Source organism: Amycolatopsis sp. ATCC 39116, from assembly GCF_000231075.2.
Taxonomy (GTDB): domain Bacteria; phylum Actinomycetota; class Actinomycetes; order Mycobacteriales; family Pseudonocardiaceae; genus Amycolatopsis_E; species Amycolatopsis_E tucumanensis.
The window spans coordinates 1-44,725 of record NZ_AFWY03000063.1; the positions used below are offsets into that span (position 1 = coordinate 1).

The 44,725-nt window shown below is 72.4% G+C and carries 46 protein-coding genes; 20 read left to right on the forward strand and 26 right to left on the reverse strand.

Going from position 1 to position 44,725, the window contains the following annotated elements; all coding sequences use genetic code 11:
* Positions 1–132: 132 nt before the first annotated feature.
* Complete coding sequence (locus AMY39116_RS0336815) at positions 133–720, reverse strand: TetR/AcrR family transcriptional regulator (RefSeq protein ID WP_157358815.1); 588 nt, start codon at positions 718–720, stop codon at positions 133–135.
* 438 nt (positions 721–1,158) lie between these two features.
* Here AMY39116_RS0336815 and AMY39116_RS0336820 point away from each other — a divergent pair, with 438 nt between their 5' ends.
* Genes AMY39116_RS0336820 through AMY39116_RS0336835 form a run of 4 tightly spaced genes read left to right on the forward strand, consistent with a single transcriptional unit; the run spans position 1,159 to position 4,884 of the window.
* Entirely contained in the window at positions 1,159–3,492 is a 2,334-nt protein-coding gene (locus AMY39116_RS0336820) for a nitrate- and nitrite sensing domain-containing protein (protein WP_020422598.1), read from the forward strand.
* A 21-nt stretch (positions 3,493–3,513) separates the two neighbouring features.
* Positions 3,514–3,939 carry a roadblock/LC7 domain-containing protein gene (locus tag AMY39116_RS0336825; protein ID WP_017983331.1) on the forward strand — a complete coding sequence of 142 codons (426 nt, stop codon included), beginning with the start codon at positions 3,514–3,516 and terminating at the stop codon, positions 3,937–3,939.
* On the forward strand, positions 3,939–4,304 hold the full coding sequence (locus AMY39116_RS0336830) for a DUF742 domain-containing protein (RefSeq protein ID WP_017983332.1): 366 nt from the start codon (positions 3,939–3,941) through the stop codon (positions 4,302–4,304). Before AMY39116_RS0336825 ends, AMY39116_RS0336830 begins: the two co-directional genes overlap by 1 nt.
* Entirely contained in the window at positions 4,285–4,884 is a 600-nt protein-coding gene (locus AMY39116_RS0336835) for an ATP/GTP-binding protein (RefSeq protein WP_020422599.1), read from the forward strand. Before AMY39116_RS0336830 ends, AMY39116_RS0336835 begins: the two co-directional genes overlap by 20 nt.
* Before the next feature lie 309 nt (positions 4,885–5,193).
* Here AMY39116_RS0336835 and AMY39116_RS0336840 read toward each other — a convergent pair whose 3' ends face one another.
* The 6 genes from AMY39116_RS0336840 to AMY39116_RS0336865 form a co-directional block, all read right to left on the reverse strand.
* Positions 5,194–6,576 (reverse strand): tryptophanase, encoded by a 1,383-nt coding sequence (locus AMY39116_RS0336840; protein ID WP_020422600.1) that lies wholly within the window; start codon positions 6,574–6,576, stop codon positions 5,194–5,196.
* 20 nt (positions 6,577–6,596) lie between these two features.
* On the reverse strand, positions 6,597–7,637 hold the full coding sequence (locus tag AMY39116_RS0336845) for a tryptophan dimethylallyltransferase family protein (RefSeq protein WP_020422601.1): 1,041 nt from the start codon (positions 7,635–7,637) through the stop codon (positions 6,597–6,599).
* A gap of 468 nt (positions 7,638–8,105) precedes the next feature.
* Positions 8,106–9,275, reverse strand: coding sequence for a SpoIIE family protein phosphatase (locus AMY39116_RS0336850; RefSeq protein WP_020422602.1), 1,170 nt, complete (start codon positions 9,273–9,275; stop codon positions 8,106–8,108).
* On the reverse strand, positions 9,272–10,081 hold the full coding sequence (locus tag AMY39116_RS0336855; RefSeq protein ID WP_027936557.1) for an alpha/beta fold hydrolase: 810 nt from the start codon (positions 10,079–10,081) through the stop codon (positions 9,272–9,274). Before AMY39116_RS0336855 ends, AMY39116_RS0336850 begins: the two co-directional genes overlap by 4 nt.
* A gap of 61 nt (positions 10,082–10,142) precedes the next feature.
* Positions 10,143–11,618, reverse strand: coding sequence for a long-chain fatty acid--CoA ligase (locus AMY39116_RS0336860; RefSeq protein ID WP_020422604.1), 1,476 nt, complete (start codon positions 11,616–11,618; stop codon positions 10,143–10,145).
* Positions 11,618–12,481 carry a p-hydroxycinnamoyl CoA hydratase/lyase gene (locus AMY39116_RS0336865; RefSeq protein ID WP_020422605.1) on the reverse strand — a complete coding sequence of 288 codons (864 nt, stop codon included), beginning with the start codon at positions 12,479–12,481 and terminating at the stop codon, positions 11,618–11,620. Before AMY39116_RS0336865 ends, AMY39116_RS0336860 begins: the two co-directional genes overlap by 1 nt.
* A 305-nt stretch (positions 12,482–12,786) precedes the next feature.
* Between AMY39116_RS0336865 and AMY39116_RS0336870 the strand changes: the two genes are divergently transcribed.
* From AMY39116_RS0336870 to AMY39116_RS0336880, 3 genes are read left to right on the forward strand one after another with little or no spacing between them, the layout of a single operon-like run.
* A complete protein-coding gene (locus AMY39116_RS0336870) occupies positions 12,787–13,173 on the forward strand; it encodes a YchJ family protein (protein ID WP_020422606.1) in 387 nt (128 codons plus the stop codon).
* Complete coding sequence (locus AMY39116_RS0336875) at positions 13,170–13,583, forward strand: SRPBCC family protein (RefSeq protein ID WP_020422607.1); 414 nt, start codon at positions 13,170–13,172, stop codon at positions 13,581–13,583. The genes AMY39116_RS0336870 and AMY39116_RS0336875 overlap by 4 nt, the downstream gene beginning before the upstream one ends.
* A gap of 48 nt (positions 13,584–13,631) precedes the next feature.
* Entirely contained in the window at positions 13,632–14,054 is a 423-nt protein-coding gene (locus AMY39116_RS0336880) for a hypothetical protein (protein ID WP_020422608.1), read from the forward strand.
* Between the two features lie 18 nt (positions 14,055–14,072).
* On the opposite strand, the gene AMY39116_RS0336885 is transcribed toward AMY39116_RS0336880, so the two are convergent.
* Complete coding sequence (locus tag AMY39116_RS0336885; protein ID WP_027936558.1) at positions 14,073–14,951, reverse strand: universal stress protein; 879 nt, start codon at positions 14,949–14,951, stop codon at positions 14,073–14,075.
* 95 nt (positions 14,952–15,046) lie between these two features.
* Positions 15,047–15,610: a TetR/AcrR family transcriptional regulator gene (locus AMY39116_RS0336890; RefSeq protein WP_027936559.1), complete on the reverse strand. Its 564-nt coding sequence runs from the start codon at positions 15,608–15,610 to the stop codon at positions 15,047–15,049.
* 113 nt (positions 15,611–15,723) lie between these two features.
* On the opposite strand from AMY39116_RS0336890, the gene AMY39116_RS0336895 reads away from it, so the two are divergent.
* Genes AMY39116_RS0336895 through AMY39116_RS0336905 form a run of 3 tightly spaced genes read left to right on the forward strand, consistent with a single transcriptional unit; the run spans position 15,724 to position 18,138 of the window.
* Positions 15,724–16,932: a thiolase family protein gene (locus AMY39116_RS0336895; RefSeq protein ID WP_020422611.1), complete on the forward strand. Its 1,209-nt coding sequence runs from the start codon at positions 15,724–15,726 to the stop codon at positions 16,930–16,932.
* A gap of 5 nt (positions 16,933–16,937) precedes the next feature.
* Positions 16,938–17,633, forward strand: coding sequence for an SDR family oxidoreductase (locus AMY39116_RS0336900; protein ID WP_020422612.1), 696 nt, complete (start codon positions 16,938–16,940; stop codon positions 17,631–17,633).
* A 10-nt stretch (positions 17,634–17,643) separates the two neighbouring features.
* On the forward strand, positions 17,644–18,138 hold the full coding sequence (locus tag AMY39116_RS0336905; protein ID WP_020422613.1) for a DUF4232 domain-containing protein: 495 nt from the start codon (positions 17,644–17,646) through the stop codon (positions 18,136–18,138).
* Here AMY39116_RS0336905 and AMY39116_RS0336910 read toward each other — a convergent pair.
* The 3 genes from AMY39116_RS0336910 to AMY39116_RS0336920 form a co-directional block, all read right to left on the reverse strand.
* Positions 18,135–19,262, reverse strand: a complete 1,128-nt coding sequence (locus AMY39116_RS0336910; protein ID WP_020422614.1) for a mandelate racemase/muconate lactonizing enzyme family protein — start codon at positions 19,260–19,262, stop codon at positions 18,135–18,137. The genes AMY39116_RS0336905 and AMY39116_RS0336910 overlap by 4 nt on opposite strands.
* Complete coding sequence (locus AMY39116_RS0336915; RefSeq protein WP_020422615.1) at positions 19,259–20,632, reverse strand: MFS transporter; 1,374 nt, start codon at positions 20,630–20,632, stop codon at positions 19,259–19,261. Before AMY39116_RS0336915 ends, AMY39116_RS0336910 begins: the two co-directional genes overlap by 4 nt.
* Positions 20,633–20,730: 98 nt before the next feature.
* Positions 20,731–21,603 carry a LysR family transcriptional regulator gene (locus AMY39116_RS0336920; RefSeq protein ID WP_020422616.1) on the reverse strand — a complete coding sequence of 291 codons (873 nt, stop codon included), beginning with the start codon at positions 21,601–21,603 and terminating at the stop codon, positions 20,731–20,733.
* Positions 21,604–21,706: 103 nt separating this feature from the next.
* Between AMY39116_RS0336920 and AMY39116_RS0336925 the strand changes: the two genes are divergently transcribed.
* Genes AMY39116_RS0336925 through gudD form a run of 4 tightly spaced genes read left to right on the forward strand, consistent with a single transcriptional unit; the run spans position 21,707 to position 26,849 of the window.
* Positions 21,707–23,038, forward strand: coding sequence for an MFS transporter (locus AMY39116_RS0336925; RefSeq protein WP_020422617.1), 1,332 nt, complete (start codon positions 21,707–21,709; stop codon positions 23,036–23,038).
* The gene (kdgD, locus tag AMY39116_RS0336930; protein ID WP_020422618.1) at positions 23,035–23,946 is read left to right on the forward strand and encodes a 5-dehydro-4-deoxyglucarate dehydratase; all 912 of its coding nucleotides are present in this window, start codon (positions 23,035–23,037) and stop codon (positions 23,944–23,946) included. Before AMY39116_RS0336925 ends, kdgD begins: the two co-directional genes overlap by 4 nt.
* Positions 23,946–25,517 carry an aldehyde dehydrogenase (NADP(+)) gene (locus tag AMY39116_RS0336935; RefSeq protein ID WP_020422619.1) on the forward strand — a complete coding sequence of 524 codons (1,572 nt, stop codon included), beginning with the start codon at positions 23,946–23,948 and terminating at the stop codon, positions 25,515–25,517. The genes kdgD and AMY39116_RS0336935 overlap by 1 nt, the downstream gene beginning before the upstream one ends.
* A gap of 12 nt (positions 25,518–25,529) precedes the next feature.
* Entirely contained in the window at positions 25,530–26,849 is a 1,320-nt protein-coding gene (gene gudD, locus AMY39116_RS0336940; protein ID WP_020422620.1) for a glucarate dehydratase, read from the forward strand.
* Positions 26,850–27,245: 396 nt separating this feature from the next.
* Here the strand turns inward: gudD and AMY39116_RS0336945 are convergent, their stop codons facing one another.
* Entirely contained in the window at positions 27,246–28,112 is an 867-nt protein-coding gene (locus tag AMY39116_RS0336945; protein WP_020422621.1) for an SMP-30/gluconolactonase/LRE family protein, read from the reverse strand.
* A gap of 60 nt (positions 28,113–28,172) precedes the next feature.
* Positions 28,173–29,186: a helix-turn-helix transcriptional regulator gene (locus AMY39116_RS0336950; protein WP_027936561.1), complete on the reverse strand. Its 1,014-nt coding sequence runs from the start codon at positions 29,184–29,186 to the stop codon at positions 28,173–28,175.
* An 88-nt stretch (positions 29,187–29,274) separates the two neighbouring features.
* Between AMY39116_RS0336950 and AMY39116_RS0336955 the strand changes: the two genes are divergently transcribed.
* Together AMY39116_RS0336955 and AMY39116_RS0336960 are read left to right on the forward strand one after the other, a co-directional pair.
* The gene (locus AMY39116_RS0336955; RefSeq protein WP_020422623.1) at positions 29,275–29,721 is read left to right on the forward strand and encodes a cupin domain-containing protein; all 447 of its coding nucleotides are present in this window, start codon (positions 29,275–29,277) and stop codon (positions 29,719–29,721) included.
* 715 nt (positions 29,722–30,436) lie between these two features.
* Positions 30,437–30,844: a DUF1304 domain-containing protein gene (locus tag AMY39116_RS0336960; protein WP_020422624.1), complete on the forward strand. Its 408-nt coding sequence runs from the start codon at positions 30,437–30,439 to the stop codon at positions 30,842–30,844.
* A gap of 3 nt (positions 30,845–30,847) precedes the next feature.
* On the opposite strand, the gene AMY39116_RS0336965 is transcribed toward AMY39116_RS0336960, so the two are convergent.
* Complete coding sequence (locus AMY39116_RS0336965; RefSeq protein ID WP_026153251.1) at positions 30,848–31,225, reverse strand: VOC family protein; 378 nt, start codon at positions 31,223–31,225, stop codon at positions 30,848–30,850.
* Positions 31,226–31,338: 113 nt separating this feature from the next.
* Here AMY39116_RS0336965 and AMY39116_RS0336970 point away from each other — a divergent pair, with 113 nt between their 5' ends.
* Both AMY39116_RS0336970 and AMY39116_RS0336975 read left to right on the forward strand, forming a co-directional pair.
* A complete protein-coding gene (locus AMY39116_RS0336970) occupies positions 31,339–32,118 on the forward strand; it encodes an IclR family transcriptional regulator (protein ID WP_235716292.1) in 780 nt (259 codons plus the stop codon).
* A 35-nt stretch (positions 32,119–32,153) separates the two neighbouring features.
* A complete protein-coding gene (locus AMY39116_RS0336975) occupies positions 32,154–32,378 on the forward strand; it encodes a hypothetical protein (RefSeq protein ID WP_020422626.1) in 225 nt (74 codons plus the stop codon).
* A 2-nt stretch (positions 32,379–32,380) separates the two neighbouring features.
* On the opposite strand, the gene AMY39116_RS0336980 is transcribed toward AMY39116_RS0336975, so the two are convergent.
* Genes AMY39116_RS0336980 through AMY39116_RS0337000 form a run of 5 tightly spaced genes read right to left on the reverse strand, consistent with a single transcriptional unit; the run spans position 32,381 to position 36,553 of the window.
* Entirely contained in the window at positions 32,381–33,109 is a 729-nt protein-coding gene (locus tag AMY39116_RS0336980) for a class I SAM-dependent methyltransferase (protein WP_020422627.1), read from the reverse strand.
* A gap of 37 nt (positions 33,110–33,146) precedes the next feature.
* On the reverse strand, positions 33,147–33,947 hold the full coding sequence (locus tag AMY39116_RS0336985) for an alpha/beta fold hydrolase (RefSeq protein WP_027936562.1): 801 nt from the start codon (positions 33,945–33,947) through the stop codon (positions 33,147–33,149).
* Positions 33,948–33,968: 21 nt separating this feature from the next.
* A complete protein-coding gene (locus AMY39116_RS0336990) occupies positions 33,969–34,943 on the reverse strand; it encodes an RNA polymerase subunit sigma-70 (RefSeq protein WP_020422629.1) in 975 nt (324 codons plus the stop codon).
* On the reverse strand, positions 34,936–35,346 hold the full coding sequence (locus AMY39116_RS0336995; RefSeq protein WP_020422630.1) for a PPOX class F420-dependent oxidoreductase: 411 nt from the start codon (positions 35,344–35,346) through the stop codon (positions 34,936–34,938). Before AMY39116_RS0336995 ends, AMY39116_RS0336990 begins: the two co-directional genes overlap by 8 nt.
* A gap of 40 nt (positions 35,347–35,386) precedes the next feature.
* Positions 35,387–36,553: a GAF domain-containing protein gene (locus AMY39116_RS0337000; RefSeq protein ID WP_020422631.1), complete on the reverse strand. Its 1,167-nt coding sequence runs from the start codon at positions 36,551–36,553 to the stop codon at positions 35,387–35,389.
* 148 nt (positions 36,554–36,701) lie between these two features.
* Between AMY39116_RS0337000 and AMY39116_RS0337005 the strand changes: the two genes are divergently transcribed.
* The gene (locus AMY39116_RS0337005) at positions 36,702–38,519 is read left to right on the forward strand and encodes an NAD(P)/FAD-dependent oxidoreductase (RefSeq protein ID WP_020422632.1); all 1,818 of its coding nucleotides are present in this window, start codon (positions 36,702–36,704) and stop codon (positions 38,517–38,519) included.
* Positions 38,520–38,568: 49 nt separating this feature from the next.
* Here AMY39116_RS0337005 and AMY39116_RS0337010 read toward each other — a convergent pair whose 3' ends face one another.
* The gene (locus tag AMY39116_RS0337010) at positions 38,569–39,543 is read right to left on the reverse strand and encodes an SDR family NAD(P)-dependent oxidoreductase (RefSeq protein ID WP_020422633.1); all 975 of its coding nucleotides are present in this window, start codon (positions 39,541–39,543) and stop codon (positions 38,569–38,571) included.
* 132 nt (positions 39,544–39,675) lie between these two features.
* Between AMY39116_RS0337010 and AMY39116_RS0337015 the strand changes: the two genes are divergently transcribed.
* Positions 39,676–39,900, forward strand: coding sequence for a hypothetical protein (locus AMY39116_RS0337015; RefSeq protein WP_020422634.1), 225 nt, complete (start codon positions 39,676–39,678; stop codon positions 39,898–39,900).
* A 96-nt stretch (positions 39,901–39,996) separates the two neighbouring features.
* Here the strand turns inward: AMY39116_RS0337015 and AMY39116_RS0337020 are convergent, their stop codons facing one another.
* The 5 genes from AMY39116_RS0337020 to AMY39116_RS0337040 form a co-directional block, all read right to left on the reverse strand.
* Positions 39,997–41,364, reverse strand: coding sequence for a tripartite tricarboxylate transporter permease (locus AMY39116_RS0337020; RefSeq protein ID WP_020422635.1), 1,368 nt, complete (start codon positions 41,362–41,364; stop codon positions 39,997–39,999).
* The gene (locus AMY39116_RS0337025; RefSeq protein WP_020422636.1) at positions 41,361–41,765 is read right to left on the reverse strand and encodes a hypothetical protein; all 405 of its coding nucleotides are present in this window, start codon (positions 41,763–41,765) and stop codon (positions 41,361–41,363) included. Before AMY39116_RS0337025 ends, AMY39116_RS0337020 begins: the two co-directional genes overlap by 4 nt.
* A 16-nt stretch (positions 41,766–41,781) precedes the next feature.
* On the reverse strand, positions 41,782–42,702 hold the full coding sequence (locus AMY39116_RS0337030; RefSeq protein ID WP_020422637.1) for a hydroxymethylglutaryl-CoA lyase: 921 nt from the start codon (positions 42,700–42,702) through the stop codon (positions 41,782–41,784).
* A complete protein-coding gene (locus AMY39116_RS0337035) occupies positions 42,699–44,096 on the reverse strand; it encodes a hydroxymethylglutaryl-CoA reductase, degradative (protein ID WP_255346920.1) in 1,398 nt (465 codons plus the stop codon). Before AMY39116_RS0337035 ends, AMY39116_RS0337030 begins: the two co-directional genes overlap by 4 nt.
* A partial coding sequence (locus AMY39116_RS0337040) for a CdaR family transcriptional regulator (protein ID WP_020422639.1) occupies positions 44,080–44,725 on the reverse strand: 646 nt, incomplete at its 5' end. The genes AMY39116_RS0337040 and AMY39116_RS0337035, both read right to left, overlap by 17 nt.

Consider the following 44,725-nt stretch of genomic DNA (forward strand, 5'->3'; position numbering starts at 1 on the left):
GGCTGCGCCGCCGGCCGCCCGCGGGCGACACCCGGCCCCGGCTGGCGCCCGCGGGCGACACCCGGCCCGACTGGACGCCCCGCGGCCCACCGCCGGAGGCCGAGCCACCGGCGGTGGGCCGGCAGTGGAGCGTCACTCCCCCGCGTCGCCGAAAAGCGCGGTCAGCCGGGCTTCCAGGAAGGCCAGCAGCTCCCGATGCCCCCGCTCGTAGCCGAGGAGCTGCTCCACGAACAGCCCCTCGACCGCGGTGCCCCACAGGGTCGCCACCGCGCACACCTCGTCCTCGCTCAGCGGCACTCCCCGGCGGGCGGCCTCGCCGCGGACGGCGTCCGCGAAGGTCGACCTCAGCGCGTCCAGCCGGGGCGCCAGCCGCTCCCGCAAGGCGGGCTGGTTCAGCGCCAGCGTGCACAGCTCGAGCCAGATCTTGGGCCACCCCCGCGCCCGCGCGTCCCCGATCAGCAGGTCCCGGTGCCGCCGCCAGCGGGCCACCAGCGGCTCCTCCCCCGCGAACGCGGCCGCGACCCCCGCCGCGTACTGGTCGCCCACCCGGTTCAGCACCGCCACGAGCACGTCGGCCATCGAGCCGAAGTGGTAGTGCACCAGCGCCTGGTTCAGCCCGGCCTCGGCGGCCAGCCGGCGCGTCGTCACCGCCGCCGCCCCTTCGGTGATCAGCAGCCGCTCGGCGGCGTCGACGAGCTGCTTCTTGCGATCAGGACGCACACCCACGCCTTTCTCCGGAACGGGTGAGGATACCGCCGGGCACCTCCCCCGCACGGAGGAAAGCGCTTTCGGGGGCCGGCGCGTCGCCGCAACCGGCCACAACGGTGTTTGCGCACAGTAACCGGGGGGTCGCGGCTCGGGAGTGATCGCCGTACGACATGATTTCACCTCGACCAGAGCATCTATCGAGTGATCGGCGACTGTGACTCAGAGTGAGAAGAACTCCCGAGCCGCCGGGAGGGCACTTGTCGACAACCCCCGCTTGACAGGGATGGTTGCATACGACTCTGTCGTGACGTCGCCGTCTTCGTCCCGGTCCCCAGGATTTCGTGGAGCGTCGTGAAAAACACAGATGACAAGTCAGGCGAAGGCCACCACAAGTCGATCAGAAAGCGCCTGACGGGAACCGTCCTGATCCCGAGTATCGCGCTCCTGGTGATGTGGATCGCGGGTTCCGGGTACTTCCTGGTGGACGCGATCTACGTGCGCACGGTGGCCTCCTCCGTGCAGGACGTGTCGATCCCCGCCGTCACCGCGCTCGGCGCCGTCCAGCAGGAACGCCAGCTGTCGCTGGTCTACCTGGAACGCCCCCAGGTCGGCCTGCGTGACCTGCAGGCGCAGCAGCAGTCCATCGACAGGTCGCTGACCAGCCTCCGGTCCGCCCTCACCGAGGTGAAGAGCCTCGTGCCGGACGAGATCGGGCAGCGGATGAACCAGATGGAGGCGAGCCTCGACCAGCTCCCGGTGATCCGCGCGGAGATCAACCTGCGCACGATCTCCAAGGAGCAGGTCAACGACTTCTACAACCGCCTGCTGGACGTCTCGACCGACCTGTTCGACTCGCAGGCCCGCCTGGTGCCCGACGCCGAGTCGACCCAGGGCGGTATGACCTCGGTGGACATCTTCCGCGCCTCCGACCAGATGTCGCGGGCCGCGTCGCTGGCCTCCAGCGCGTTCGCCTCCGGCCAGTTCGCCCCGGCCGACCACCTGCAGTTCGCCCAGCTCGTCGGCAGCTACCGCAACCAGCTGGCGAAGATCGCGAGCTACATGGCCCCCGAGGCGGGGCAGCGCTACCGCGACCTGACCTCGGGCGAGCAGTGGCAGCGCCTCACCGCCGCGGAGAACTCGATCATCACGCACGGCCCGGGCGTCTTCCGCGAGAACGTCGGCGGGCTGACCGTGCGGGAGAACGACTGGCGCGACCTCACCACCGAGGTGTCGGGCCAGCTGATCGGCCTGACCGTCGAGCAGTCGGAGCTGGCCTCCGGCGCCGCGCTGGACAAGGGCAACGTCAACCTGTGGACCGTGATCATCGGCAGTGTCGTCGCCCTGCTCGCGGCGATCGCGTCGATCTGGGTCGCCGTCCGGGTGTCCCGCACGCTGGTCGACCGGACCCTGATGACGCGCCTGGAGCGCCTGCGCAACGACTCGCTGGAGCTGGCCCGCACCCGCCTGCCGAGCATCGTGAACCGGCTCAAGGAGGGCGAGTCGGTGGACGTCACCGCCGAGCTGCCCCGCCTTGACCACGGCAAGGACGAGATCGGCCAGGTGGCCGAGGCGTTCAACATCGCGCAGCTGACCGCCGTGCAGGCCGCGGCCAGTGAGGCCAAGGCCCGCAGCGGTGTCAACAACGTGTTCCTCGGCATCGCCCACCGCAACCAGGGCCTGGTGCACCGCCAGCTGCAGATCCTGGACCGGATGGAGAGCCGCGAGGAGAACCCGGAGCAGCTCAAGGGCCTGTTCCAGCTCGACCACCTGGCCACCCGCGCCCGCCGCACCACCGAGAACCTGATCATCCTCGGCGGCAAGCAGCCGGGCCGCCGCTGGCGCAAGCCGGTGTGGCTGATGGACGTGCTGCGCGCCGCGGTGTCGGAGACCGAGCACTACTCGCGGGTCGAGGTGGAGAACGTCCCGCAGGTCGCGATCATCGGGTCGGCGGTCGCCGACACCATCCACCTGGTCGCGGAGCTGGTCGACAACGCCACCACCTTCTCCCCGCCCGGGTCGCAGGTCCACATGACCTCCACCCTCGTCGCGCGCGGCGTCGTGGTGGACGTGGCCGACCAGGGTCTCGGCATGAAGGACGACGTCCGGGAATGGGCCAACCGGATGATGTCGGAACCGCCCGAGTTCGACGCGATGGCCCTGAAAGCCGACTCCAGCCTGGGCCTTTTCGTGGTCGCGCGGCTGGCGGCCCGGCTCGGCCTGAAGGTCATGTTCGACTCCTCGCGCTACGGTGGCACCCGCGCCACGATCCTGATCCCGTCGGCACTGCTCGCCAACGGGGACCAGGTCGCCGAGAACGCCGATCCGGAGTTCCCCGGCGCCCCGGCCACCACCGGGACCGACTCGCACGAGCAGGAGGAGACCGGCCGTCCGGCCGGGACGAACGGTATGGGACGACACGAGAACAACGGCGCCGCCGAGCCCGCTCGGCGGGTCCCGGCGGAGCTCCCCTCGGGACGGCACGCGGAACCGGAACCGGAGACGGCGAGCGAGACCAGCGGTGTGCGGACGATCTCGGTGTTCGAGCCGGAGCCCGCGCCGGCGCCGACGCCCTCGCCGCGCCCCAAGCGGCCCCGGGCGCCGCTGCCCCAGCGCGAGCCGCAGCAGAACCTCGTCGCCCAGCTCCGTGACGACCCGGAGTCGGACGCCACCGATTACCACGAGTTCTCCGGTCGGACCCGCAACACGCTCTCGGCGTTCCACAAGGGAACCCGCCGCGGGCGCGACGCAGACGCACCGGAAGACCCCCGGGCCACCATTGACTGAGAGGGAAGTCGAACCTCATCGATGAACGAGAACGAGAACTCCAAGGTCGACCTGAACTGGCTGCTCGACGACATGGTCGACCGCGTCGTCGGGGCGCAGCACGCCGTGGTCCTCTCTGCCGACGGGCTGCTCATGGGCAAGTCCGCGAACCTGTCGAAGGACGACTCCGACCAGCTGTCGGCGATCGCGTCCAGCCTGCAGAGCCTCGCCAAGGGCGCCAGCAAGCACTTCCAGCGCGGGCCGGTGCTGCAGACCCTCATCGAAATGGCCGAGGGCTACCTGTTCGTCTGCGCGGCCGGTCAGGGCGCGTGCCTGGCGATCCTCGCCGAGGAGACGGTCGACGTCGAGATGATCGCCTACGAGATGAGCCGCCTCGTCAAGCGCGTCGGTGACTACATGACGTCGGCTCCCCGGGATGCCGCGAGGTTCGTTCCGGAGCACAACTGATGGCGGACGACCAGTGGTACGACGAAGCGGCCGGGCCGCTGATCCGGCCGTACGCCATCACTCGGGGCAGGATCCCGTCCGTCGACATCAAGCTCGACGTGGCGACGCAGGTGATGGCCATCCGGGGCAACCACGACCCGATCGGGTTGACCCCGGAGCACCTGACGATCCTCGAGTTGTGCCAGCGGCCGCTGTCCGTCGCTGAAATTGCCGTGTACGTCAAGGTCCCCCTCGCCGTGGTCAAGGTGTTGTGCAGCGATCTGATCGAACGGGGCGCCGTGATCGTCCGTTCGCCGTCGCAGCCTGCCAAGGCCCCCGATCGCGAACTACTCCAGGCGGTGCTCGATGGCCTCAACAAGCTCTGAAGAAGGGGGCGTCATCCCGACGCCCGTCAAGATCGTCATCGCGGGCGGCTTCGGCGCCGGCAAGACCACCATGGTCGCGTCGGTGAGCGAGATCGTCCCGCTGTCCACCGAGGAGGTGATGACGGAGGCCAGCACGGGCGTCGACGACCTGACCGGTGTGGAACGCAAGACCACGACCACGGTGGCGCTGGACTTCGGCCGCATCACCATCTCCCCGCAGACGGTGCTGTACCTGTTCGGCACGCCCGGGCAGGACCGGTTCTGGTTCATGTGGGACGAGCTCGCACTGGGCGCCATCGGCACCGTGGTGCTGGTCGACACGCGACGGCTGGACTCCAGCTTCGCGGCGATCGACTTCTTCGAGCGGCGCAAGATCCCGTTCATCGTGGCCGTCAACTGCTTCGAGGACTCGGACGAGTACGAAGAGGACGAGATCCGCAAGGCACTCGCCATCGCGCCCGGAGTGCCGGTGATGTTCTTCGACGCCCGTTCGCGGGAAGCGAGCAAGCTGGCGCTGATCCGGTTGGTGCGCTACGCGATGAGCCGCCTGCCCGCCGAGTCGGAGCTGGCTCGCGCCTGAGGTTCTCCGGCCCGGGACAAGGAAAGGCCACCCCGTTCTTCGGTGACGGGGTGGCCTTTTTTGGGCGCTACGCGGGTATCTACTGCACCGGCTTCGCTTCGCTACGCCCGGATGAAGAGAAGCCCCTCCCGAACCCGATCTCTCAGTGTTCGGTTGCCGAGAAGTCGCGTCAAGGCGGGAAAGAGTACCTTGACCCGACTGCTCGGCAACCGATTTGGCTGGGGATCGGGTTGCGGGAGGGGGGTGGCTGGTGGGGGTGGTTGGCTTCCGTTGCCGGCCTGCGGTCAGGAGGCAGGCCGCGCGTAGCGCCTACGAAACCCGGGGCACCTGCCGCAGCTTCAGGTTGAAGTGCCGCAACAGCTGCGGCGCGTGCGTGACCCGGTACTCCGGCACCGACTCGGGGTTCTTCGCGATCGACGCCAGCACGTCGGCCACGTACTCCAGGTGCGCCAGCGTGTACGTCCGCCGGGGAATGGCCAGTCGCACCAGCTCGAACGGTGCCGGGGTGATCAGGTTGTGCTCGTCGTCGAAGGTGCCCAGGTACAGCGAACCCAGTTCGGCGCACCGGATGCCGCCCGCCAGGTACAGTTCGCACGCCAGCGCGTGCCCGGGGAAGCCGTGCGGCGGAATGTGCTGCAGCAGCCGCCCGGCGTTCAGGTACAGGCCGTGCACCCCCGCCGGCTGGACGATGTCCACACCGGCCTCGTTGATCAGCCGCGCGAAGTGCGCGGTCTCCTCGGCCCGGTTGCGCAGGTAGTCCGGGTCCACGACCTCCTGCAGGCCCTGGGCGACGCGCTCCAGGTCGTGCCCGCCCAGGCCGCCGTACGTGCGGAAACCCTCGGTGGCGATGAGGATCGCCTCGCACTGCTTGGCCAGCTGCTCGTCGCGCACGCCGATCGCAGCGCCCATCGGCGAGATCGCGTCCTTCTTCAGGCTGGCGACGAAACCGTCGGCGAGCGCGAACGTCTCCTGCGCGACCTCCTTCGGCGTCTTGCCCGCGTAACCGTCCTCGCGCTGGGTGATCAGCCACGAGTTCTCCGCGAACCGCGCCGCGTCGAGGAAGAACGGGACCCCGAACCGGTCGCACAACGCGCGCACGGCCTTCAGGTTCGCCATCGACACCGGCTGCCCGCCGCCGCCGTTGTTGGTGATCGTGATCAGCACCTGCCCGACCCGCGAACCGTCCGGACCGGACAGCGTCTCCTCGAGCGCACCGAGGTCGATGTTGCCCTTGAACGGATCCCGGCTGTCCAGGTCGGCCGCTTCCGGGCACGGCAGGTCCCGCGCTTCGGCACCGGCCAGCTCCACGTTCGCCCGCGTGGTGTCGAAGTGCGTGTTGGACAGCGAGATCTGCCCCGGCTTCAACGCGGTGGAGAACAGGATCCGCTCCGCCGCCCGGCCCTGGTGCACCGGGAACAGGTGCGGGAACGACGTCAGGTCCTCCAGCGCCGACTTGAACCGGAACCACGAGTCCGAACCGGCGTAGGAACGGTCGGCCGCCGCGGCGCCGGCCTCCTGCGCGGCGGACACCGCGCCCGTGCCGGAGTCGGTCAGCAGGTCGATCGTCACCATGTTCGCGGGCAGGTCGAACATGTTGTAGCCGGCGCGGGCAAGCGCTTCCTCCCGCTCCTCCCGGGTCGTGATCGGTATCGCCTTGACAACCTGGACCCGGTACGGCGGGAACGACTTCATGCTGGCTTCTTCCTCCCAGATCAGAACGTGGCCGAGGCGCTGACGCGCCCGCGCGGCGCCTGCACGGCGTAGGCCTCGGACGAAAGATATACCGTCGTCCCCGACCCGAACCGGCCGAGACGCAGGGAAACGTGCGCGATGAGGCCCACACCGGCGCCCGCGGGGCGGCTCGTCACCGCGGCGATCGCCCGGTCAAGCTCCGCGGACGGCAACCCGGACCGCGCGAAGTGGGCGAGCACGTGCTCACGCGCCACGGCGTCGTCCGGGACGTAGTCGCGGATCGGCAGGTAGAGGCTGTAGTTGCCGGGACGGCCCGCGCCTGCCTCCACGAAGGAGTAACTGGAGATCAGCGGCCGTCCGGCGTACGGGCCGGGGCCGCCGCCCGCGGTCGCCAGGAAATCGCGCACCGTCAACGGGTCCACGCCCTCCACGGCTCCGGCCGCTCGTTCCACCGTGGCCGAGTCCGCCGAGTCGTGCGAGATGTACAGCTTGACCCGCGACAGCGGCCCGTCGTCGAGATCGAGCGCGAAGAACGAGAACTGGTCGGCGGCGCCACGCCGCAGCGCGTGCTCGGCGACCGTGTCGTACGCGTCGCTCAACCCGAGGCGCCGCAGGCCTTCGGCGACGAGCCCGGGCGCCGCGCCCTGCCCGCGCACCTGCGGGTTGAAGTAGACCTTCAGCGCGGGCGCCCGGCCGGGCCGCAGGATCACCGAGAACCACAGCGTGAACTTCCCCTGTGGCCGGTCGACGAGGAACAGGTCCTCGACCGCGGCGAACCGGTCCAGCCGAAGATCGAACCGTTGCGCCATGTGGGTGAGAAAGCGCTTCGCCGCTTCGATGTTCGCTGCGGGGCCGGGGTTTTCCGCTATGGTCTCGCCGAGGATCCGCACCGCGCGGTCGCCGCTCTCGTCGAACGCGACGGAGAACTCCACGGGGGTCGCGTCGTCCGCGACGTCGGAAGGCCACAGCGGCGGCTCGGTCAACGGGCGGCGGCCGGCCGCACCGAGGAGCTCCCGCAGCACGTCGACGGCATCGCTGCCGCCGCCGGGAAAGCCTGCCACCCTGCAGAGTTCTCCGAGCTGTCTCCGGGCATGGTCGAATAGGGTCACAGGGGCGACGTTCACACTCACTCCGACGGTCTGGCGAGCAACTGCTCGACTAGGCGGGGGACAGACCGTCGACCAACATAACGTCATCTTCCCAGCGAGACGTACCGCTGGAGGAGTGATCTTGGCCGCACGGTCAGTCACCAGAGGCCCGCCGCTCCCCTGGTTCGCTGCCACGGCACGGTTTTCGCGCCCGGCACGCGCGCAACCGCCGCCAGGGCAAGCGATCCCACCGGTCGCAAGCTGCGAAAACGCTTACCGGATGCGATTCACGTCACTCCTGCGACACTGTCCATAATAGACCAACAGGAGCAGTGTGCAGGCGGCCGTTCGGCCGGACACCGGAAGCGACCAGCCGTCTAGAACAGTGTTCACCTGATCAGCGGAGTGTCACGAGTGGCCTCGATGGCCCGGAATTCGGGCTCAGCGCGGCACGGTGAGCACCAGCGCGGCCGTGTCGTCGGTGACCCCCTCGTCGAGATCCGAGAGCAGCCGTCCGAGGCGATCGACGATCGCGTCCGCGTCCAGTCCCGCGAAGCCCGACGCCGCGCTCGCCAGCCACCCCTCGCCGACGAGCTCGCCCCGCGGATCCCTGGCCTCGATCAGTCCGTCGGTGTAGACGAACAGCGCGTCGCCCGGCCCGAGGCGGGTGCCGACGGTCGTCACGTACGCATCCGGGAACACCCCGAGCAGCTGGCCGCCCGGTGTCTCCAAGGGGTGCACCGCGCCGTCCGCCGCGATCCGGAGCGCGGGCGGGTGGCCGCCTGCGGCCAGCTCCACCCGGAAGCCGTCATCGTCCGGCTCAATCAGTCCGAAGAGGACGGTGCAGAAGCGACCCTCGGGCGCGCGGTAGTTCTGCAGCAGCACCGCGTTGAGCGTGCGCAGCACCGAGCCGGAATCAGGCTGCTGCACCACGGCCGCCCGCAGCGTGTAGCGCGCGAGCGAGGTCAGCACGGCCGCCTCGGCACCCTTGCCGCACACGTCGCCGATGAAGAACGCCCACCGGCCCGGGCTCAGCGGGAACAGGTCGTAGAAGTCGCCGCCGATCATCTCCGTCGGCGACGCGCGGTAGTACCCCGCCGACCGCAACCCGGGTACTTCGGGCAAACCCGGCGGCAGCAGGGTCTCCTGGAGGGTTCTGGACAACTGGGCCAGCCGCTCGCGTTCGGCGTCGGTCTCCTGACGCGCCCGCAGCAGTTCGCGCTCGTACGCCCGCCTGCTTCGGGCGTCGAACACCGTGGTCCGGATGCCGGTGGCGCCGTCCGGGCCCGCGCGCAAGGTCGAATTGACCAGCACCGGCAGCCGTGAGCCGTCGGCGGCGACCAGGTCCAGTGCGATCTCCCGCACCTCGGACTGCATCCGCAGCAGCGGCGCGTAGTGCGTCTCGTGGTAGAGCCGCCCGCCCGCCGTGAGCAGATCGCTGAACCGGCGGCCGATCAGCTCCTCCGCCCGGTAGCCGAGCCAGTTCAGCAGGGTCGCGTTGACCCGTACGATCGTCCCGTCGGGCCGGGCCGAGAGGTATCCGCAGGGCGCGTTGTCCCACAGGTCCTCGGCATCGGCCCCGGTCAGTACCGGTGCCTCCGGGCCGGTCACCGCGTCCCGCGGCCGGCCAGGAACGTCTCGATCGCCGCCGTGGTCACGTCCGGGTCGCTCAGGTGGGGGCAGTGCCCGTGCACGTCCAACACCACCAGTTCGCTGTCCGGCAGCCGGTCGTGCACGTATTCGCCGACCGACATCGGCGCGATCGCGTCGTGGCGGCTCTGCAGCACGAGGCTGGGCACGGTCACCTTCGCGAGGTCGTCCCGGTTGTCGGACAGGAACGTGACGCGCGCGAACTCGCGGGCGATGTCCGGGTCGGTGCGGCAGAAGCTGTTGGTCAGCTCGGCGCCGAGGTGCGGCCGGTCCGGGTTGCCCATGATCACCGGCGCCATCGCCGCCGACCAGCCCAGGTAGTTGCTGTCCAGCGACTCGAGCAGCTCGTCGATGTCGGGCCGGGTGAAGCCGCCGGTGTAGCCGTCGTCGTCGAGGTAACAGGGCGACGGGCACACCATGACCAGCCCGGCGAACCGGGACGGCTCGCGTGCTGCGGCCAGCACGCCGATCATCGAGCTGACCGAGTGGCCGACGAACACCACGTCCTGGAGGTCGAGCTCGGCGCAGATCTCCAGCACGTCGTCGGCGTAGCCGTCGAGCGTGGCGTAGCGCTCGGGCCGCCACGCGCCCAGGTCGGAGCCGCCCGCGCCGACGTGGTCGAACAGCACCAGCTGGTAGTCCGGCTCGAAGGCGGGGGTGACCAGGCGCCACATCGCCTGGTCGCACCCGAAGCCGTGGGCGAACACCATTGGCTGCCCGCCTGGCCGTCCGGCCAGGGTCACCGCGTTCCTCGACCGGATGTCCACCGTCACAGAGTAGCCGCAGCGGGCCGGCAGGGCCGCATGAGCGGGGTTCATCGGCCCCTGGTCAGCCGAAGCGGCGGCGGACCTCGCCCTTGAGGATCTTGCCGGAGCCGGTCGTGGGCAGCCGGTCGGTGAACTCGACCGACTTGGGCACCTTGTACCCGGCCAGCCGGGTGCGCAGCCAGGCCAGCAGCTCGTCGCCGTCGATGCGGCTCCCGTCGGCGGGCACGACGACCGCCTTGCCCACCTCGCCCCAGCGCGGGTCCGGCACGCCGATCACGGCGCACGCCTCCACACCCGGGTAGCCGTACAGCTCGTTCTCCACCTCGGCCGGGTAGATGTTCTCGCCGCCGGAGATGATCATGTCCTTGAGCCGGTCGACGACGTGGAAGTACCCGTCGCCGTCCACGGTGGCCACGTCGCCGGAGTGGAACCACCCGTCGCGCAGCACCTCGGCGGTCGCCTCCGGCCTGCCCCAGTAGCCCTTCATCACGTTGGGCCCGCTGACCACGATCTCGCCCTTCTCCCCCGGCGGCACCGGCTCGCCGGACGGGCCGGCCAGCCGCACGTCGGTGAAGAACGAGGGCACCCCGGCGGAGCCGATCTTCTCCGCGACGTGCGCGCGGTCGAGGACCAGCACGCCCGGCGCGGCCTCGGTCATGCCGTAGCCCTGCACGAACGCGAGCCCGCGGTCGAGGTAGCGGCTGGCGAGGTCGGCGGGCACCGGCGCGCCGCCGCACAGCAGGGTCCGCAGGCTGGACAGGTCGGCGCTGCGCCACCGCGGGTGCGCGGCGATCGCCTGGTACATCGTGGGCACGCCGAACACGAGCGTGACCCGCTCCTGTTCCACCGCGGACAGCACGGCGCCGGGGTCGAACGCGGAGTGCAGGATCACCGTGCCGCCCTTGAGCAGGGTGGGCAGGCACACCATGCCGAGCGCGGCGGCGTGGAACAGCGGCGCGGCGACCAGTGCCCGCTCGTCGCTCGCCAGGTCGGTCTCCACCAGGACGTTGACGCAGTTCCAGGTGAGGTTGCCGTGGGTGAGCATCGCGCCCTTGGGGCGTCCGGTGCTGCCCGAGGTGTACATCAGCAGGCACACGTCGTCGAGGCCGACGGGCAGGTCGGGCGGCTCGTCGTCCGCGGCGTCCAGCTCGCCCGCGGGCACGCGCAGCAGCCGGCCGGCGGCGAGCGCCGCGACCGTCTCCGCGTGCTCCGGGGTGTGGATAAGGACCGACGCGCCGGAGTCGGCCAGCGCGTGGTCCAGTTCCGGGACGCCCAGCCGGAAGTTCAGCGGCACGAACACCGCGCCGGCCTGCCCGCACGCGAACAGGGTCTCCAGGTAGGCCGGGTGGTTCGGCCCGAGGTAGGCCACCCGGTCGCCGGGGCGGACCCCGGCGGCCCGCAGCCCGTTGGCGAGCCGCGCGACGCGGCGGGACAGCTCGGCGTAGGTCAGCGCCGTCCCGCCGTGCCGGACGGCTGTCGCGTGCGGGCTCATCCTGGCGCGGCGCACCGGCCAGGAGCCCAGACCCTGGTTGCGCACTACTTCTCCGGGTCGAAGGCGCTCAGGCCGGGCCGGTAGGACTTCTGGTCGAGGAACTGGGTCAGCCCCTTGGCGCGGGCGCCCGCCTTGTCGGCGAACTGGGACTGGTCGAGCTTGGCGTAGAGGTAGTCCTCGGCCTGCTCCCAGGGCATCTCCTGGGCGATCTTGTACCCGGTCTTGGCCGCGTGCAGGACCACCTGGTTCATCGACGCGAGCTTCAGCGCCACCTCGCGGGTGCGCTCCCGCAGCCGGTCGGCGGGCAGCGCCTCGTTGACCAGGCGCATCTCCGCCGCGCGGCGGCCGTCGAAGGGCTCACCGGTCATGATGTAGTACAGCGCGTCGCGCTGCGGCACGGTCGCCGCCAGCGCCCGGCTGACCACGCCGCCCGGCGGGATGCCCCAGTTGACCTCGGACAGCCCGAACCGCGCGTCCTCGTCGGCGAAGGCCAGGTCGCAGGCCACCAGCGGGGTGAACGCGCCGCCGAAGCACCAGCCGTTGACCATCGCGATCGTCGGCTTGCTCCAGTTCGCCAGCCGCTTCCACTGCCACTCCGCGCTGGCCCGCCGCACCTTGATCTGCACGGCGGTGCTGCCGGTGGCGTCGACCTCGCGGAAGTACTCCTTGAGGTCCATGCCCGCGGAGAACGACTCGCCCGCGCCGGTCAGCACCAGCACTCGGCAGCGGTCGTCGCCCTCCAGGTGGTCCAGCACCCGCACCATCTCGTCGTTCAGGGTGGGGTTCATGGCGTTGCGCTTGTCCGGCCGGTTGAGCATGACCCAGGCGATGCCTTCGTCGAACTCCACCAGAACCGTCTCGCCCCACGGCTCCGTCCGGACCCGCCCGTTGCCGACCGCTGTGCTCATGCATCGCTCCCTATATCAGTAGTTCTGATATAGGGATAGCAAGAGCGGGCCGACGGCGTCAAGGTCAGATGGCCGGCGCGCCGATCAGGACGGCGGCGACCAGCCCGCCGAGCGCGGCCAGCAGCAGCGCCTCGGACAGGAACCGCCGAGCCCGGTGAACAGGCCGTTCGGCGCTGACTGCACCGCCGCCCGCGCCTCCAGCGGACTGAGGGTGACGGGCTCGGGCGCGACGCGCCGGTGAGCGCGGTTGCCGCGACCGGGCGGCGCCTTCCCGGCGGCCGCGGCCGGTGCGGACAATCGGGGGCATGAGGTGTCCCTGCGGGTCCGGTGAGACGTACGACAACTGCTGCGCGCCCCTGCACCGCGGCGAGTCCGCGGCGCCGACCGCCGAACGGCTGATGCGCTCGCGGTTCAGCGCGTTCGCCGTCGGGGACGTCGGCTACCTGCTCGCCAGCTGGCACCCGGACACCCGCCCGGCCACGATCCGGCTCGACCCGGACCAGCGCTGGACGCGGCTGGACGTGCTGGCCACGACCGGCGGCAGCCCGTTCCACACCGACGGCACCGTCGAGTTCCGCGCCCACTACCGCACCCCGGACGGGCCCGGCTCGCTGCACGAGGACAGCGAGTTCACCCGCGTGGACGGCCGCTGGGTGTACACGCGGCCGCGGCGGGTAGCCCGCGGGGCATGACCGAGTTCGAACGCGAACGCGCCATGCCGGCCCCGGCGGAGCGGGTGTTCACCGTGGCCGCCGACGTGAACCGGCTCGACGAGTGGCTGCCCGGCGTGATCACCGTCCACCCGGCCGAGCCCGAGGGCGTGGACGTCGACGTGCACGACCCGGCAGGCGAGTACGAGGCGCCCGGCGTGCTGGGCGCGCGCCGCGAGCAGCTGCGGCTGGAGTGGGGCCGCCGCGGCAGCGCCGACTACAGCGGCTGGCTGCAGGTGTCCTCGGCCGAGGGCGGCTCCAGCTACGCCACGCTGCACCTGTCCTTCCACGGCGACCAGCCGGCCGCCCACGGCGGCAGCGCCGCCGACGACGTCGAGCGGCGGCTGGACGAGTCGCTGGACCGGCTGGCGAACCTGGTGTCGGCGAGCTGAACCCCGTCCGGGTGATACGTTTCCTCCCGATCACCCGGAAGAGGTTCGATGTCCCGCAGATCCTGGCCGCGCCCGGCGCTCGCCGTCCTCACGCTCGCGACCGGCGCCGCCGGGATCGTGACGGTCTCGCTCGCGTCACCCGCTCCCGCGCCGCCCGCGCCCGCCGAGGCGCGCCCGGCCGCCACGACCGTCGCCCCACCGCCGCCGACGACCGTGGTCGCGCCCGTCGTGGAGGTCACCCCGGCGCCGTCCGCAACGAGCACCGTGAGCACCACGCGCACCCGCACCACGACGAGCCGCACGCGCTCGGCGGTGACCACCCGCGAGACCGACAGCGACGAGGTGGCCCGGCAGCGGGCGATGGAACCGCACCCCCGCCCGCCGCTGAGCACCTACACCCCGTCCACTGAGGACACGAGGCCGCCGATCGTCATCGGCCCGACCTCGACGGTCCGGACGACGCGCTCCTGAGCCGCCGGATATAAGTCGTTATACGGCGTCCGGGCGCACGATCATCACCGGGCACTGCGCGTGGTGGACGAGCGCCTGGCTGGTCGATCCCAGCAGCAGGCCGCGGAACCCGCCCCGGCCGCGGCTGCCGACCACGACCAGCTGCGCCCGCGTGCTCCAGCTGAGCAGCTGGTGCCGCGGCCGGTCCCGCGCGACGACCCGCTCCACGACCACGTCCGGGTACTTCTCCTGCCACCCCGCCAGCTGCTCGGCCAGCAGCCGCTGCGCGTCCTGCTCGATCTCGGGCCAGTCGACCAGGAACGGCACGGTGCCCGGATGCCCCGCGACGTCGGCGTCGGCCCACACGTGCACCGCGACCAGCGGCACACCGCGCCAGGACGCCTCCTCGAACGCCGTGGCGAGCGCGCGTTCGCTGGTGGCGCTGCCGTCGACGCCCGCCACCACCGGTCCCGTCGGCTCGTCCCGGCCGCGGACCACCACCACCGGGCAGCGGGCGTGCGCGGCGACCTCGACGGTCGTCGAGCCCACCACCATCCCGGTGAAACCGCCGGTGCCGGAACAGCCCAGCACCACCGTGCGGGCCGTGCGGGAAGCCTCGATCAACGCAACCGGACCCGCTTCCTGCAGCTTCCCGGCGGTGACCGTCAGCTCGGGCCCGCCGATCTCCCGCGCGGTGCGCACGGCGGCGGCGAGCAGGTCGTCGGCCGCCTTCACGAACGCTTCGTAGGCCTCGTGCAGCACCGGCAGCCCAGCGCCGTAGAAGCCGGCCATCGGGGCGAACCCGTGCACGATGTGCAGCGGCTCGTGGCGCCGCGCGGCCGTGCGCGCCGCCCAGCGCAGCGCCCGGTCCGCCTCGTCCGAGCCGTCCACGCCGACGACGATCGCGTTGCTGTCCATCAGTTCCTCCACCAGGTCGGTCCGGAACCGACGCTAGGCGAGCGCGCCCGCCACGACAGCGGGCCATGGTCACCGGCGGCGGGGACTTCCGGCCCTCACCGGGCCGCCGCGATGGCCTCCCGCACCATCTCCGGCGCGATGTCGGCGGCCCGCTCCCGGAACCCGCTCGCGTACAGCCCGTCGATGATCAGCCACACCCGGTCCGCCAGGCCCTCCGGATCGGCCACACCGGTCTCCCGCGCCAGGCGGCCGACCAGCTCGCGCGTCTGCTCCAGGTACTCGCGCGCCATCCGCTCCGGCTGCTCGTCACCGGCCGGGAACTCGGTGAGCAGGTTGCGGAACGGGCAGCCGCGGAAGTCCGGCCGCCGCATCCGCCCGGCGACCTCCGTGACCAGCGCCACCAGCCGGTCGGCCGGGTCGTCGCCCGCCTCGCGCAGCGCCGCGGCCTCAGCGCGGTCCCGCCACTCGCGAAACCGGTCGAGGTAGGCCGCGACCAGGTCGGTCTTGCTGGGGAAGTGCGCGTAGAGCAGGTTCTTCCCGCAGCCGACCTCGCCGATGATCCGGCTCATCCCGACCGCGCGGATCCCCTCGGTGTAGAAGAGCGCGGTCGCCACGTCGAGGATCCGCTCCCGCGTTCCCGGTGCTGCCGTGCGTGCCATGTGTCGAGGATAACGGACCGATCGGTCCGTGCGCCGTTGACAGGCCTGTGATCAGCGGCGCATGCTCGGACCGACCGGTCCGGGACCGATCGGTCCGCAGAAGGGAGCACACCATGAGGGACGCCGTCATCGTCGAGGCCGTCCGCACCCCCGTCGCCAAGGGCAAGCCGACCGGCGCCTACGCCGCGGTGCACCCCGTCGAGCTGCACGCCCACGTGCTGCGCAGCGCCGTGGAACGCGTGCCGGGACTCGATCCGTCCGAAGTGGACGACGTCATCGGCGGCGCCGTCGGCCAGGTCGGCGAGCAGAGCGGGAACACCACCCGGTTCGCGGCGCTGGCCGCGGGCTTCCCCGAATCGGTCGCCGGCGTCACCGTCGACCGCCAGTGCGGCAGCAGCCAGCAGGCGCTCAGCTTCGCCGCGCAGGGGATCGTCGCGGGCGCCTACGACATCGTCCTCGCCTCCGGTGTCGAGTCGATGAGCCACGTGCCGATCGGCAGCTCGGCCAACGTCGACGGCGTGCGGGCCGACGTGTGGGGCCCATCGGTCGAGAAGCGCTACCCCGGCGGGCTCATCCCGCAGGGCGTGGCGGCCGAGCTGATCGCCCGCAAGTGGAACCTGTCCCGCACGCAGCTGGACGAGTTCGCGGTCACCAGCCACGAGCGGGCGGCCGCCGCGTGGCGTGACGGCCACTTCGCGGGCCAGGTCGCGCCGCTGAAGGTCACCGCCGCCGACGGCACGGTCACGCAGCTGGACGTCGACGAAACCATCCGGCCCGGGACCAGCCTGGAGGTGCTGGCCGGGTTGCGCCCGGCGTTCGCGCACGAGCACTGGACCGCGCGGTTCGGCGAGATCGACTGGAAGGTCACCGCGGGCAACTCCAGCCCGGTCAACGACGGCGCGGCCGCTCTCGTGCTCACCACCAGCGAGATCGCACGGCAGCGCGGGTGGCGGCCGCGGGCGCGGATCCACACCGCGACGGTCACCGGCGACGACCCGATCTACATGCTGACCGGCATCATCCCGGCCACCGCGAAGGTGCTCGCGCGCGCCGGACTGTCTGTTTCGGACATCGACGCGTTCGAGGTCAACGAGGCGTTCTCCTCGGTCGTGCTCGCCTGGCTCGCCGAGACCGGCGCCGATCCGGCGAAGGTCAACGTCGACGGCGGCGCGATCGCGATCGGGCACCCGCTGGGCGCGAGCGGCGCGCGGCTGGCCACCACCCTGCTCGGGGTGCTGGAGCGCACCGGCGGCCGGTTCGGCCTGCAGACCATGTGCGAGGCCGGCGGCACGGCCAACGCGACCATCATCGAAAGGATTTGAGGACAGTGGAAATCGCCGGTTCGATCGCGCTCGTGACGGGCGCCAACCGCGGTCTCGGCCGCGTGCTCACGACAGCTCTCCTCGACCGCGGCGCGAAGACCGTCTACGCGGCGGCCCGAAACCCGGAGAGCATCACCGATCCGCGGCTGACGCCGGTCCGGCTCGACGTCACCGACCCCGCGTCGGTCGCGGCGGCGGCGGAGCTCGCGGGCGACGCCACGCTGGTGATCAACAACGCGGGGGTCGGCAGCAACGGCTCGCTGCTGACCGCGCCGGACCTGGACGCGGCCCGGAAGGTGCTGGAGACCAACTTCTTCGGCCCGGTCCACGTCTCGCGTGCGTTCGCGCCGGTCCTCGGCCGCAACGGCGGCGGCGCGCTGGTCAACGTGCTGTCGGTGCTGTCCTGGGTGGCGCTGCCGGCGGCCGCGGACTACAGCGCGGCGAAGGCGGCCGCGTGGTCGTTCACCAACTCCGCCCGCTGGGAACTGCGCGGGCAGGGCACGCTGGTGGTCGGGGTGCACGTCGGGTACATGGACACCGACATGGCCGCGCACGTCGACGGGCCGAAGGTGGCGCCGGAGGACCTCGCGCGGCAGGTGCTGGACGCCGTGGAGAGCGGTCAGGAGGAGGTTCTGGGCGACGAGCTGAGCCGCGGCGTGAAGGCCGGGCTCGCCGGACCGATCGGCGCGTTCGAGCGGTAACCTGCCCCGCATGGGGGGATTCCGGTTCGTGGTGCCCGTTCTGCTGTTCGGGGTGGCGGCGTGCTCGTCGCCGTCGCCGCCCCCACCCGCGCCGCCCGCGGACTGCGCCCGGTACGAGAGCGGGCCGGTGGAGCCGGCGCTCGGGCACCGGGCCGTCGTGCTGACGCTGACGAACTGCGGCACGGCGGCGCGTGCCGTGTCCGGCTACCCGGACGTCCAGGTCCTCGGCCCGGAGGGCGAGGTGCTGGACGTCCGGGTGGAGCGCGGCTCGTCGTACATGGCGATCGACCCCGGGCCGGGAACCTTCGCGCTGGCGCCCGGAAAGTCCCTGGTGACGGTGGTGTCCTGGGCGAACACGGTGACCGACGGCGACGTCGTGACCGGCTCGGCGCTCACCGTGGCGTCGAAGCCCGGCGAAGCGCCGCGACAGCTGCCGGTGGAAACGGACCTGGGCACGACGGGCGAGATCACGGTGACCGCCTGGGCGACGGAGCCGGCCCGCTAGACGCGAACCTCGTCGCGCGCCACCGTCCACGCGCGGGCCTGCTCGCTGATCGTCACGCCCAGCCCGGGGCGGCCGGAGAGGTGCATGCGCCCGCCGGAGATCTCCAGGTGCTCGTCGAACAGCGGGTCCAGCCATTCGAAGTGCTCGACCCACGGCTCGCGCGGGTAGGCGGCCGCCAGGTGGATGTGGACCTCCATCGCGAAGTGCGGCGCCAGCCCGAGGTGCGCGTGGTCGGCCAGCGCCATGACCTTGAGGAACTGGGTGATGCCGCCGACGCGCGGCGCGTCCGGCTGCACGATGTCCGCGCCGCGGGCCCGGATCAGCTCGGCGTGCTCCCCCGCGCTCGCGAGCATCTCGCCGGTCGCGATCGGCGTGTCGAACGCCGCCGACAACTGCGCGTGCCCCTCGAAGTCGTAGGCGTCCAGCGGTTCCTCGATCCACACCAGGTCCAGCGGCTCCAGCGCGCGGCACATGCGCCGCGCCGCCGCGCGGTCCCACTGCTGGTTGGCGTCGACCATCAGCGGGACGTCGCCGATCTTCTCGCGCACCGCCGTCACCCTGGCCAGGTCGACCTCGTGCGACGGGTGGCCCACCTTGATCTTGATGCCGCCGATGCCCCGATCGACCGACTCGGCGGCGCGCTCGACGACCTCCTCGATCGGCGCGTGCAGGAACCCGCCGGAGGTGTTGTAGCAGCGCACCGAATCCCGGTGCGCGCCGAGCAGTTTCGCCAGCGGCAGACCGGCCCGCTTGGCCTTGAGATCCCACAGCGCGACGTCGAACGCCGCGATCGCCTGCACGGACAGACCACTGCGCCCGACCGACGCGCCCGCCCACACCAGCTTGTCCCAGATCTTGGCGATGTCACTGGGATCCTCGCCGAGCAGCGCCGGCGCGATCTCACGGGCGTGCGCGAACTGGCCGGGGCCGCCCGCCCGCTTCGAATAGCTGAACCCGACGCCCTCCAGACCGTTCTCGGTGGTGATCTCGGCGAACAGCATCGCCACCTCGGTCATCGGCTTCTGCCGCCCGGTGAGGACCTTCGCGTCGCTGATCGGGGTCGCCAGCGGCAGCGTCACGGACGAGATCCGGACGCGGCTGACGCGGTCGAGGGTGGCGCTCATGCGGTCTGCTCCCTGGTGTCGAACTCGATGCGCTTGATCTTGCCCATCACGGCGAACCCGATGAGGGCGAGGACACCGTGCGCGGCGACGAACCACAGCGCGGTGTCGAAGGAACCGGTGGCCTGCACGGTGTAGCCGATGACGATCGGCGTGACGATGCCCGCCGCGTTGCCGAAGGCGTTCATCGTGGAGCCGACGAAGCTGGTCGCCTGCGGCGGCGCGATGTCGGTGGTGATCGCCCAGCCGAGCGCGCCGAGCCCCTTGCCGAAGAAAGCCAGCGTCATGATCGCGACGATCAGCGCGCTGCTGTCGGTCAGGCTGCACAGGGCGATGCTGGTGGCCAGCGCCATCCCGGTCACGGACGGGATCTTGCGCGCCGCGGTGAGCGAGGCCCCGCGGCGCAGCAGGGCGTCCGAGACGAAGCCGCCCGCCAGTCCGCCGGCGAACCCGCACAGCGCCGGCAGCGCGGCGACGAAACCGACCTCCAGCAACGACAGCCCGCGCCCCTCGACCAGGTAGACCGGGAACCACGTGATGAAGAAGTAGGTGAGCGCGTTGACCGCGTACTGCGAGATGTAGACGCCCCACAGCGGCCGCGTGGAGAAGATCTTCGCGATCGTGCGCCGGTCCAGCGGGGCGCGTTGTTCGGCCCGGGTGCGCGCGTCGTCGAGGTCGACCAGCGCGCCGCCGGTGGTCATGGCGTCCAGTTCAGCCGCGGTCACGCGGCGGTGGTGGCGCGGCGAGTCCATCCAGCGCGACCACACCACGGCGAGCGTCAGCCCGAGCACGCCGAGCATGACGAACACCCAGCGCCAGCCGAACTCGTGCGTGATCCACCCCATCACCGGGGCGAACAACGCGGTCGCGAAGTACTGCGCGGAGTTGAACACCGCGGTGGCCCGTCCGCGTTCGGCGGTCGGGAACCAGGTGGTCGCCACGCGCGCGTTCGCCGGGAACGCCGGCGACTCGAACACACCCAGCAGCAGCCGGAGCGCGAACACGATGGTGACCGCGACCAGCACCGGCGTGGTGATCAGGCCGACCAGGCTGATGGCGGCGGTCACGACCGTCCACAGCGCGAGGCTGAGCGCGTAGATCCGGCGTGCGCCGAAGCGGTCCAGCAGCACGCCGCCGGGCAGCTGCCCGAGCACGTACGCCCAGCTGAAGGCGGAGAAGATGTAGCCGAGCTGGACCGTGCTGAAGCCGAGCTCGGCCGAGATGCTGCTGCCGGTGATCGACAGGCTGCTGCGGTCGGCGTAGTTGATCGCGGTGATGATGAAGATCAGGGTGAGAACCAGGTACCTGGTGGGAATGCGGCGGCGTCCGGTCGCGGTGCTCGCCACCGCCGGCGCCGTCTCGGTTTCCGACATCGTCGTCCTCCTGCGTTGGAGCGTGTCAGGAGGTTAGGGCGGCTCACTGATGCCCGTCCAAGACTGTTTGGACATGGCGCGATACCCGGACGGTATCGCTACTCCAGCACCGCCAGCACGGTGCTCAGCGCCGGGTTCGTCGATTCGCGCGACCACAACAGGTTCAGCTCGACGGGCTGGTCCGGGAGGCCGTCGATCTCGGCCCACGCCACCCCCTCGATCTGCATGCGGGTGGCCGATTCCGGCACGAACGCGATGCCGCGCCCGGCCGCGACGAGCCAGATCATCGTCTGGATCTGGCTGACCTCGTGGACGACGTTGCGGTGCGCGACCGGGATCAACCGGACGACCAGGTCGTAGAAGTACCGCGCCTTGACCGGCGAGTGCATGATCAGCGGCTCGCTGGCGAGTTCGGCTGCGGGCACCGGCCCGGCGCCGGCCAGCCGGTGCCGGGCCGGCACGCACAGCACGAGCCGTTCGCGGTGCAGCGGGCGCGAGGCGAAGGTCGCGGTGTCGAACGGCGGGCGCGCCAGCCCGAGGTCGATCTCGCCGTTGGCCAGTGCGGCGACCTGTTCCCCGGTGACCATTTCGGACAGTTCCACGCGCAGGTCCGGCAGCTGCCCCGCGATCGTGTTGAGCACGCGGCCGAGCACCCCGAAGGCCGAGGCCCCGGTGAAACCGATGCGGATCGAGCCCGCCCGGCCCGCGGCGATGCGCCGCGCCAGGTCGGGGGCGCGCCCGGCGAGCGCGAGCAGCCGCCGCGCGTCGACCAGGAACGCCTCCCCGGCGGCGGTGAGCCGCACACCGCGGCTGTCCCGGTCCAGCAGCTGCGCGCCGACCGCCCGCTCCAGCTTCTGGATCTGGCGGCTCAGCGGGGGCTGGGTCATGGACAGGCGCTCGGCGGCGCGGCCGAAATGACGCTCCTCGGCGACGGCGACGAAGCCCTCGAGCTGGCCGAACGAGAACTCCATGCCGGGAAGGTATCACCGGATGCAAGAACGGTGTTGGACTGGTATCGCTGCGGGCACCTACCGTCGGGGAGCCGGACACCCCCGTTCCCCCGAGAGGTCACCGATGTCCTCCCTCTCCGCCAGCGGTCCGCTGGACACCGCGGTCGGCAAGGTCTTCCGCCGCGTGGTCCCGCTGTTCGTCGTGATGCTGATCTGCAACCAGCTCAACCGCTCGAACATCGGGTACGCCCAGGAGCACCTCGAAGCCGACGTCGGCATCGGCGCGGCCGCCTACGGCCTCGGCGCCGGCCTGTTCTTCATCGCCTACGCGATCTTCGAACTGCCCAGCAACATGCTGATGGAGCGCTACGGGCCGAAGATCTGGCTGACCCGGATCATGGTCAGCTGGGGCCTGGTGTCCGCCGCGATGGCGTTCGTCCAGGGGCCGGCGTCGTTCTACGTGCTGCGCTTCCTGCTCGGCGCCGCCGAAGCCGGGTTCTTCCCCGCGATCATCTACTTCTTCTCCCGCTGGCTGCCCTCGTCGCACCGCGGCCGGGCCACCGCGTTGTTCGTGGCGGGCTCGTCGATCGCCGCGGCGTTGTCCGGTCCGCTGTCCGGGCCGCTGTTGTCGCTGCACGGCTTCCTCGGCGCGGCGGGCTGGCAGTGGCTGTTCGGGCTGGAGGGCCTGCTGTCGGTCGTGGTAGGCCTGATCGCCTACACCCGGCTGGACAGCCGGATCACCGACGCGAAGTGGCTGACCGGGCCGGAGCAGCACGCGCTGGCCGCGGCCATCGAGCAGGAGGACGAGGCGCGCCGGTCCACCGCCACCGGCCGGGTGTCGCGCTGGCGCCTGCTGGTGCAGCCGCAGATCCTGGTCTTCTGCGTGATCTACTTCGCGATCCAGCTGTCCATCTACGCGAACACGTTCTGGCTGCCGAACATCGTCCGCCGCATCGAGGGCACCAACGACATCACCGTCGGCCTGCTGTCGTCGCTGCCGTGGATCTGCGCGGTGGTCGCGATGTACTTCACCGGGCGCGCCTCGGACCGGCTGGGCCGCAGCAAGCCGCTGCTGGTCGGCGCGCTCGTCGTCGCCGCCGCGGGCACCTACCTCGCGGCGGTGGTGTCCCCCGTGCTCGCGCTGGTGTTCCTGTGCGTCGCGGCGATGGGCTTCAAGAGCGCCAGCCCGCTGTTCTGGACCATCCCGCAGGGCAGCGTGCACCCGCTGGCGCTGGCGTCCGCGGTGGCGATCATCAACTCGCTCGGCAACCTCGGCGGGTTCGTCGCGCCCTACGGCTTCGGCCTGATCAAGGAGGCGACCGGCGAGGTGACCTGGGGCCTCTACGCCCTGGCCGCCGCGTGCCTGGCCGCCGCCGTCCTCGTGCTGTTCCTGCGCCGCGACCGCGTCGTGGCGCCCCCGGTAACCCTCCGAGAAACCGCTGGAGACAAGTCATGACGTTCACCCCGACCGAGCTCGCCCGGCGGCTGGGCTCCGGCCTGCTGTCGTTCCCGGTCACGCACTTCGACCGCGAGCTGAACTTCGACGAGCCCGCCTACCGCGACAACATCGCCCGGCTGGGCAAGTACGAGGTGGCGGGGCTGTTCGCGGCGGGCGGGACCGGGGAGTTCTTCTCGCTCACCCCGTCCGAAGTGGACCGTGTGGTGCGGGCGGCGGTGGCGAGCGCCCCGGAGGACACGCCGATCGTCGCCCCGGCCGGGCAGAGCACCGCGGCCGCGGTCGAGTTCGCCCGCGCCGCCGAGCGGGCCGGCGCGGACGGCCTCCTGCTGTTCCCGCCCTACCTCACTGAGGCGCCCCAGGACGGCCTCGCCGCGCACGTGCGCGCGGTCTGCGCGGCCACCTCGCTCGGTGTGATCGTCTACAGCCGGGCCAACGCGAAGTACACCGCGGAGACCGTGGCCGACCTGGCGGAGAGCTGCCCGAACCTGGTCGGCTACAAGGACGGCGTGGGCGACGTCGAGGCCATCACGAAGATCCACGCGCGGCTCGGCGACCGGCTCACCTACATCGGCGGGCTGCCCACCGCCGAGACGTTCGCGCTGCCCTACCTGGAGCTGGGAGTCACGACCTACTCGTCGGCGATCTTCAACTTCGTGCCGGAGTTCGCGCTCGCCTTCTACGCGGCGGTGCGCGCCGAGCGGCGCGACGACGTGCGGCGCATGCTGAAGGAGTTCGTCCTGCCCTACGTCGAGATCCGCAACCGGAAGGCCGGGTACGCGGTGAGCATCGTCAAGGCGGGCATGACCGCGACCGGCCACCCGGCAGGCCCGGTCCGCCCGCCGCTGACCGACCTCGCGCCGGACGAGCTGGCCACCCTGACCGAGTTGATCGAGGGGCTGGCCTGATGCTGACCGGCGAGATGTTCATCGGCGCGGCACGGGTGAGCGGCTCCGGCAAGGAGGTGTTCTCCCGCGACCCGCGCACCGGCGAGGAGCTGGCGCCCGGCTACCGCTACGGCGGCGCGGCGGAGGTCGCGCGGGCGGCGGCGCTGGCCGAGGACGCGTTCGACGTCTACCGCGCCACCGGCTCGGCGACGCGGGCGGCGTTCCTGGAGCGGATCGCGGACGAGATCACCGCACTCGCTGAACCGATCGCCGACCGGGCGGTGCTCGAGTCGGGCCTGCCGCAGGCGCGGCTGACCGGCGAGGTCGCGCGCACCACGGGGCAGCTGCGGCTGTTCGCCGCGACGCTGCGCGAGGGCAGCTGGCACGGCGCGCGCATCGACCCGGCCCAGCCGGACCGCACTCCCCTGCCGCGCGCGGACATCCGGCAGCGGCGGGTGCCGCTCGGACCGGTCGCGGTGTTCGGCGCGAGCAACTTCCCGCTGGCGTTCTCCGTCGCCGGTGGCGACACGGCCTCCGCGCTGGCCGCGGGCTGCCCGGTGGTGGTCAAGGCGCACGACGCGCACCTCGGCACGTCGGAGCTGGTCGCGTCCGCGGTCCGGGCGGCGGTGGTGGCGTGCGGGCTGCCCGAAGGCGTGTTCTCGCTGCTCGTCGGCGACGGGCCGGAGCTGGGCACGATGCTGGTGACCGATCCGCGGATCCAGGCGGTCGGCTTCACCGGATCGCGGGGCGCGGGGCTGGCGCTGGTCGCCGCGGCGGCCTCACGGCCGCAGCCGATCCCGGTGTACGCGGAGATGAGCAGCGTGAACCCGGTGGTGCTGCTGCCGGGTGCGCTGGCTTCGCGCGGTGCCGAGCTGGGCACGGCGTTCGTCGGGTCGCTGACGCTGGGCGCGGGCCAGTTCTGCACCAACCCCGGTCTGGTCCTGGCGGTCGAGGGGCCTGGGCTGGACGAGTTCGTCACCGCGGCGGCCGAGGCCGTGCGGGGCGACGCGGGCGGGACGATGCTGACGCTCGGCATCGCCGGTGCGTACGCCAGCGCCCGGGACCGGTTGGCCGGCCGTCCCGGTGTCGTCGAGCTGGCGCGCGGCGAGGCGGGTTCGTCGGCCGCCTGTGGTGGCGCGGCACTGCTGGCCGTGGACGGCTCGCGGTTCACGTCCGAGCTGCAGGAGGAGGTGTTCGGCGCGACCTCGCTGGTGGTGCGGTGCGCCGATCAGGCCGAGCTGCTCGGCGTGGTGCGGGCATTGGAGGGGCAGCTGACGGCGACCGTGCACGCGGTGGAGTCCGACGAGCCGCTGGCCGCCGCGCTGCTGCCGGTGCTGGAGCGCAAGGCCGGGCGGATCCTGTTCAACGGCTGGCCCACCGGTGTCGAGGTCGGGCACGCGATGGTGCACGGCGGCCCGTTCCCGGCGACGTCCGACTCCCGCACCACCTCGGTCGGTTCGCTCGCGATCGAGCGGTTCCTGCGCCCGGTGGCCTACCAGGACGTGCCGGCCGCGCTGCTGCCGCCGGTGCTGCGGGACGGCAACCCGGAAGGCGTGTGGCGCAGGATCGACGGCGAGCTCTCGCGCGACTAGGAAGGCTTCGAGATGACCGTTCCCGTGGTGACCGCGATGCGGGTGGTGCCCGTCGCGGGCCAGGACAGCATGCTGCTCAACCTCAGCGGCGCGCACGCGCCGTTCTTCACCCGGAACCTGGTGGTGCTCACCGATTCCGCGGGCCGCACCGGGGTCGGCGAGGTGCCCGGCGGCGAGCGCATCCGGTCCACTTTGGAGGATTGCGTGCCGCTGGTGGTGGGGCGGCCGGTGAGCCGCCACCACGCGGTGCTGGGCGAGGTGCGGCGCCGGTTCGCCGACCGCGACGCCGGCGGCCGCGGCGCGCAGACGTTCGACCTGCGCGTGACGATCCACGCGGTGACGGCGCTGGAGGCCGCGCTGCTGGACCTGCTCGGGCAGCACCTGGAGGTGCCGGTGGCGGACCTGCTGGGCGAGGGGCGGCAGCGGGACCGGGTGCCGGTGCTGGGTTACCTGTTCTACGTGGGCGACCGGACGCGGACCGACCTGCCGTACCGCGGTGGGTCCGGCGACGGGTGGTTCCGGGTGCGGGACGAGGAGGCGCTGACGCCGGAGGCCGTGGTGCGGCTGGCGGAGGCGGCGCAGGCGCGGTACGGGTTCCGGGACTTCAAGCTGAAGGGCGGGGTGCTGCCCGCCGAGGAGGAGGCGGAGGCGGTGCGGGCGCTCGCCGAGCGGTTCCCGGAGGCGCGGATCACGCTGGACCCCAACGGCGGGTGGCTGCTCGCGGACGCGATCCGGGTCGGCCGGTCGCTGCGGGACGTGCTGTCCTACGCCGAGGACCCGTGCGGCGCGGAGGGCGGCTACTCGGGCCGGGAGACGATGGCGGAGTTCCGGCGCGCGACCGGCCTGCGCACCGCGACGAACATGATCGCCACGGACTGGCGGCAGCTGGGGCACGCGGTGCGGATGGACGCGGTGGACATCCCGCTGGCGGACCCGCACTTCTGGACGATGGCGGGCTCGGTGCGGGTGGCGCAGCTGTGCGACGCGTGGGGCCTGACGTGGGGTTCGCACTCGAACAACCACTTCGACGTGTCCCTGGCGATGTTCACCCACGTGGCGGCGGCCGCGCCGGGCGACATCACGGCGATCGACACGCACTGGATCTGGCAGGACGGGCAGCGCCTGACGACGGACCCGCTGCGCATCAAAGACGGCGAGATCGAGGTGCCGCAGCGGCCGGGGCTCGGGGTGGAGCTGGACTGGGACCAGGTGGAACAGGCGCACGAGCGGTACCGCCGCCACGGCCTGGGCACCCGCGACGACGCGGCGGCGATGCAGTACCTGGTGAAGGGCTGGACCTTCGACCCGAAGCGGCCCTGCCTGGACCGCTGATTCTGCGCCGCTTCCTCCCGCCACCCCGGCTCGACCACGAGCGGCGGCACACCAAGGGCCGCCCCGGGGCGCCCCGCACCACCATGGGCGGCACCCCACCGGCCGCCCCCGGGGCGACCCCGCCCGACCAACACCCAGCCCCACCACGGCTGGCACGCCACGGGCCGCCGCCGGGTCGGCCTGGCCCTGGCACGCCACAGGCTGCTGCTCCGGCCCGGCGGTTTGCCCACCTCCGCCACAGGTGGCACGTCAAGGGCCGCCCGGGGCGACCATCGCCCGGCTTTACCCCGAGTGGCACGTCAGGGCTGCTCCGGGCCGGCCCGCGCCGCCGGCCCGGAGCAGCCCGGCGGGGGCGGCGGCCCCGTCTCGACCGCCGTCTCCGCGCTGGCGCCTCCGTCAGAAACCCTCCACGAACCGGCGCGGCGGCATGCCGCGCACACCCACCTCCGCCCGGTACAGCAGACCGCCGTCGCCGTCCTGGCGGGCGCTCGTCACGTACAGCACGTCCAGGTCCGGCCCGCCGAACACGCAGCTCGTCGGGCACGCCGCCGGCACGTCGACCGTCATCAGGCGCTCCCCGGACACCGGGTCCAGCCGCCACACCTGGCCGGCGCCCCAGATCGCCACCCACAACCCGCCTTCCGCGTCGACCGTCAGCCCGTCCGGCAGCCCGACCCGCGACGACACGTGCCGCAGCACCCGGCGGCCTGACACCTCGCCGGTGGCCGGGCGGTAACGCCACGCCGCGATCTCCCCGGCCGCCGTGTCGACGTGGTACAGCACCTGCCCGTCGGGCGACCAGTCCAAGCCGTTCGACATCCCCAGCCCCCGCACCGCGACCGCCACACTGCGCCCCGCGACGCAGAACAACGCGCCGATCCGCCGGTTGTCGTGCGTGGCCGAACCGGCCCAGCACCGGCCGCGCGGGTCGATCGCGGCGTCGTTCATGCGCGCGCCCGGCTCCAGCGGCAGCTCGATGACCGGCGACGTCCGGCCCGAGCGCGGGTCCAGCCACGCCAGGCCGCGTTCGGTGACCGCCAGCAGGTCGTCGCCGGGGCCGAGTTCGACCGCGCTGACCCGGACGTCCAGCCCGACCGACACCCCCGACCCGGACGGCGTGACGTTGTGCAGCCGCAGGCCGGGGATGTCGACCCAGTACAGGAAGCCCGACGGATCCCACAGCGGCGACTCGCCGAGTTCGCTCACCGCGGTGGTCACGCTCTCAGCCGGGCACAGGACCGGGCTGCGCTCGGAACCGATCATGAGACCTCGACTTCGGTAGGTTTCACTAGCCGAACAGCATATCTCAATCTGCGGATTGCGCTAGCCCCTGAGGCGGGCCGCCAGCTCTCCCCTGCTCCGCACGCCGGCCTTGGCGAAGACGGCCTTGAGGTGGTCCTGCACCGTGTGCGCCGAGATCCCGAGCGCGTCCGCGATGTCCACAGTGGACGAGCCGGTGAGCACCTCGCGGCAGATCTCGCGTTCGCGCGGGGTGAAGCCGTAGGCCGCGAACAGCAGGTCCACCAGCACGTCGCCGCTCGCGCGTTCCAGGGTCACGACGGTTTCGTCGTCGTCGGAGACGAGCCGGGCGGCGCGCAGCAGGATCCACCCGCCCCGTGAATCGCGGATGCGGGCGCCGAACGTGCCGGACGGCGCGGCCCGGGCGCCACTGACCACCGCCCGCACCATGACCGCGAACCGCCCGGGGGCGATGTCGTCGAGTTCGTCGCGCCATGCCCGCGCGGCGGCGGTGGCCGCGCGGGGCTCGCCGTCCGCGGTGACCACGACGATCGCCGGCCGCTCGGGCCCACCGCCGCCCGCGCGAGCGGCGACGCGGGTCGCGCAGGCCAGTGCCGGCGCCACGGCCGTGAGGAACTCGGCCTCGCGGTCGGTGAAGTCGGTCGCGCGGACCATCCCGGCCGCGCCCCAGCACACGCCGTCGACGCGGAAGACCACGCGCAGCTCGTGGTGCAGTCCGAGCGGGCGCCACACGTCGTTGACTCGGCTGCTGCGCTCGCGGTCTCGCCGGGGCAGGTCGGACAGCCGCGCCACCGGCGACGGGCGCCGGGCGAGCTCGGCGAACGTGTGCGGCTCGGTGCCGTCGTACTCGCAGGCGGCGAGCACCGGCTCGAAGTGCGCCGGGATGCGGGCGGCGCCGCTGGTCATCGAGCTGATGACGACGGTGTCCGGGTCGAGCGAGGCCCAGCAGGTCAGGTCGGTGGGCACGACGCGGCCGACCACCTCGATGGCGGCCGCGTGCAGGTCCGCGACACCGAGGCCCGCCTCGGCGAGTGCCGCGATGTCGCGTCGGGCGCCGTGTGCCCGGCCCTCCCACATGCCCGGCAGTATGCGCCCGCGGCGGCGGCCGCGGGTATCCCACATTTCCGGGATGGCCCGGGTGGGTGGCGCGTCGTTGGCTGGCGGCATGAAAACGCACACCAGCACCGCGGGCGAGGGCCAGGAGCTGCACTCGCCCGACGCGATCATCACCGTGAAGGCCGGGGCCGAGCACACGGGCGCCTACGAGCTGTTCGAGGTCGACGCGCCGCGCGGGCCCGCGGTGCCCCCGCACGGGACGCCGTGGCCGAAGGCGTACTACGTGCTGCACGGCCGGATGGCGGTCCTCGTCGACGGCGAGATCCACGACCTCGGGCCGGGCGCGTCCATCACGGTGCCGGCCGGGGCGATGCACACGTTCACCGTGCACACGCCGGCGGTGAAGTTCCTGGCGTTCAGCCCGGGCGCGCGGATGGGCCGCTTCTTCCGCGACGTCGACCAGGCGGTGCCCGCGGACACGCCGGTGGCCGAGGCGGCGCCACTGCTCACCGAGGTGCTGCACCGGCACGGCATCGTGCTGGAGGACTGGCGATGAGCCGCGACACGATGCTTTCCGCCCGCGCACGTGCCATCGCGGCACGCGCTGGCACCGGCACTTCGGCACTGCCCGGCCGCGCACCTGCCACCGCAACACGCGCTGCCACCGGCGGTCCGGCGCTGTCCGGCCGCGCAAGTGCCATCGCGGCACGCGCTGCGACCGGCGGTCCGGCACTGCCCAGCCGCACACCTCCCACCGCAACACGCGCTGCGACCGGCGGTCCGGCGCTGTCCGGCCGCGCACCTGCCACCGCAACACGCGCTGACACCAGCAGTCCGGCACTGCCCAGCCGCACACCTCCCACCGCAACACGCGCTGCGACCGGCGGTCCGGCGCTGTCTGGCCACGCAAGTGCCATCGCGGCACGCGCTGGCACCGGCGGTCCGGCACTGCCCAGCCGCACACCTGCCACCGCAACACGCGCTGGCACCGGCACTTCGGCAGTGTCTCGCCACGCACCTCCCATGCCAGGACTGGCTGTGAGCGGCAGTCGTGCGTTCTCCGGCCGCGTGAGCCGTGCCCGTACCGGCCGTGTGATGCCTCCGGGCAGCACAGTTCCCGGCTGGGCAGCCGGGCGCAGGACCGTGCCAACCCTCGCACCGCGGCGGCACAGCGCGCGCGTCGGCACCACCGCCCGAGCGACAACCACCGCCCAGACAAACACCCCCCGGACAATCACCACCCGAACGACAAATACCACCGGGGAGGCGCCGTGAACGTCGTGGCTCAGGTGTTCGCCGGGGTGGCCGCCGCGTTGCACGTGCTCGTCTTCGTGTGGGAGGCGCTGCTCTTCCGGCGGCCCGCGGTGCACTGGGGCGTCTTCCGCATCCGCAGCGAAGACGTGCCCGCCGTACTGTTGTGGTCGTTCGGGCAGGGCTTCTACAACCTGTTCCTCGCCGCCGGGACGGTCATCGGGCTCATCGCCGTCAACACCGGCCAGGCCGAGGCCGGGCGCGCGCTCGTGTACTACACGTGTGGCTTCATGATCCTCTCCTCCCTCGTGCTGCTCGTTTCCGACCGGATGGCGCTCGGCCGCGAGAAGGGCGCCGGGCTCGGCGGGGTGGCCGCGCAGGCCCTGCCACCGATCGGCGCGCTGCTCGCGGTCGCGATCGCGGGGTGACCGTCAGCCGTGGTGCACCGCCTCCACGTTGTGCCCGTCGGGGTCCCGCAGGAACACCGCGTAGTAGCCCGGGTGGTACTCGGGCCACTCGCGGGGCGCGTGCAGCACCTCGACACCCGCCTCGACGGCCGCGGCGTGCACGGCGTCGACCGCGTCCCGTCCGGGCGCGCGGAAGGCCACGTGCAGCTCCCGGGTTTCCGCGCCGCCCGCGGAACTCAGCCAGAAGTCGGGATTGCCGTCCGGCCCGGCCATCCCCACCACCACACTGTCGCCCGCGGGAAAACGCATCGCCTCCCGCAACCCGATCGGCCCGAACACGCGCTGATACAGGGCGGCGGACGCCTCGACGTCGGCCACCTGAACTCCGAGATGATCCAGCATGCGCGAAGGCTAACCGGCACCACCGACAATTTCCGACCCCCACGTTCCGGACACCCGGTAAGTCCACAATAGACAGACCACGAGACCCGGAATAACCGTGGTAGCGTTCCTCTATGGGGGAAAATTCACAAACACTGCAGTCCGTCTCGAACGCATTGCGCCTCGTGCTGCTGCTGCGCGCCCAAGCGGACGTCGGGGTGACGGACGCCGCGCGACACCTCGGCGTCGGTCCGTCCACGGCGCACCGCCTGCTGACCACCTTGCAGCAACACGGCTTCGCCGAACAGACCCACGGCGGCCGCCGCTACCGCATCGGCCCGTCGATGACCATGTCCAGCGACACGCAGGCGGTCGAGCACTGCCTGGAAGTCGCGTACCCGTTCATGCAGCAGCTGCGCGACGAATCGCGGGAGACCGTGCACATCTCGGTGCTGGCCGGCGCGCGGGTGAAGTTCGTCGCCGCCGTCGAATCGCCGCTGCTGATGCGCGTCGCGAGCCGGGTCGGCCTGAGCATGCCGGCGCACGCGTCCGCCGCGGGCAAGGTGCTGCTCGCCGAACTCACCGACGACGAGCTGACCGAGCTGTACCCGGACGAGGAACTGACCGGCGCGACCGACGCCGGCCTGCACACCCGCACCGCACTCCGCGCGGAGCTGGCGCGCGTGCGGGCCGAGGGCTTCGGGCGCAACACCGGCGAGTCCGAGGAGGGCCTGGCCGCGCTCGCGGTGCCCATCCCGCGCGCGACCGGACGCGTGCTGTGCAGCCTCGCGCTCACCGGTCCCCTGTTCCGGTTCAACCCCGATCCGGCGGCCGGCGTGTCGCCGCGTGAGCTGGAGCTGACGACCATGCTGCGGCACGCCGCGGCGCAGATCGCGAAGCAGCTCGTCTACTGAGGGGCACAATGGGCAGGGACCAGAGAGGGGGCGCCATGCCCGACGAGACCACGCCCGAGGGCGACTACACCGAATCCGGTGTGCCGAGCTTCGACTTCGTGCGCGACCGCATCGAGAACCGCTACGCGACGGCCCTCGGCTCGACCGAACTGGCCGGGGAGACCCCGGAGGCGGCCTCGTTCGACGAGAAGATGGCCGACCGCGACCGCGCCGCACGCGACAAGCTGGAGGAGATCCGCCGCTCGATGCGCGGGGAGTGAGGTCAGGGCTTCTGCCAGACCGAGACGTGCTTGCGGCTCTCCCCGGTGAACGGCTCGCGCGCCCAGTCCGCCCACCGCTCCCGCAGGCGCATCCCGGCCAGCTCGGCCATCAGGTCGAGCTCCGAGGGCCAGACGTAGCGGAACGGGATCGACCGGAAGGCGCCGCGGCCGCCGGTGACGTCGACGTAGTTGGAGCTCATCGCCTGCGTGGCCACGTCGTACACGTCGTAGGCCCAGCTCGACGCGCCGACGTGGAACGGCACGACCGTCTGACCGGGCGGCAGCTGCCGCAGCGCGGGCACCCCGACCTCGATCACGAAACACCCGCCCGGCCGGAGGTGCGCCGCGGCGTTGCGGAAGCACGCGACCTGGTCGGTCTGGGTGGTCAGGTTCATGATCGTGTTGAAGACCAGGTAGGCGACCGAGAACTCCCCCGGCACCCTGGTCGTGGCGAAGTCGCCGATCGTCACGCCGACCGCGTCGCCACCCGGCTTCGCGCGCAGGCGGGCCACCATGGCGCGGGAGAGGTCGATGCCGTGCACCGGCACGCCACGCGCGGCGAGCGGCAGCGCGATCCGGCCGGTGCCGATGCCCAGTTCGAGGGCCGCCCCGTCGCCGGCGAGTTCGGCCACGAACCCGGCGGCCGACTCGACCGCGGCGGACTCGAACTCCGGGCCCTCCGACCGGTCGTACGTCGCGGCGACGTCCTCGCCGAAGTAGCCGTCGTCCATGGGCGGACCGTAGCGCGGGGCCGCGCGGTGGGGCGCGTCATTTTCCGCCGAGGAACTCGTCGAGCACCTTCGCCGTCGCCTCGGCGGGGATGCCGTGCCCGGCGCCGCCGGGGACCTCGGCGTACCTCGCCCGGGCGAGGTGCGCGGGCAGCGCCCGGGCGGCTTCGCGCAGGCCGGGCCAAGTCTCGCTGCCGCTGAGGACGAGGACGTCCAGGTCGAGAGCACGCATGGCCGCGGTGGGCAGGTTCGGCGCGGCGGTGAGCGTGGCGTCGTAGACCAGGCTCTGCGCGACGGCCTCCAGCTGCGGCCACATCGGGGAGCGCCGGATCTGCTCGACCGCCTCCGGCGGCAGCCCGATGCCCTCGATCTGCATCGTCGCGACCGCGTCACCGCGCCTGCCGTCGCCGATCAGCGCGGCGAGCTTCCCCGCCAGGTCCCGGGCCGAGCCGGCCAGACCGCCGAGCGCGAACGGCGGCTCGTAGAGCGCGACGCGGGTGATCGCCGCACCGGCGGCCGCCGCGTGCAGCGCGAGGATGCCACCCGAGGAGAAGCCGAACACCGCGGCAGGCCCGCCCTCGGCCGCGAGCACGGCGTTCAGGTCCTCGACCTCGCGCTCGACCCGGTAGGTCGCGGCCTGGTGCGGCGGAATGGCGTCGCCGCTGTCCCCGCGCCCCCGCCGGTCGACGCACACGACGGTGTACCGGTCGCGCAACACCGCCGCGACGGGAGCGCACGCCGTGCGGTCGTTGAAGGCGCCGCCGAGGAACACGACGAGCGGCCCGCTGCCGTCCCGCTCATAGGCGATGCGCGTCCCGTCCGCCGAGGTCACCGTGTGCATGCCGTCCTCCTTCACCGGGGTTCAGTGTGCCGACGAACGGGCTCGCGGCGGGAGGACATCCGGGAAGCCGAACCGCCGCACCAGTGTCGGCTCGCCGAAGACGGTGATCTTCGCGATGCCCGTGGGGGTCACCGTGAGGACCGCGAGGCCGAACGCGCGGTGCGCGCCGTCGGTGAGGCGGTACGTCACCGCCGCCGGCTGGTCGTTCGCCGTCGTCGGCAGCATGCGCCACTCGCCCGGCTTGCCGATCACGGCGGGAGTCCTGAGGAACGGCAGGCAGGTGCGGCGGCCGGCGAACCACGTCGGCGAGCCGACCACCTCCAGCGCGGCGTCCTGGCGCAGCGCGCGTTCCAGCAGCGCGACATCGGACTTCTCGAACGCCGCCATGTACTGCTCCAGCAACGCGCGTGCCTCGGGCGCGGACGGCTCCGCCAGCTCCTCCGGCGCGGCCACCTCCGCCAGGCTCGCCCGGGCCCGTTGCAACGCGCTCTTCACCGCCGCGACGGTCAGCCCGAGCATCCCGGCGACCTCGGCGGCCGGGAACGCCAGCACGTCCCGCAGGATCAGCACCGCCCGCTGCCGCGGTGGCAGCACCTGCAGGCTCGCGATCAGCGCCAGCCGCACGCCCTCCCGCGACTCGGCCGCCGCCGCGGGGTCCACCGGGATCGGCTGCAGCCACGCCACTCCCGGCGCCTCGCCGGGCGGCGCGGCCGGGTCGTCCGACGGCGGCGCCAGCCCGGACGGCAGCACCCGCCGCCCCCGGCCGCGCAACGCCGTCAGGCACACGTTCGTCGCGATCCGGTACAGCCAGGTGCGCACCGACGCCCGCCCCTCGAACGCGCCGAACGACCGCCACGCACGCAGGTACGTCTCCTGCACCAGGTCCTCGGCATCGTCGAGCGAGCCGAGCATCCGGTAGCAGTGCGCCAGCAACTCGGCGCGGAACGGCTCCGCCACGCGGGCGAAGCCGTCCTCGGTGGTTCCCACGTCAAGCACTCTGCCTCACCTCGGCCGGCGGGAAGAGGTTCACCTTCTCCGGGAAGATCCGCACCACCACGCGCTCGGCGTCCGGCTCCGGCGGCGGCTCCTGCCCGCCCATGTACAGCCGGTACATGACCACCGGCAGTTCCTTCCCCGGATCGGCGGTGATCTCCACCCGGCCGCGCACCTCCGCGTAGTGGCCGGTCACCCTGGACACCACGAGCAGGCTGAGCCGCGGATCGCGCTCCAGGTTGCGGGTCTTGCGGCGGCCGCGGAGCGTGCTGAACACGATCGTGCCGTCGTCCTCGCACTTGACGAAGACGACCGACGACTGGGGACGGCCGTCGGGGTTGCTGGTCGAGACGATCGCGAAGTGCGGTTCGCCGACGAGGCGGCGGACGGTTTCGGGCAGTGTCATACCGGTACCGACTCGCGGGCGGCCGGAAAGGAATCGGTCTTCAGCGCACCGTCATGCGCACACCCTCGGCCAGCCGGTACGGGCGCGTGTCCACCAGCGCGCCCAGCAGCCGCCGCAGGCGCGAGACCTCCGCGCGCACCGTGACGACGTGCTCGGCGTCGCCGTACAGCGCGCGGCTCAGCGCCTCCGCCGACAGCCCGGCGGGGCCGGCGCGGTGCAGCAGCACGAGGATCTCCGCGTGGCGGCGGGTCACCTTGCGCCGCCAGCCGGTGTCGCCGCCCTGCAGCGTCAGCAGCGGGGTGTGCGTGAGGTCGAGGTCGAGCGTCACCCGCCGGTCGGGTCCGGCCGGGCGGATCAGCCAGCCCTCGGCCAGCCGTTCCGGTAGGCACGCGCCGAGCCCGGGCACCGCGATCGGCTCGCCCGCGGACGGCGCGGCGATGCGGTCGCCCACCGACACCCCGGCGCCCGCCGCGACCCAGCCGTGGTCGTCGACCAGCAGGGCGGGCCCGGTGGCCAGCAGTGGCTCGCCCACCTGGCGCAACCGGTCGAGCCGCCGCTGGTGCCAGCGCCAGATCTGCGCCTCGGTGAGCCTCCGGCCGGTCTCCACCAGGGCCCCGATGGCCGGGTGCAGCGTCAGCGCGGGGCCGCTCACGTCGATCACTCCGAGCAGCTCCCCGGTGCGCGGGTCGTGCACCGGCGACGCCGTGCAGTACCACGGGTGCTGGTTCTGCTCGAAGTGCTCGCCCGCGAGCAGTTCGACCGGGGCGGCCTCGGCCAGCGCGGTGCCGATCGCGTTGGTGCCGACGCGTTCCTCGGTCCACTCCGCGCCCTCGAAGAACCCGAGGTCGTCGGCGTGGCGGCGGACGCGGGAAGTGCCCTCGCGCCACAGGATGACGCCGTCGGCGTCGGTGACGACCAGCAGCACGTGCGGCATCCCGCCGAGCACCTGCTTGAGGTCGCCGACCGCGTCCCGCAGCGGCGAGTTCTCCCGCCGCCTGGCCAGCTCGTCCTCGCTCAGCCAGTCGCGGGTGTTGAGCCCGTCGGCCTTCAGCCCGAGCCCGATGACCCGTTCCCAGGACCGGGACACGACGTCGCGCGGGCGCAGCGGCGGACGGCCGCCCGCGATCACGGCGTCGTGCATGCGGACCAGGTCGCGGGCGTAGGCGGGCAGGCTGCAGCCAGGCGGGACTGCGCCGGGCACGCTCACGGTCCACCTCCGCACCACTGCGTCGACGATCGAGCATAGGTGCCGCTCACGCGCTCGCCAAGGCGTGCAATTCGCTGCAACCGTTGCCGGTCACCCGACCGGCGGGCTGTGATCGGTGTTACATCCCCAACGGCGAGGAGGAGTGGCGATGACACAGACGATCGACCGGGAGGCGCCGGCGCGGTCGCCGCAGGCGCGCGTCGACGCCTGGCTGGAGCGGTTCGAAGCCGCGCTGGCCGCCCGCGACGTCGAGGCGGCGGCGGGCATGTTCGCGGTCGACAGCTTCTGGCGCGACCTGGTGGCGTTCACCTGGAACATCAAGACCGTCGAAGGCCGCGAAGGCGTCGCCGACATGCTGTCCGCCTGCCTGGACGGCACGGATCCGTCCGGTTTCCGCACCACCGAGACCCCGACCGAGGCCGACGGGGTCGTCGAGGCGTGGCTGGAGTTCGAGACCGCCACCGGCCGCGGCAAGGGCCACCTCCGGCTCACCGACGAGGGTGCCTGGACGTTCCTGACCAGCCTGCGCGAGCTGAAGGGCTTCGAGGAACCGCAACGCGAACGCCGCCCGAAGGGTGTGCGGCACGGCGTCATCCGCGGACGCCGGGTGTGGGCCGAGGAACGCGAGCTGGAGAAGAAGGAGCTCGGGTACGAGCGCCAGCCCTACGTGGTGGTGATCGGCGGCGGGCAGGGCGGCATCGCCCTCGGCGCGCGGCTGCGGCAGCTCGGGGTGCCGGCACTGGTCGTGGACCGCCACGAACGTCCCGGCGACCAGTGGCGCAAGCGCTACAAGAGCCTGTGCCTGCACGACCCGGTCTGGTACGACCACCTGCCCTACCTGCCGTTCCCGGAGAACTGGCCGGTGTTCGCGCCGAAGGACAAGATCGCGGACTGGCTGGAGATGTACACCCGCGTGATGGACGTGCCGTACTGGACGCGGTCGGAGGTGAAGTCCGCGTCCTACGACGAGGACACGGCACAGTGGACGGTCACTGTCGACCGTGCGGGTGAAACCGTGGTGCTGACGCCGAAACAGCTCGTGTTCGCCACCGGCATGTCGGGCAAGCCGAACATCCCCTCGTTCCCCGGGATGGATGTCTTCGAGGGCGACCAGCACCACTCTTCGCAGCACCCCGGCCCGGACGCCTACGCCGGCAAGAAGGCCGTGGTGATCGGCTCGAACAACTCCGCGCACGACATCTGCGCGGCGCTGTGGGAGCACGGCGCGGACGTCACGATGGTGCAGCGGTCCTCCACGCACGTGGTGAAGTCGGACTCGCTGATGGAGATCGGCCTCGGCGACCTGTACTCCGAGCGCGCGGTGGCCGGCGGCATGACCACCGACAAGGCCGACATGGTGTTCGCGTCGCTGCCCTACCGGATCATGCACCAGTTCCAGATCCCGGTGTACCAGCAGATCAAGCAGCGCGACGCGGACTTCTACGACCGCCTGGAGAAGGCCGGTTTCCTGCACGACTGGGGCGACGACGGCTCCGGCCTGTTCATGAAGTACCTGCGGCGCGGCTCCGGCTACTACATCGACGTCGGCGCCTCCGAGCTCGTCGCGAACGGCGACATCAAACTGGTGCGCGGCCAGGTCGACCACCTGACGCGCAACGCCGTGGTGCTCGCCGACGGCACCGAACTGGAGGCCGACCTGGTGGTGTACGCGACCGGGTACGGGTCGATGAACGGGTGGGTCGCCGACATCGCCGGGCAGGAGATGGCCGACCGGGTCGGCAAGTGCTGGGGCCTCGGCTCGGGGACGACGAAGGACCCCGGCCCGTGGGAGGGCGAGCAGCGGAACATGTGGAAGCCGACCCAGCAGCCGGGGTTGTGGTTCCACGGCGGGAACCTGCACCAGTCGCGGCACTACTCGCTGTACCTGGCGCTGCAGCTGAAGGCCCGGTACGAGGGCATCCCGACGCCGGTGTACGGGCTGCAGGAGGTGCACCACCTGTCGTGACGCTTCCGGGGCCCGGCCGTCGACGGGGCGGCCGGGCCCCGGGTTCCACCTACGCGAAGGCGTTCACCCCGGTCAGCTCCGCGGACAGCGCCCACAGGCGCGCGGCCTGCTCCGGGTCGGTGGCGTAGTCGCGGACACCGAGGAACATCGCCGGGCGGCCCGGGCCGGACGGGAGCGGCTCACCCGAGGCGGGCCCGGCGATGTCGCAGTCCTCGCAGTACACGCCGCCCATCCCGGCCAGTGCCGGGGAGGTCGCGGCCCACACCTGCGTCGCGGCGCCCTGCTCGGGGGTCTTGAACCAGTCGGCGACCGGGGTGCCGTTCTCGTCGACCCAGCCGTTCGCGATCTGCTCCGCGAGCGGGATGTGCCGTTGCAGCGGGGTCAGGATGCTGCCCGGGTGCACCGAGAACGCCCGCACACCCGACGGCTTCCCCAGCTCGTCCAGGTGCACCGCGAACAACGCGTTCGCGGTCTTCGCCTGCCCGTAGGCCTGCCACTTGTCGTACCCGCGCTCGAACCACAGGTCGTCCCAGCGGATGCCGGAGAAGTGGTGGCCGCGCGAGGACACCGACACGATCCGCGCGCCCGGCGCGATCGCCGGCCACAGGCGGTTCACCAGCGCGAAGTGGCCGAGGTGGTTGGTGGCGAACTGCGCCTCCCAGCCGGGGCCGACGCGTGTCTCCGGGCAGGCCATGATCGCGGCGCTGTCGATCACGATGTCGATGCGCCGCCCGGAGGCCAGGAACCGCCCGGCGAAGTCCCGCACGCTGTCCAGGTCGCCCAGGTCCAGCTCGTCGACCTCGGCCAGGTCGCCCAGTGCCGCCTTGGCCGCGTCCGGCCTGCGGGCCGGGACGACGACGTGCGCGCCCGCGCCTGCCAGCGCGCGGGTGGTCTCCAGGCCGAGGCCGGAGTAGCCGCCGGTGACGATCGCGAGCCTGCCGGAGAGGTCGATCCCGCTCAGGACCTCCGAGGCGGTGGTCGACGCGCCGAAGCCGGATCCGATGGGGTGCTGTGCCGTGGTCATGGCGGCGACGCTAGGTGCTGGAGCGCGCTCCAGGTCAAACCTGGATCGGGGACTTGACTGAATCTACAGTCCGAGCTACACATATGACTGTCAGCGGTGTGGACGCAGGACCTCCCCCGGGAGTGATTCGCGATGCCGGACGTGCTGGAGCAGCTCGGGTTCGCCGACCTGGTGTGCGACGACCCGGACTGGCTGCGGGACGAGTTCGCCGCGATCATCGACGCCAACTTCGGCGAAACCTCGCGCCCGCGGCCGGAACCGCCCCGGATGCCGCTCCCCGAACCGGCCGGTCGTCCGGCCCGCGCCGCACGGACCTCCCAGCTCTGGCGGCGACAGCGCTCGCCTCCGCGCTCGTGAAAACCCGTTGGCCCGCGACGAAAGGAGGGACGACACCCGGAACATCCGCGATCTCTTCCTGAGCCCCGCCGCCCCTGCGGCGGGGCACTTCACGTCTCAGCCGAGCACGATCGGCACCAGCAGCACGGCGACGTAGTAGGCCATGAACTGCACGCCGGAGGTCATGCCGAGCATCCGGTTCGCCAGCCCGCCGACCGCGCCGACCGTCAGGCTCACCGCGAGCGCGAGCGGCCCGCCCTCGTACCAGGCCACCACGGCGATCAGCGCCACGAACGCGCCGATCAGCGCCTCGTGGCTGATCCGCCGCGCGACCCAGCCGCTGGCGGCCCGCGCGTAGCGCATCGCGAACGGGTACACGACCAGCCCGGCGATGACCACGCCGATCAGGCTGAACACCAGGAACTGCCACGAGCTGAGCAGGGTGTGCAGGTTGTGCACGCCCCCGTCCGGCCCCTTGACCGTGTAGACCGGCGGCGCGTTGAACAACGCGGCCGCGGGACCCGCGGCGACCGGGCTCAGCGGCAGGCCGAACGCGACGAGCGGGATGAGCGTCTCGGCCAGGTAGGTCGACTCCGTGGTGCCGTTCTTGACCGCCATCAGCGTGGTCAGCCTGCGGTACGGGTGCTTGATTCGGGACCCGGTGATCTCGCCGGCGAGCACGGTCGCGGCGACCGGGCTGAGCATGAACGTGGTCGAGGTGACCCCGGCCGCGGCGGCCGTCGCCGCCGTCTGCCTGCCGTCCAGGATCCGCAGCGGGTTGGGGATCCACCGCCGTCCGGTGCCGCCGTCCGGAGCGAGCCAGAACGGGCGCGGCCCGGTGCGTTCCAGGGTGCGCCGCCCGCTGCGGGACGACGCGATCAGCAGGTCCACCACGAGCGGCCCGATCGCGATGCCGAGGAAGAAGCTGATCGACAGGCTCTTGTCGAGCTGGTCGGTGGCGACCGTGTTGAGCCCGGTCACCAGCAGCGCGAACGGCACGATCGCGGCGACGCTGGCCCACCGGCCCGGCGAGAAGTAGCCGACGAAGATCGCGGCCGCGCCGAACACGAACGGCGCCACCGTCTTGATCGGGCCGGCCAGCGGGGCGAGCAGGGACGCCACGCCGACCGCGACCGGCACCGCGATCAGGGCGGCGACGAGCCCGCCCGCCAGTGCCTTGCGCAGCGCGATGTGCGGGGCGCCGAGGCGGCGCAAGGCGGTCGCGTCGTCGAGCAGCGGCACCGCGGTCGTGTCGCCAGGGATGCCCAGCAGCGTGGTGGGGATCGCGTGGGTCATGTGCTTGCTGACCGCTCCGGCGATGAAAAACGTCAGCACCCCGGCCGGCGGCACGCCGAGCAGCACGACGAGCAGCGTGACCGGCGCGAGAGTGGAAGTCTCGTCGGTGCCGGAGACCAGTCCGATCGCCGCGAAGACGACGGCGCCGAGCAGGCCCATGCCCAGGGCCCACAACAGGTCCGGGGTCATGCCCGCACCTCCTGCGCGGTCTCCCGGACCAGGCCGAGCTCGGTCATTTCGGCCCGCACGCGCGGCGGCAGCCCGGCGAAGGACTCGGCGGTGCCGCCCATGCGCTCCAGCTCGGCGATGGCGGCTTCCCGGTCCGCGGCCTGCTCGGCGCCGAACGTCCGCTTCGGGCGGAACAGCCGGGCGCACACGGCCGCGCCGAGCACGCACGCGGCCAGCCCGGCCAGCAGCGCGTAACCGCCGGCCAGCGACGGCGTGTCGACCAGTGCGCCGAACAACGCCTTCGCGCCGAGGAAGACCGGCAGGCCGGCGGCCACGCAGATCACGATGGACGCGGCCAGGTGCCGCAGGTCGACGGCGTCGTTCCAGACGACGACGTAGGGCTTCTCGTCGTTGAGTGCCAAGGCTTTCTCCGTTGGGTCAGGCGCCGGTGAGCGCGCGCAGGGTGCGGGACGGGCTGGGCCGGCCCAGGTGCCCGGCGAGCCAGGCGCTGGTTTCGGCGAGTTTGGTCAGGTCGACACCGGTGTGGATGCCGAGCCCGTCGAGCTGCCACAGCAGGTCCTCGGTGGCGAGGTTGCCGGTGGCACTCTTGGCGAACGGGCAGCCGCCGAGGCCGCCCGCCGAGGCGTCGACAGTGGTGACGCCGCGCTGCAGGGCGGCGAGGGTGTTCGCCAGCGCCTGCCCGTAGGTGTCGTGGAAGTGCACCGCGATCCGGTCGAGCGGGACGCCCGCGGCGACGAGCCCGTCGAGCAGCGCGACGACCCGGCCGGGCGTGGCGACGCCGATCGTGTCGCCGAGGCTGAGCTCGGTGCAGCCCAGGTTGAACAGCCGGGTGGCGACCGCGATCACCTGGGGCAGCGGGACTTCGCCCTGCCACGGGTCGCCCCAGCACATCGACAGGTAGCCGCGCACGTTCAGCCCGGCCTCGCGAGCACGGGCCACGACCGGCGCGAACACCTCCAGCGACTCGCCGACGGACCGGTTGAGGTTGGCCCTGGCGAAGCCTTCGGTGGCCGAGGCGAACACCGCGATGTCGGTGACGCCGAGGTCCAGTGCCCGCGCCAGGCCGCGCTGGTTGGGCACCAGCACCGGGTAGCGCACGCCGGGACGGCGGTCCAGGCGGCGCAGGACCTCCTCGGCGTCCGCCAGCTGCGGCACCCGGTCCGGGCGGACCAGGCTGGTGGTCTCGATGACGGTGTGCCCGGCGTCGGCGAGCCGTTCCACCAGCTCGACCTTCACCGCGGCGGGCACGAGCGCGGGCTCGTTCTGCAGCCCGTCGCGCGGGCCCACCTCCCAGATCGTCACCGCGGACGGCAGCCCGGGCAGCCGGTCGACGGTCATGACCGGCTCTTCGCCCGCAGCTCGGCGAGGACCTTCTCGGCGTGGTCGGCACGGACCTTGCGGTCGGCGACCAGCCGCGCGACGACAGCGGGCACCTCCGCGGCCGTGGCGCCGACGGTCGTGGCGATGTTGCGGGCGTGCAGCGACATGTGCCCGCGCTGGATGCCCTCGGTGGCCAGCGCCCGCACCGCGGCGAAGTTCTGCGCGAGCCCGACCGCGGTGATGATCTCGGCCAGCTCGGCGGCGGTCCGCACGCCGAGCAGGGCGACCGCGGCCTGCGCCACCGGGTGCACGCGCGTGGCGCCGCCGACGAGCCCGACCGGCATCGGCAGTTCCAGCGTGCCGACCACGTTGCCGTCGGCGTCCTTTTCGAAGCGGGACAACGAGGTGTACTGCCCGGACGCGGAGACGGCGTGTGAGTGGGCGCCCGCCTCGACCGCGCGGGTGTCGTTGCCGGTGGCGAGCACGACCGCGCTGATGCCGTTCATGATCCCCTTGTTGTGGGTCGCGGCGCGGTAGGGATCGGCTTCGGCGAGCGCGGCGGCGTGCACGATGTCGTCCACCACCGCGGGCCCGCCGAGGGTTTCGGCGTCGAACACCGCGCGGGCCCGGGACAGCCGCAGATCGGCCTTGTTGGTCAGGATCCGCAGCAGCGGACGGCCGCCGGCGATCTCCCCGGCGCGTGCGGCGACCGCCTCGGCCATGGTGTTCACGGCATTGGCGCCCATCGCGTCGCGGACGTCGACCTGCAGGTGCGCGACGACGTAGGTGCCGGCGCGGGAGTGCACCAGCCGCACCGCGACGTCCCGGACGCCGCCGCCGAACTCGACCAGCTTCTCGTCCTGCGCGTTGGCCAGTTCGACCAGCTCGTCGCGGGCCTCCAGCAGGCGGACGCGGCCGGCCTCGGGGTCGGCGACGCCGACGATCTGCACCTGCGCCTGCATGATCGGCGCGGTCGAGGAGGTCCGGAACCCGCCGTGCACGCGGGCGATCTTGGCGGCGTTACTGGCGGCGGCGACCACCGAGGCCTCCTCGGTCGCCATCGGGACCAGCACCTCGGCGCCGTTGACCACGAAGTTCGTCGCCACCCCCAGCGGCACGCCGAGGATGCCGACGACGTTCTCGATCATGTGGTCGGCCGCGCTCGCGTCGAGCCCCCGCGCGGGGTCGAACGCCGCGATCCGCGCCGGGTCGAGCCCGGCCGCCTCGGCGACGGACTTGCGCCGGGCCTCGACGGGGAGGTCCCGGAGTCCCTGGATACGACTGGTGCGCGCCATAGCGCCCCTTCCACTTCCGTGTGGCTGCGTGACGACCCAGGACGCTAGCTCCGCGTCCGGGCAGCGGGAATGGACCGATCGTCCACTCCGCGCGGCCCGGCTATGGGCGTTCGGCAAGGCGGGCGAGCCGGACGGCGACGGTGAGCCGGAACAGCCGGTCGGGCTCCTGCCAGCCCTCCCCCAGCAGCTCGCCGGCGCGTTCCAGCCGCTGCAGCACGGTGTTCTTGTGCACGTGCAGGGCGCGGCCGGTGGCGACCGGGCTCATCCGGTTGTCCAGGTAGGCGGCGAGAGTGGGCAACAGGGTGCCGGCGTGCTCGGCGTCCCAGTCCAGTACCGGACCGAGGACCCGGCGCACGAACGCGGCGACGCGCTCCTCGCCGGGGCCGAACAGCGCCGTGTAGGGCAGGTACTCGTCGGTGGTGACGGCCGCGTCGGACAGGCCGAGCGCGGGCAGGACGCGCACGCACGCGGCGGCCTGTTCGACGGGTTCACGCAGGTCGTCCCCGGCGACGGCGCCGACGGCCAGCACCGGGGCGGCCAGCGACCGGGCGACGGCGGCGTGGACGGTCCGCGCCGCGGCGGCCGGGTCCTCGCCCGCGGTCAGGACGACGACGTGGTCGGCGTGCTCACCGATCAGGTCACCGGTGCCGCGCAGGGCACGGGCCGCCTGGCGGCGCAGGTCGGCGGGGACCGCGACGACCACGAGCGAGCGCAGGGCCGCCAGCCGGATGGCCGCGGGCGCGGGC

Bases quoted from the DNA above. Each gene is read 5' to 3' on its own strand.
- AMY39116_RS0336820 (WP_020422598.1), top strand. From the start codon at position 1,159: ATGTGGATCGCGGGTTCCGGGTACTTCCTGGTGGACGCGATCTACGTG.
- AMY39116_RS0336825 (WP_017983331.1), top strand. From the start codon at position 3,514: ATGAACGAGAACGAGAACTCCAAGGTCGACCTGAACTGGCTGCTCGAC.
- AMY39116_RS0336830 (WP_017983332.1), top strand. From the start codon at position 3,939: ATGGCGGACGACCAGTGGTACGACGAAGCGGCCGGGCCGCTGATCCGG.
- AMY39116_RS0336835 (WP_020422599.1), top strand. From the start codon at position 4,285: ATGGCCTCAACAAGCTCTGAAGAAGGGGGCGTCATCCCGACGCCCGTC.
- AMY39116_RS0336840 (WP_020422600.1), bottom strand. From the start codon at position 6,576: ATGAAGTCGTTCCCGCCGTACCGGGTCCAGGTTGTCAAGGCGATACCG.
- AMY39116_RS0336865 (WP_020422605.1), bottom strand. From the start codon at position 12,481: ATGAGCACAGCGGTCGGCAACGGGCGGGTCCGGACGGAGCCGTGGGGC.
- AMY39116_RS0336870 (WP_020422606.1), top strand. From the start codon at position 12,787: ATGAGGTGTCCCTGCGGGTCCGGTGAGACGTACGACAACTGCTGCGCG.
- AMY39116_RS0336875 (WP_020422607.1), top strand. From the start codon at position 13,170: ATGACCGAGTTCGAACGCGAACGCGCCATGCCGGCCCCGGCGGAGCGG.
- AMY39116_RS0336880 (WP_020422608.1), top strand. From the start codon at position 13,632: ATGTCCCGCAGATCCTGGCCGCGCCCGGCGCTCGCCGTCCTCACGCTC.
- AMY39116_RS0336885 (WP_027936558.1), bottom strand. From the start codon at position 14,951: ATGGACAGCAACGCGATCGTCGTCGGCGTGGACGGCTCGGACGAGGCG.
- AMY39116_RS0336890 (WP_027936559.1), bottom strand. From the start codon at position 15,610: ATGGCACGCACGGCAGCACCGGGAACGCGGGAGCGGATCCTCGACGTG.
- AMY39116_RS0336895 (WP_020422611.1), top strand. From the start codon at position 15,724: ATGAGGGACGCCGTCATCGTCGAGGCCGTCCGCACCCCCGTCGCCAAG.
- AMY39116_RS0336905 (WP_020422613.1), top strand. From the start codon at position 17,644: ATGGGGGGATTCCGGTTCGTGGTGCCCGTTCTGCTGTTCGGGGTGGCG.
- AMY39116_RS0336910 (WP_020422614.1), bottom strand. From the start codon at position 19,262: ATGAGCGCCACCCTCGACCGCGTCAGCCGCGTCCGGATCTCGTCCGTG.
- AMY39116_RS0336915 (WP_020422615.1), bottom strand. From the start codon at position 20,632: ATGTCGGAAACCGAGACGGCGCCGGCGGTGGCGAGCACCGCGACCGGA.
- AMY39116_RS0336920 (WP_020422616.1), bottom strand. From the start codon at position 21,603: ATGGAGTTCTCGTTCGGCCAGCTCGAGGGCTTCGTCGCCGTCGCCGAG.
- AMY39116_RS0336925 (WP_020422617.1), top strand. From the start codon at position 21,707: ATGTCCTCCCTCTCCGCCAGCGGTCCGCTGGACACCGCGGTCGGCAAG.
- kdgD (WP_020422618.1), top strand. From the start codon at position 23,035: ATGACGTTCACCCCGACCGAGCTCGCCCGGCGGCTGGGCTCCGGCCTG.
- AMY39116_RS0336935 (WP_020422619.1), top strand. From the start codon at position 23,946: ATGCTGACCGGCGAGATGTTCATCGGCGCGGCACGGGTGAGCGGCTCC.
- gudD (WP_020422620.1), top strand. From the start codon at position 25,530: ATGACCGTTCCCGTGGTGACCGCGATGCGGGTGGTGCCCGTCGCGGGC.
- AMY39116_RS0336945 (WP_020422621.1), bottom strand. From the start codon at position 28,112: ATGATCGGTTCCGAGCGCAGCCCGGTCCTGTGCCCGGCTGAGAGCGTG.
- AMY39116_RS0336950 (WP_027936561.1), bottom strand. From the start codon at position 29,186: ATGTGGGAGGGCCGGGCACACGGCGCCCGACGCGACATCGCGGCACTC.
- AMY39116_RS0336955 (WP_020422623.1), top strand. From the start codon at position 29,275: ATGAAAACGCACACCAGCACCGCGGGCGAGGGCCAGGAGCTGCACTCG.
- AMY39116_RS0336965 (WP_026153251.1), bottom strand. From the start codon at position 31,225: ATGCTGGATCATCTCGGAGTTCAGGTGGCCGACGTCGAGGCGTCCGCC.
- AMY39116_RS0336970 (WP_235716292.1), top strand. From the start codon at position 31,339: ATGGGGGAAAATTCACAAACACTGCAGTCCGTCTCGAACGCATTGCGC.
- AMY39116_RS0336975 (WP_020422626.1), top strand. From the start codon at position 32,154: ATGCCCGACGAGACCACGCCCGAGGGCGACTACACCGAATCCGGTGTG.
- AMY39116_RS0336980 (WP_020422627.1), bottom strand. From the start codon at position 33,109: ATGGACGACGGCTACTTCGGCGAGGACGTCGCCGCGACGTACGACCGG.
- AMY39116_RS0336985 (WP_027936562.1), bottom strand. From the start codon at position 33,947: ATGCACACGGTGACCTCGGCGGACGGGACGCGCATCGCCTATGAGCGG.
- AMY39116_RS0336995 (WP_020422630.1), bottom strand. From the start codon at position 35,346: ATGACACTGCCCGAAACCGTCCGCCGCCTCGTCGGCGAACCGCACTTC.
- AMY39116_RS0337005 (WP_020422632.1), top strand. From the start codon at position 36,702: ATGACACAGACGATCGACCGGGAGGCGCCGGCGCGGTCGCCGCAGGCG.
- AMY39116_RS0337010 (WP_020422633.1), bottom strand. From the start codon at position 39,543: ATGACCACGGCACAGCACCCCATCGGATCCGGCTTCGGCGCGTCGACC.
- AMY39116_RS0337015 (WP_020422634.1), top strand. From the start codon at position 39,676: ATGCCGGACGTGCTGGAGCAGCTCGGGTTCGCCGACCTGGTGTGCGAC.
- AMY39116_RS0337020 (WP_020422635.1), bottom strand. From the start codon at position 41,364: ATGACCCCGGACCTGTTGTGGGCCCTGGGCATGGGCCTGCTCGGCGCC.
- AMY39116_RS0337030 (WP_020422637.1), bottom strand. From the start codon at position 42,702: ATGACCGTCGACCGGCTGCCCGGGCTGCCGTCCGCGGTGACGATCTGG.